At 58.8% G+C, this 46,323-nt stretch carries 46 protein-coding genes and 9 pseudogenes; 30 read left to right on the forward strand and 25 right to left on the reverse strand.

What is annotated here, in order from left to right:
• Positions 1 to 112: 112 nt before the first annotated feature.
• The 4 genes and pseudogenes from IPI80_RS00005 to IPI80_RS00020 all read left to right on the forward strand — a co-directional run bounded on the left by IPI80_RS00005 (position 113) and on the right by IPI80_RS00020 (position 2,799).
• Positions 113 to 930, forward strand: a pseudogene (locus tag IPI80_RS00005) (CaiB/BaiF CoA transferase family protein).
• A 143-nt stretch (positions 931 to 1,073) separates the two neighbouring features.
• Positions 1,074 to 1,571, forward strand: a complete 498-nt coding sequence (locus IPI80_RS00010; RefSeq protein ID WP_413855955.1) for an isochorismatase family protein — start codon at positions 1,074 to 1,076, stop codon at positions 1,569 to 1,571.
• A gap of 233 nt (positions 1,572 to 1,804) precedes the next feature.
• Complete coding sequence (locus IPI80_RS00015; protein ID WP_413855956.1) at positions 1,805 to 2,488, forward strand: hypothetical protein; 684 nt, start codon at positions 1,805 to 1,807, stop codon at positions 2,486 to 2,488.
• Positions 2,449 to 2,799, forward strand: coding sequence for a zinc-binding dehydrogenase (locus tag IPI80_RS00020; RefSeq protein ID WP_413855957.1), 351 nt, complete (start codon positions 2,449 to 2,451; stop codon positions 2,797 to 2,799). The genes IPI80_RS00015 and IPI80_RS00020 overlap by 40 nt, the downstream gene beginning before the upstream one ends.
• 178 nt (positions 2,800 to 2,977) lie before the next feature.
• Here the strand turns inward: IPI80_RS00020 and IPI80_RS00025 are convergent, their stop codons facing one another.
• The 7 genes from IPI80_RS00025 to IPI80_RS00055 all read right to left on the reverse strand — a co-directional run bounded on the left by IPI80_RS00025 (position 2,978) and on the right by IPI80_RS00055 (position 6,706).
• Positions 2,978 to 3,157 (reverse strand): FAD-linked oxidase C-terminal domain-containing protein, encoded by a 180-nt coding sequence (locus IPI80_RS00025; RefSeq protein WP_413855958.1) that lies wholly within the window; start codon positions 3,155 to 3,157, stop codon positions 2,978 to 2,980.
• Between the two features lie 46 nt (positions 3,158 to 3,203).
• Positions 3,204 to 3,986 carry a hypothetical protein gene (locus IPI80_RS00030; protein ID WP_413855959.1) on the reverse strand — a complete coding sequence of 261 codons (783 nt, stop codon included), beginning with the start codon at positions 3,984 to 3,986 and terminating at the stop codon, positions 3,204 to 3,206.
• Between the two features lie 20 nt (positions 3,987 to 4,006).
• Positions 4,007 to 4,558, reverse strand: a complete 552-nt coding sequence (locus tag IPI80_RS00035) for an FAD-binding oxidoreductase (protein WP_413855960.1) — start codon at positions 4,556 to 4,558, stop codon at positions 4,007 to 4,009.
• Between the two features lie 89 nt (positions 4,559 to 4,647).
• The gene (locus IPI80_RS00040; RefSeq protein WP_413855961.1) at positions 4,648 to 4,761 is read right to left on the reverse strand and encodes a helix-turn-helix domain-containing protein; all 114 of its coding nucleotides are present in this window, start codon (positions 4,759 to 4,761) and stop codon (positions 4,648 to 4,650) included.
• On the reverse strand, positions 4,758 to 6,005 hold the full coding sequence (locus tag IPI80_RS00045; RefSeq protein WP_413855962.1) for a sigma-54 interaction domain-containing protein: 1,248 nt from the start codon (positions 6,003 to 6,005) through the stop codon (positions 4,758 to 4,760). Before IPI80_RS00045 ends, IPI80_RS00040 begins: the two co-directional genes overlap by 4 nt.
• A 42-nt stretch (positions 6,006 to 6,047) precedes the next feature.
• On the reverse strand, positions 6,048 to 6,380 hold the full coding sequence (locus tag IPI80_RS00050) for a PrpR N-terminal domain-containing protein (RefSeq protein ID WP_413856031.1): 333 nt from the start codon (positions 6,378 to 6,380) through the stop codon (positions 6,048 to 6,050).
• Complete coding sequence (locus tag IPI80_RS00055) at positions 6,266 to 6,706, reverse strand: PrpR N-terminal domain-containing protein (RefSeq protein WP_413855963.1); 441 nt, start codon at positions 6,704 to 6,706, stop codon at positions 6,266 to 6,268. Before IPI80_RS00055 ends, IPI80_RS00050 begins: the two co-directional genes overlap by 115 nt.
• On the opposite strand from IPI80_RS00055, the gene IPI80_RS00060 reads away from it, so the two are divergent.
• From IPI80_RS00060 to IPI80_RS00135, 16 genes and pseudogenes are all read left to right on the forward strand, one after another.
• Positions 6,632 to 6,883: a hypothetical protein gene (locus IPI80_RS00060; RefSeq protein ID WP_413856033.1), complete on the forward strand. Its 252-nt coding sequence runs from the start codon at positions 6,632 to 6,634 to the stop codon at positions 6,881 to 6,883. The two genes, IPI80_RS00055 and IPI80_RS00060, sit on opposite strands and share 75 nt — an antisense overlap.
• A gap of 48 nt (positions 6,884 to 6,931) precedes the next feature.
• Positions 6,932 to 7,852, forward strand: a complete 921-nt coding sequence (locus IPI80_RS00065; protein WP_413855964.1) for a hydroxymethylglutaryl-CoA lyase — start codon at positions 6,932 to 6,934, stop codon at positions 7,850 to 7,852.
• Between the two features lie 33 nt (positions 7,853 to 7,885).
• Entirely contained in the window at positions 7,886 to 9,313 is a 1,428-nt protein-coding gene (locus IPI80_RS00070; protein WP_413855965.1) for a flavin monoamine oxidase family protein, read from the forward strand.
• Positions 9,310 to 9,705: a c-type cytochrome gene (locus tag IPI80_RS00075; RefSeq protein ID WP_413855966.1), complete on the forward strand. Its 396-nt coding sequence runs from the start codon at positions 9,310 to 9,312 to the stop codon at positions 9,703 to 9,705. Before IPI80_RS00070 ends, IPI80_RS00075 begins: the two co-directional genes overlap by 4 nt.
• A gap of 125 nt (positions 9,706 to 9,830) precedes the next feature.
• Positions 9,831 to 10,721 (forward strand): DUF1838 family protein, encoded by an 891-nt coding sequence (locus tag IPI80_RS00080; protein WP_413855967.1) that lies wholly within the window; start codon positions 9,831 to 9,833, stop codon positions 10,719 to 10,721.
• A gap of 82 nt (positions 10,722 to 10,803) precedes the next feature.
• Positions 10,804 to 10,950 (forward strand): annotated as a pseudogene (locus tag IPI80_RS00085) (IS630 family transposase); the annotation flags it as partial.
• Positions 10,951 to 11,169: 219 nt separating this feature from the next.
• Positions 11,170 to 12,123: an MFS transporter gene (locus tag IPI80_RS00090; RefSeq protein WP_413855968.1), complete on the forward strand. Its 954-nt coding sequence runs from the start codon at positions 11,170 to 11,172 to the stop codon at positions 12,121 to 12,123.
• 267 nt (positions 12,124 to 12,390) lie between these two features.
• Positions 12,391 to 12,687, forward strand: coding sequence for a CoA transferase (locus IPI80_RS00095; protein ID WP_413855970.1), 297 nt, complete (start codon positions 12,391 to 12,393; stop codon positions 12,685 to 12,687).
• A gap of 203 nt (positions 12,688 to 12,890) precedes the next feature.
• Positions 12,891 to 15,350, forward strand: coding sequence for a TonB-dependent receptor (locus tag IPI80_RS00100; RefSeq protein ID WP_413855972.1), 2,460 nt, complete (start codon positions 12,891 to 12,893; stop codon positions 15,348 to 15,350).
• A gap of 414 nt (positions 15,351 to 15,764) precedes the next feature.
• Entirely contained in the window at positions 15,765 to 17,351 is a 1,587-nt protein-coding gene (locus IPI80_RS00105; protein WP_413855974.1) for a carboxylesterase/lipase family protein, read from the forward strand.
• Positions 17,352 to 17,590: 239 nt separating this feature from the next.
• A complete protein-coding gene (locus tag IPI80_RS00110; RefSeq protein WP_413855976.1) occupies positions 17,591 to 18,757 on the forward strand; it encodes a nitrilase-related carbon-nitrogen hydrolase in 1,167 nt (388 codons plus the stop codon).
• A 125-nt stretch (positions 18,758 to 18,882) separates the two neighbouring features.
• Positions 18,883 to 19,551: a CpcT/CpeT family chromophore lyase gene (locus IPI80_RS00115; protein ID WP_413855978.1), complete on the forward strand. Its 669-nt coding sequence runs from the start codon at positions 18,883 to 18,885 to the stop codon at positions 19,549 to 19,551.
• A gap of 27 nt (positions 19,552 to 19,578) precedes the next feature.
• Positions 19,579 to 20,547, forward strand: coding sequence for a VOC family protein (locus tag IPI80_RS00120; RefSeq protein WP_413855980.1), 969 nt, complete (start codon positions 19,579 to 19,581; stop codon positions 20,545 to 20,547).
• Positions 20,548 to 20,596: 49 nt separating this feature from the next.
• Positions 20,597 to 22,099, forward strand: coding sequence for an FAD-binding protein (locus IPI80_RS00125; RefSeq protein WP_413855982.1), 1,503 nt, complete (start codon positions 20,597 to 20,599; stop codon positions 22,097 to 22,099).
• A gap of 1 nt (position 22,100) precedes the next feature.
• On the forward strand, positions 22,101 to 22,331 hold the full coding sequence (locus tag IPI80_RS00130) for a hypothetical protein (RefSeq protein ID WP_413855984.1): 231 nt from the start codon (positions 22,101 to 22,103) through the stop codon (positions 22,329 to 22,331).
• A 328-nt stretch (positions 22,332 to 22,659) separates the two neighbouring features.
• Positions 22,660 to 22,824 (forward strand): hypothetical protein, encoded by a 165-nt coding sequence (locus IPI80_RS00135; RefSeq protein ID WP_413855987.1) that lies wholly within the window; start codon positions 22,660 to 22,662, stop codon positions 22,822 to 22,824.
• A 151-nt stretch (positions 22,825 to 22,975) separates the two neighbouring features.
• Here the strand turns inward: IPI80_RS00135 and IPI80_RS00140 are convergent, their stop codons facing one another.
• The 10 genes and pseudogenes from IPI80_RS00140 to IPI80_RS00185 all read right to left on the reverse strand — a co-directional run.
• Positions 22,976 to 23,695: a hypothetical protein gene (locus IPI80_RS00140; protein ID WP_413855989.1), complete on the reverse strand. Its 720-nt coding sequence runs from the start codon at positions 23,693 to 23,695 to the stop codon at positions 22,976 to 22,978.
• Positions 23,696 to 23,973: 278 nt separating this feature from the next.
• Positions 23,974 to 24,411, reverse strand: a complete 438-nt coding sequence (locus IPI80_RS00145; protein WP_413855991.1) for a hypothetical protein — start codon at positions 24,409 to 24,411, stop codon at positions 23,974 to 23,976.
• A 240-nt stretch (positions 24,412 to 24,651) separates the two neighbouring features.
• A complete protein-coding gene (locus IPI80_RS00150; RefSeq protein WP_413855993.1) occupies positions 24,652 to 25,050 on the reverse strand; it encodes a hypothetical protein in 399 nt (132 codons plus the stop codon).
• Positions 25,051 to 25,126: 76 nt separating this feature from the next.
• Positions 25,127 to 25,651, reverse strand: coding sequence for a cupin domain-containing protein (locus IPI80_RS00155; protein WP_413855995.1), 525 nt, complete (start codon positions 25,649 to 25,651; stop codon positions 25,127 to 25,129).
• Positions 25,652 to 25,681: 30 nt separating this feature from the next.
• Positions 25,682 to 25,948 (reverse strand): hypothetical protein, encoded by a 267-nt coding sequence (locus IPI80_RS00160; RefSeq protein ID WP_413855997.1) that lies wholly within the window; start codon positions 25,946 to 25,948, stop codon positions 25,682 to 25,684.
• A gap of 50 nt (positions 25,949 to 25,998) precedes the next feature.
• Positions 25,999 to 27,594 (reverse strand): class I adenylate-forming enzyme family protein, encoded by a 1,596-nt coding sequence (locus IPI80_RS00165; protein ID WP_413855999.1) that lies wholly within the window; start codon positions 27,592 to 27,594, stop codon positions 25,999 to 26,001.
• 37 nt (positions 27,595 to 27,631) lie between these two features.
• A complete protein-coding gene (locus tag IPI80_RS00170; RefSeq protein WP_413856001.1) occupies positions 27,632 to 29,122 on the reverse strand; it encodes a hydantoinase B/oxoprolinase family protein in 1,491 nt (496 codons plus the stop codon).
• A 22-nt stretch (positions 29,123 to 29,144) separates the two neighbouring features.
• Positions 29,145 to 29,519 (reverse strand): hydantoinase B/oxoprolinase family protein, encoded by a 375-nt coding sequence (locus IPI80_RS00175; RefSeq protein WP_413856003.1) that lies wholly within the window; start codon positions 29,517 to 29,519, stop codon positions 29,145 to 29,147.
• Between the two features lie 24 nt (positions 29,520 to 29,543).
• Positions 29,544 to 31,616, reverse strand: a complete 2,073-nt coding sequence (locus IPI80_RS00180; protein ID WP_413856005.1) for a hydantoinase/oxoprolinase family protein — start codon at positions 31,614 to 31,616, stop codon at positions 29,544 to 29,546.
• A gap of 687 nt (positions 31,617 to 32,303) precedes the next feature.
• A pseudogene (locus tag IPI80_RS00185) lies at positions 32,304 to 32,712 on the reverse strand (IS6 family transposase); the annotation flags it as partial.
• A 211-nt stretch (positions 32,713 to 32,923) separates the two neighbouring features.
• Between IPI80_RS00185 and IPI80_RS00190 the strand changes: the two are divergent.
• A complete protein-coding gene (locus IPI80_RS00190; protein WP_413856007.1) occupies positions 32,924 to 33,553 on the forward strand; it encodes a DUF938 domain-containing protein in 630 nt (209 codons plus the stop codon).
• Positions 33,554 to 33,610: 57 nt separating this feature from the next.
• Here IPI80_RS00190 and IPI80_RS00195 read toward each other — a convergent pair whose 3' ends face one another.
• Positions 33,611 to 34,045: a cytochrome b/b6 domain-containing protein gene (locus tag IPI80_RS00195; protein ID WP_413856009.1), complete on the reverse strand. Its 435-nt coding sequence runs from the start codon at positions 34,043 to 34,045 to the stop codon at positions 33,611 to 33,613.
• 137 nt (positions 34,046 to 34,182) lie between these two features.
• On the opposite strand from IPI80_RS00195, the pseudogene IPI80_RS00200 reads away from it, so the two are divergent.
• From IPI80_RS00200 to IPI80_RS00215, 4 genes and pseudogenes are all read left to right on the forward strand, one after another.
• Positions 34,183 to 34,787 (forward strand): annotated as a pseudogene (locus tag IPI80_RS00200) (tRNA-uridine aminocarboxypropyltransferase); the annotation flags it as partial.
• Positions 34,788 to 34,942: 155 nt separating this feature from the next.
• Positions 34,943 to 35,068, forward strand: coding sequence for a hypothetical protein (locus IPI80_RS00205; RefSeq protein WP_413856011.1), 126 nt, complete (start codon positions 34,943 to 34,945; stop codon positions 35,066 to 35,068).
• Between the two features lie 34 nt (positions 35,069 to 35,102).
• Positions 35,103 to 35,371: pseudogene (locus tag IPI80_RS00210) on the forward strand (diguanylate cyclase domain-containing protein).
• Positions 35,372 to 35,660: 289 nt separating this feature from the next.
• Positions 35,661 to 36,005, forward strand: coding sequence for a hypothetical protein (locus IPI80_RS00215; protein ID WP_413856013.1), 345 nt, complete (start codon positions 35,661 to 35,663; stop codon positions 36,003 to 36,005).
• Between the two features lie 162 nt (positions 36,006 to 36,167).
• On the opposite strand, the pseudogene IPI80_RS00220 reads toward IPI80_RS00215, so the two are convergent.
• Positions 36,168 to 36,737: pseudogene (locus IPI80_RS00220) on the reverse strand (DNA-3-methyladenine glycosylase I).
• 108 nt (positions 36,738 to 36,845) lie between these two features.
• Here IPI80_RS00220 and IPI80_RS00225 point away from each other — a divergent pair.
• Positions 36,846 to 37,529: pseudogene (locus tag IPI80_RS00225) on the forward strand (FMN-binding negative transcriptional regulator).
• 301 nt (positions 37,530 to 37,830) lie between these two features.
• Here IPI80_RS00225 and IPI80_RS00230 read toward each other — a convergent pair.
• From IPI80_RS00230 to IPI80_RS00240, 3 genes and pseudogenes are all read right to left on the reverse strand, one after another.
• Positions 37,831 to 38,330 (reverse strand): annotated as a pseudogene (locus IPI80_RS00230) (lytic transglycosylase domain-containing protein).
• 76 nt (positions 38,331 to 38,406) lie between these two features.
• Positions 38,407 to 38,742: an EamA family transporter gene (locus IPI80_RS00235; RefSeq protein ID WP_413856015.1), complete on the reverse strand. Its 336-nt coding sequence runs from the start codon at positions 38,740 to 38,742 to the stop codon at positions 38,407 to 38,409.
• Positions 38,743 to 38,835: 93 nt separating this feature from the next.
• Positions 38,836 to 39,000 carry a hypothetical protein gene (locus IPI80_RS00240; protein WP_413856017.1) on the reverse strand — a complete coding sequence of 55 codons (165 nt, stop codon included), beginning with the start codon at positions 38,998 to 39,000 and terminating at the stop codon, positions 38,836 to 38,838.
• A gap of 180 nt (positions 39,001 to 39,180) precedes the next feature.
• On the opposite strand from IPI80_RS00240, the gene IPI80_RS00245 reads away from it, so the two are divergent.
• The gene (locus IPI80_RS00245; RefSeq protein ID WP_413856019.1) at positions 39,181 to 39,852 is read left to right on the forward strand and encodes a helix-turn-helix domain-containing protein; all 672 of its coding nucleotides are present in this window, start codon (positions 39,181 to 39,183) and stop codon (positions 39,850 to 39,852) included.
• 116 nt (positions 39,853 to 39,968) lie between these two features.
• Here the strand turns inward: IPI80_RS00245 and IPI80_RS00250 are convergent, their stop codons facing one another.
• Together IPI80_RS00250 and IPI80_RS00255 are read right to left on the reverse strand one after the other, a co-directional pair.
• Entirely contained in the window at positions 39,969 to 40,181 is a 213-nt protein-coding gene (locus IPI80_RS00250) for a hypothetical protein (protein ID WP_413856021.1), read from the reverse strand.
• Positions 40,182 to 40,240: 59 nt separating this feature from the next.
• The gene (locus IPI80_RS00255) at positions 40,241 to 40,492 is read right to left on the reverse strand and encodes an Rrf2 family transcriptional regulator (protein WP_413856023.1); all 252 of its coding nucleotides are present in this window, start codon (positions 40,490 to 40,492) and stop codon (positions 40,241 to 40,243) included.
• A 257-nt stretch (positions 40,493 to 40,749) separates the two neighbouring features.
• Between IPI80_RS00255 and IPI80_RS00260 the strand changes: the two genes are divergently transcribed.
• Both IPI80_RS00260 and IPI80_RS00265 read left to right on the forward strand, forming a co-directional pair.
• A complete protein-coding gene (locus IPI80_RS00260) occupies positions 40,750 to 40,962 on the forward strand; it encodes a hypothetical protein (protein ID WP_413856025.1) in 213 nt (70 codons plus the stop codon).
• A gap of 42 nt (positions 40,963 to 41,004) precedes the next feature.
• Complete coding sequence (locus tag IPI80_RS00265; RefSeq protein ID WP_413856027.1) at positions 41,005 to 41,172, forward strand: hypothetical protein; 168 nt, start codon at positions 41,005 to 41,007, stop codon at positions 41,170 to 41,172.
• Between the two features lie 3,143 nt (positions 41,173 to 44,315).
• Here IPI80_RS00265 and IPI80_RS00270 read toward each other — a convergent pair.
• Positions 44,316 to 44,618 (reverse strand): annotated as a pseudogene (locus IPI80_RS00270) (DUF3297 family protein).
• A gap of 1,461 nt (positions 44,619 to 46,079) precedes the next feature.
• On the opposite strand from IPI80_RS00270, the gene IPI80_RS00275 reads away from it, so the two are divergent.
• Positions 46,080 to 46,323, forward strand: a 244-nt coding sequence (locus IPI80_RS00275) for a hypothetical protein (protein ID WP_413856029.1), incomplete at its 3' end; no start/stop codon positions are given.

Consider the following 46,323-nt stretch of genomic DNA (forward strand, 5'->3'; position numbering starts at 1 on the left):
CCAACCGTGGCGAAGCAGAGTGTCGCCGTCGACCTTAAGCAAAAGCCGGCGCGAGGCCTTCACGATATGGTGCGCCAGGCCGATCGCGGTGATCGACAACTTCAGCGTTGGTGTGACCCGACGGTTGGGCATCGATCACGAGACCTTGGCCGCGATCAACCCGCGCATCGTCACATGCTCCATCTCAGGTTTTGGCGAGACCGGGCCAGATCCGCTGCGCCCGGCCTTCGACCAAGTGGTACAGGCTATGGGCGGCGGCATGTCGATAACCGGCTTTGCCGATCAGGCGCCCGTGCGCTCTGGCATTCCGCACGGCGATCTGGGCGGTGGCATATTCGGTGCCATCGGCGTATTGGCAGCGCTGACCGCGCGAGAGAAGACAGGCGTGGGTCGGCATGTCGATGTGTCGATGCTCGATGTACAGGTCTCGATGCTCAACTACATGGCCACCATGTTTCTGCTGTCGGGCGAGGTGCCTGAGCGAATGGGCAACGCTCACTTCGTCCACGTGCCTTACAACAGCTTCAAAACCTCCACCAATTACATCATCATTGCCTGCATCGGCGACGCCTTTTTCGAGAAGTTTGCCGGAGTTGTGAGCCGCCCGAGTTGCGTGATCCGAAATACCTCAAGCAGCCCGTGCGCTTCGCGGACAAGGACTACATCGAGTCCATCATCAATGAAGAGCTGGTTAAACACGATGCTGACTACTGGCTGGCCCGGCTGCGCACGGCGCGCATTCCCTGTGGCCCTGTGAACGACCTGGCCCAGGCCTTGTCTGACCCGCAGGTGCGGGCACGCAATATGGTGGTGGATGTCCAACTGCCCAGCGGCAGCGTGGTGGCCATGCCGGGCAATCCGGTGAAGATCTCCGGCTGCGACGACCCTGCGAACCGAGCCTCGCCACCGCGCCTTTGGCGAACCTGGTGAGGCGGTGCTCTCGACCTGCTGAAGTATCCGGTCGAGCGCATAGCCGCGCTGCGCAACGCGGGTATCGTGCAATGACGCGGGCCGGTAATCGAGATCAACGAGGCAGGCAAGTGGCAACGCTATCCGCCACAGGAGCAAGCCACATGAGCACCCTCGCCTCGATGAGCGTGGGCCTGGGCAAGCGTCCGGCCCTTTTGGTGATCGACGCCACCCGCGGATTCACCGATCCGGCCAGCCCGGCGGGCTGCGAGGGCGGGGCTGCGCTGCTTCAGATCGCGAAACTGTTGGCGGCCTTCCGTGCGCGCGGCCTGCCTGTGTTCTTCACCAGCAACAGCTATGCACATGAGCACGAGGCCCGCGTGTTCCGCGAGAAGTTGCCAGCGCTCAACGCCTTGGCGACCGGCGGACGCTGGGCTGAGATTGATCCGCGTGTCCTGCCCCGCGACGGTGAGGCGGTGCTACGCAAGACAGTGCCCAGCGGCTTCTTCGACTCACCTCTGCGCGGCTGGTTCGCTGCCGTCGACTCCGATGCTACCGTGGTCTGTGGCTTCTCGACCAGTGGCTGCGTGCGCGCTTCGGCCGTCGATGCGCTGCAATGCAATCTGCGTAACCGGGGCTCGCGATGCCTGCGGCGACCGTGATGCCGAGGCCCACGCCTACAACTTGCGCGACTTGGCGCTGAAGACGGGCGATGTCTGCGATAGTGCCGACATCATCGAACGCTTGGGCTTCGCCATCGCGCAAACCTGAACGTTGGAAATACCAAGATGCGCAAGACATTGCCCAAGGACCATGCTGGTGACTTGCTTGGCCCAACTCGGCAAGTGCTGGCCTAAGCGCTGAGCTGCAGCCCTTTGCAGTCCTCAAGCTCAACATGAACATCGAACAGATCACTCTTGTACGCACGCCACAAGGCGCGCCCATCGAGGACGATTTTTCGGTCGGCGGTGCCAGCTTGTCGGCACCGATCAAGGGCCAGGCGCTGGTGCGGGTGCTAGCCTTGTCGCTCGATCCTTACCTACGCAGTGCGATGTCCAGTCGTCACCTCAGTGCAGCCATAGCGCCCGGTGACGTGGTGAGTGGTGAGGGCCTTGTCCAAGTGCTGGTATCACAGCACCCGCGCATGGCCCCGGGTACGATCTGGGTGGCAGCCTGCGGCTGGCGCAGCCATGCCCTGCTGGACGCCACGACCATTGAACAGGCACGCCCGGTTGGTCCCGAGGTTCAGCCGCCGACGCTGGCTTTGGGCGTGCTGGGTATGCCCGGTCTGACAGCTTGGGCCGGATTCAAAAAGCTGGCCGACGCAAGGCCCGGCGACACGTTGGTGGTCTCGGCTGCAAGCGGGCCGGTAGGTGCCACCGTGGGGCAATTGGCGAGGTTGGCCGGTTGCCGAGTGATCGGCATCGCAGGCGGATCCGAGAAATGCGCGTGGGCAACCGGCGAGGCCGGTTTCGATGCTTGCATCGACTACCACGTACACGACCTGCGCGTGAGCTGCGGCGGCACGCCCCAAGCGGTGTGGACATCTATTTCGATAACGTTGGTGGCAACGTTTTAATGGCAGTCTGCGAGCAACTGGCCGTAGGTGCCCGTGTCGTGCTGTGCGGGCTCATAGCGCAGTACAACGGTTCCGCGCCGGTTCCGCTGAATCCAGCGTTAATTATCCGTGCCCGTGCCACCATGCGCGGCCTAGTGGTGTACGATCATTGGCCCCAGCTGGCTGAAATGCAGGTTGAAATTGGCGCTTACGTCCGCGCCGGTCAACTGCGATGGCGTGAAGACATCAGCCATGGCTTGTCCGAGACACCAGCCGCCTTTGCCCGACTGATGGTCGGTCGCAACAAAGGCAAGGCACTGGTGCTTCTTTGATGCCGTCCTGCATGACAGGTCATTCAGGCATCACTGAACTGTCACGGCTGATCGGCCAGCTGAATGCAATAAAGCCAGTGTCGGACAAGTGATCAAGCTGCTCGGCGCACCTGCGGGCACGAGGGCGTCCGCCTCGACGCCCACTTGTACGCCGCAGAGCGAGCTAGTGAAATCCTGTTCAGTCCACCTGGCGCGGCAACAGCGCGCCAGGATTCATCAGGCCGCGTGGGTCGAATTGCGCCTTCAAGCCGCGCAACACCGCCAAGGCCTGTGCCGATAGCTTTTCAGTGAATGGATATGCGCGGCCGATCTGGAAGTTGATCGCTCCGTGGCGTGACAGGATGCGTGCCGTGTCCATCCACAGGCCCTGCACAAAGGCGCGGCGATCATCGCGTCGTTCACGGTCAAGCCAGGCGGCGGGGCGCTGCCCAGCTCGGTGGCTTCGATGTGCAGGGCGAGACTTCGTCGTACCAGTAATAGCAGGGCTCGAACAGCACGCCGTTGGGCACATTGGTGGTGAGCGGCGAATAGAGCACGCCCATGTTGTTGAGCTCGGCCTGACGTGAGCTGATCATCGCTTCGACCTCGGCTACAGTGGCGACTATCTCGCCCAGCGGCACGATGCCGTGCACCGGCACCCAGCGTTGGCCATCGACGCCCAGTGCCGAGCGCAGCGGCGGGAACGGCAGGCCGCGCATGCCCTTGGGCACGACCGGCGGCAGCACACGGCCCTGGTTGCGCTTGACCAGCGCTTCGATGCGGCTGAGCTGCAGGGCGATGTGGGCCTCGTCGTCACCTTCGACCGTCAGATGCAGCGAATAAGCGGCCAACTCCAGCGCGGTCGTACCGGCCATGGCCATACTGGCCACGTCCTTCAGTCCCGACAGCAAGCTCTTGCCGCTGGTCAGCACGCCGATGGCGGTCTTGGCTGCTGCGCCGAGCCGTTTGCCCGTTTGCGCGGAATTGCGCGCCTTGTAGGCGTCAATACCAAAGGCCTCGGCGCCATGGCCAGCGTGCGCCAGTTCGACCTGCATGCGCAGCATGGTCTCGAAATCGTCAAAGGCATAAGAGCCAAAGCCCATGGCCTCTGAGTCCTTGATCAAGCGCAGGCTGGCCGCCACCTTGATGCCGAACGCCCTGACATCTCCGACGAACAGGCCGGTGATGTCGAGGCCACCCCAGCGCACGAAGGGGGATGCCGTTCACGTCACCAGCCGAGCCGGGATGCGCATGCGCCGTCAGCCAAGACCACGTCAACGCTAAGCACCGATTCAGCGGCGCTGCCATGGCGCACCGAGCCGAAGAACACGCTGTTTTGCGACAAGGTGCCGCCGATGGTGGCCTTCTTGCCCGACAAGGGGCCCCAGTAGGGCGTGCGCAAGCCTTTGGCGGCCAGCGCCTCGTGCAGCTTGGCCCAGGTGCAGTCGGCCTCGACGGTCACGAAACGGTTGACCTCGTCGATCTCCAGCACCCGGTCGAGCCGACGCAGGTCGAACATCACGGCCTTGTCATCGTTGGCGACATAACCGCCGGTGTAGGACATGCCGCCGCCGCGCGGCACCACTGGGTGGCCCGCCGTGGTGGCCACGCGCACGGCGTCGACCACGTCTTCGGGCGTACGCGGCACCACCACACAGGCCGGGGGCAGGCCCGAGTGAAACAGGTCATGCGAGAAGTGGGCGCGGCTGGTGTCGTCGTGCAAGACCTGCTCGGCGCCGATGGCCGCGCTGAGTGCGGCAACGATTTCATTCTGATTCATGGTGTGCTTTCAAGGGGTTTAGTGATCGGGGGGGTGTTGGGTTGGTGCGGCGCGGCGTGGTACGGGAAGCGTTCGTCTCAAGCCGCGCTCTAAAGAAGCTGCTCATCGCGCATGCGCCGCCACAGTGTGGTTCTGCTCACCTTCAGCAGCGCTGCCGCATGCTGCTTGTTGCCGCCAGCGCGGAGCAGTGCGTCGGTGATCATGGCCGCGTCAAGCAGCACATGCCGCGAAAATTTTCGCCGACTGTCTCATCATCATCCGCCAAGTTGCCGTCATGGCCAGCGCTCCAGGCGCCGTGGGTAGGCGGTTCAATGTGCGGACGAACAAAGCTGTCGGTGGTTTCCAGGGCCAACTGCATGAGAGGGGTCGATGCCGCTGTTTCGCTCAGTTCTTCGGTTTCGTCCAGAAAAGCTGCGTAATTTATGTTCGAGATCGAACGGCAGCCGCTCAGGAAGACAGCAAAACGTTCCATGAGGTTCTCCAGTTCACGCACATTGCCGGGCCAGTCATAGCGCTGCAAGATGTTCATTAGGGGGCCCAACGCCTGGTCGGCAGGCAGATTGCAACCTTGGCGGCGCATGCTCGAAAGCAACAGCTTGAGCGCCAGCACGCTGATATCCTGCGGTCGCTCACGCAACGACGGGATTGCTAAGCGCAGAATATTCAGGCGGTAGTAGAGATCGGCACGAAAGCAGCCGCTTTGGATGCGTTCGCGCAAGTTGCAATGCGTTGCTGCCATGACGCGCAGGTCAACCGGTATCGGCTGCTGGCTGCCTAGGCGCACGACTTCGCGTTCCTGCAGCACGCGCAAAAGCCGGGTCTGCAGCGAGATCGGCATGTCGCCGATCTCATCGAGAAATATAGTGCCGGTGTGCGCCGTCTCAAAGAGCCCGGCCTTGCCGCCCTTGCGCGCCCCAGTGAAGGACCCGTCCTCGTAACCGAACAGCTCGCTTTCCAGCAGTGACTCGGGAAATGAGGCGCAGTTGAGCGCAACAAAGGGGCGTTCGCAGCGCAGGCTGGCGTTGTGAATGGCCTGCGCGAACAACTCCTTGCCGGTCCCACTCTCACCTGTGATGAGTACGGTGGCCATGCTCTGCGCGCAGCGCTCCGCCACCGCACGGGTGCGCTGAAGCGCCGGGCTGGAACCAACGATGTGGTCGAAGTGGTAGCGCGCCGTAAGGCCGCGTGGCTTGCGCTGCGACCGCACCATCGTGTCGGCACGCTGGATCGCCAGGGCGTCGGTCAGCTTGAGCAGCGCACCGGTGAGTTGGCCGGATTCGAGCAGCGCCGTGTGCGTCAGCAGGAAGCTCCTGCCGCCCAACGTGACCACCGACTCGATCGCCGAGTTGGCCCCGGTTGTGAGGTTGTCCAGCGCCAGCATCCAGCGCCACTCGCGCAGGTCAAGGCCCACCACGTCGCTGGCGGGGACGCCGAGGATGCGGGCCATCGGCGGGTTGACGGCGGTGATGTGGTGATGCTCGTCGAACGGCTAGCACGGCATCATGCAGACTTTGCAGCACGGCGGTTGAGTTAGGCGTACCCGCGTGGCCTCCAGTAAGACGCTCTCAGCGATCTGAATCGCACTTTCGAGCGACAGGCGAATCGATTCAAGGCTGTAAGCCATGATACCGACAATGCCATTCTTTTCGGCCAGTTCAACTACCAGACTGGAGCCCACGATGACGCGGTAGCCGTCTTCCTTCAGCCTTATGAAACAATCCATGATGTCATCGACTGTTTCATAAGGCTGCTGTGAAACATGAACCTGTAACAACTCCTTGGTGGCTTCAAGCTCGGGCAGCAGCTCTTTGCAGATGCCCAGGCCCACGCGATCGGAGGTCTGGCGCGCCTTTCTGCAAAGCCTTGGAGCAGGTCATAGCCACTGACCTTACCCTCCGACACCACGGGCACCCAGATCAACGCCGACTGCAGCAGCGAAGCGTTGGCGCCGGCCGAGATGATCACATCGTGCGCGCGGGACTGGTCAAGCTCACGCCCGACGCGCAGCGCTTCGTCAAGTACGACCTCTAGCACCTGGATGTCGGCCCGGTGGTTGAATTCTGGCACGGCAGCATGAACCAAGCGCGTCAAGGCACCGTAACTGAAAACGCAAAGGCGGGGTTTGCGAGGAATGATTCGGCCTGTCACGGATGCCTTTCTAATCGGCTGCTGGAGGATGCCAGCAAAGTGGGGGCGCGGCCGTATCAGCCGGCCAGCATTATTCAGTCACTGCAAGTATCAGACCAAGCGCAAGCAGGGCTGTTCCACGTTCAAGCCGCATCCGCTGAAACAGTGTTGCAGATCATGCGAAATGAATTGGCATAAACTTTGCATAGATTGCTTATCTTTGCAATTGCAACAGGCGTGCTGAACATGAATAACGCAGTGATCATCAATGAGGTTGGGCCGCGCGACGGACTGCAAAACCAGCGTATCCCGGTGAGCTGTGACGACAAGCTGCGGCTCATCCAGGCCCTAGTTGATGCAGGCCTGCGGTCCATCGAAGCGACCAGCTTTGTGTCGCCCAAGGCCGTGCCGCAAATGGCCGACGCCGACGAGCTGTTTGTGCGCCTGCCTGCCCCTGACCGCGTAGCCTACTCGGCCCTGGTGCCCAACGTCCGGGGTCTGGAGCGCGCACGCGCCTGCGGGGTTCACGAGATTGCGGTCGTGCTCTCGGCCACTGAGACCATGAACCAGCGCAATATCAATATGGGCTTGATCCAAGCCACCGAGGTCTGCGCCCAGACGATGGATGTCGCCATCAAAGCCGGTTTGCGCGGCAAGGCCTATGTTGCTGTGGCCTTTGAGTGTCCGTTTGAAGGGCTGGTGCCGCTCGATCGCGTCTTGTCCCTGGTTCGATCGATGTTTGCGGCCGGAGCTGCCGAAGTCGTGATCGCGGACACCATTGGCGCCGCCGCGCCACGTGCGGTGTCGACCCTGCTGCAACAGGCGGTGGCCGAATTTGGTGCAGCTAGGCTTTCTGTCCATTTGCATGACACGCGCGGCTTTGCGCTGGCCAATGCCTGGGCCGCCATCGAAGCAGGTATTCGCAAGTTCGACACTAGCTTGGGCGGACTTGGGGGCTGCCCCTTCGCGCCCGGCGCGGCCGGCAATCTGGCCACCGAAGACCTGGTGCAGATGGCCGCGCAATGTGGCTTGAGCACCGGCATCGACATGGCCGCGTTGCGCCAAGCGATTGCCTTGGCGCAGACCCTGACGCAAAGGCCGCTGGGCGGCCGCATCACGGCCTGGCTGGGCATCGGCGATACCTACCGTGCGCGCGCCGTGCAATGACCGTTTATGCAAAATCTTTCAAGAAGGACTACCATGACTAACCTTAAACGCCGGCAGGCCCTGCAAGCGGTTGCCGTCGGCGCAGGCACGCTGGCGCTGCACCGGCCCTCATGGGCTGCGGCCGACCCTGACGTGATCATCATGGGTGCCGGTCTGGCAGGGCTGAATGCGGCCCTGCAGCTCGAAGCCTTCGGCTTGCGTGTGCGCGTGCTCGAAGCGTCAAACCGCATCGGCGGCCGGCTGCGCACGCTGGACAACGTGGCCGGGCACCCGGAAGCGGGCGGCAACCAGATTGGCTTGGGCTATGCCCGCACTGTTGACACGGCGCGGCGCCTGGGCGTCGAGCTGCTGCCCATGGGCCGTTCGCCGCTGATCCAGGACGACCGGCTCGTGTACTTCATCGACGGTCAGCGCATGTCCAGCCGTGAATGGGCTGTCTCACCCAAGAACCCATTTCCGCCGACGCTGCGTGCCGGTCCGCCGGACCGCACGCTGGGTCGCCTGCTGGGTTCCAGCCCCTTGAAGTCGATCGATGCATGGCGCGACCCCGCGAACTTTTCCTATGACGTGCCGGCGCTCAACGAGCTCCGCGTCCGAGGTCTGAGTCCGGCAGCGCTAGAGCTACTTGATGTCAACAACAGCTATGGCGCAACGTTGTCCGACACCTCGCTGCTGAACTTGTACTATGTCCAGACCAACTTTGCGGAGCTGATGAAGTTCAAGGGCCCCACCTTCAGCGTCAAGGGCGGCAACCAGCGGTTGCCCGAGGCTATGGCCGCGGCATTGAAAGGTGAATTGCACCGCGACAGCCGCGTCACCCAGGTCGATACCGATGATCGCGGCGTGTCGGTGCGTTGCGCGGACGGCTCGCGGCACCGTGCACGTTTCGCGGTATGTGCGTTGCCGCTGCCAGCCTTGCGGGGTGTGCGCATGCAGCCCGGCTTGTCCGACCTGCATGCCGAGGCAGTGAGCCAGATGGCCTACGCTCGCGTCACGCAGATCCACCTGGAAGTGCTCGCGCCTTTCTGGGAACGCGATGGCCTGTCGCCCTATCTGTGGTCCAACGGCCCACTCGAACGGATCTTCCCGAACGACGGCAAGGGAAATGGCCAGGCCGACAGCCTCACGGTCTGGATCAACGGGGCAGGCACGGCACAGTGGGACAGCATGACCGAAGCCCAGGCGGGACAATTCGCCATGGACGAGCTGAACAAGGTCTACCCGGACGCACGCGGCGCGGTGCGCGTGGCCGCGCATGTGGCCTGGCATCGCAACCCCTTGGCGGGTGGGGCCTGGGCCAACTGGCGGCCCGGACAAATCTCGCGCTATGCCCAGTCACTGGGTGTGCCGCAGGGCCGATTGCACTTCGCTGGCGAACACACGGCACGCACCGTGCGCGGCATGGAAGGCGCGATGGAGTCGGGTGAACGCGCAGCAGCCGAAATCCTGGGGCAGCTATGAAGCGGCACTCATCTTTGCCATTGGCCTTGTCGGCGGTGGTTCTGCTGGGCTGCATGCAGAGCGCGCCGGCCGAACCGACGGTGGCCATGCGCGGCCGCATCGCCTTCCTGCGCTGCGCTGCCTGCCACTCCTTGGGCGCGGGCGAGCCCCACAAGGTCGGCCCCAATTTGCGCGGTGCCATAGGTGGCAGCGCGGCACAGACCGTCGGTTACAACTACACACCGGCGTTGCGTCAAGCCGGGCTGCGCTGGGATGACGCCACCTTGAAACATTGGATCCGCAACCCGGCTGCGCTGGTGCCGGGCACCTCGATGGCGTATTCAAACGCGCTGAGCGAAACCGAAATCGAAGCACTCTTGGTTTACCTTAAGTCCGAAACCCAATCGCGCTAAATCCGGGAGTCTTGGCAAGCCTCTTGTATAGACCCTTGTTGTTGCACCGTCGCCGGTTCATCGGCCACAGACGAACCTCATCGGGCTTGCCGCCCATTTTCTTAACTTGGAGCCATAGAAATCTCATGACATTCAAACAGTTCGCCAAATCCTTCAGCGTTACCGCCGCGGCAACGCTCGCCCTCACGCTGCTCTCGCCCGCCGCCGCCGCCACACTGGACCTGAGCAAGCCTGCTGATGGGCACCAAGCGATGCTGCGCCTGATCGGCGACATCGACGGCAAGCCAGTATTCAAGGACTGGGACGTCACCATCCTCGCCTTGTTGCCGGGTTCCAAGCCGATGCCCATCCTACGCATGCAGGGTTACAACGTCGGCCGCCTGATCGCCAAGCCCGATGGCAGCCACGACTGGGTGACCCGCGAGGTTTCCTACTACCAAGACTTGAAGAGCGGCGAAATCATCGAGAGCTGGGTCAATCCGATGACCAAGCAGAGACAATGCATCGTCCAAGTCGCCAACGACCCGGTCAGCAACCACATGGTGCCGCCGGGAGCGAACGGCCGTGCGCCGGGCTTCAACCTTTCGGGCGAGACCGGCTCCTTACGCATGGACATTCCGCTGTCCTATCCCAATACGCTGCAGCCGGCCGAAAACCCGGAAGAGTCGTCCGGGCCGTCTTACCTGGCATCAGAGCATTTCATCTTTTTCGCGAAGCGCGCCGACCTGATTTCGGACACGCAGAGCTCGACCCTCGCTCACCACGCCTGGTTCCGCACCGGCCCATGGCTGCCCTGGATGAAGATGGGCCAGACGCCGGGCTACCTGATCTACAGTGGCCAAGGCAACAAGTACGCCAGCTTCAACGAGTTACCTGCAACGGTGAAGGCCTATACGCTGAAGCACTTCCCGTCCTTCGTCACCGCACCGGACAGTTTTTACCAGCCCAACGAAACCAGCTGGACCTATTACGCCAAGTTGAAGAAGGCCGGCAAGCTGCCCGAGAAGTGCGACTGACACAGAGATCCGTCCTCCACCAACTCAATGGACCCGCCATGCCCGACTACATGGTCATCACAGCTCGCATCAGCGACCTGCAGGCATTCAGATCCTGCGCCGAGCCACTGGGCGTCTTAGCCCAATACAGCAGGCGCAAGTCTTGCGGTGGATCAACGGCAAGGACCCACGGCAATACGGTTTGGAATTCGGGCTGTGGACGCGACAGATTGCTGCCACGCTGACTGAGCCCGACGTCGCCGACAAGCCTCCGCAGCGAGATGCAAAGCTCGACCGTTTCGCCCGACGGCGCACGACCTTTCCAGAACGCGTTCTGCAACATTATTGTTGCAGCGTATGTTGCAGCGTCCGCTTTCATGCTGGCAAGCTTTTTGCATCAAACTCGACTTCGTCGTTGCAATTGGCAGCGGCATACTGATGGCCAGGACGTTCGCCACCTCTTTTGGCAATGCTGGCAACCCTTTCCAATGAAAGCAAAAAAGCAATGATCGACAGTACGCAAAAAACCATCGGGTTCAGTGAATTCCGGCGCGGTTGGCCGGTCGTGGTCGCCTCGATGTTCGGCATCGGGCTGGGCTTGTCACCCGTGCCGTTCTACACGATCGGCATGCTGGCCCCGGAATTGCACAAGGCCTTCGGCTGGGAGTTCGGAGCCATCATGACTGGGCTGATGATCATGACCCTGGCGGTCTTGGTGGCCAGCACCGTGGTCGGCTATCTCGGCGACCGCTTTGGCGTGCGGCGCGTGGCGCTGATATCGCTGGTGCTGTTTTCCTTGTCCTTCATGGCCTTCTCGATGAGCAATGGCTCGATCGTGCTGTTCTACATCAACTGGGCGGTGATGGCCCTGCTCGGTGCGGGCACGCTGCCGGTGACGTGGACACGGGCTGTGAACAACTATTTCGACGTTCGCAAGGGGCTTGCACTGGGCCTGTCCTTGATTGGCACGGGCATCTTTGGTTTTCTCATCAAGCCCATCACCGCATGGCTGATTGTCACTTACGGCTGGCGCACGACGTACCTGGTGATCGGCCTGATGCCGCTGTTCATCGCCTTCCCGATTGCGTTCTTCGCCTTCCACGACGTGGGCACGAGGTCGGAGACCGGTGAGGCTCGGCGCAAGGCTTCGGCCGCGCGCCAGTTGCTCACACCGGGGCTGACCTTGGGCCAGGCGGTCAAATCATGGCGTTACTGGGTGTTGGCGTTCGCGTTTGTCTTAGTGTCCTTCGGCGTTGGCGGTCCGATTCCGAACATGGAGAACATCCTCAAGGTGGCCGGCTTTCCAGGGCATGACATTGTCAGCCTGGTGGCATGCCCTGTCCTCGGCACCACCGCCGCACTGCTGATAATTGGTGCAGTCTCGCTACTGTTCCTGGGCCGCTACCAGCGCTTCGAGCGTTAATGCCGCTGACCGACCTCAGCGCTCGCACCGTCAAGGTCGAACCGCTGAAACAAGATGAGGGAACTCGGACCTTGCTGTCGGGCAGTGCAGAGTTCTCGCGCCTAGGCATGGGCTTGACTTCTCAATGCTGGACGTGCAGATCTCGCTGCTGAACTACATGGCCCCACAATGCACCTGATGTCGGGCGAAGTGCCGGAGCGCGTGGGCAACAGCCACTTCGTGCATGCGCCCTACAATAGCTAACGAGCGCAGACCGGCCACATCATCGTGGCCTCCATTGGCGATGCCTTCTTCGCAAAGTTCCGCGACATACTCGCGCGGCTGCGAACGGTCCGCCTCCCGTGTGCGCTAGTCAACAATTTCGCGAAGGCTTTGTCAGACCCGCAGGTCCTGGCCTGCAACATGGTGATCGACGTGCCGCTGCAAATTGGCAAGAGCGTCTGGATGTCGGGCAATTTCTTTAAGTTTTCGGGTGACACCGCTAGCGCCGTCACCCCGCCGCCGCTGGGCGAGCGCACCGAGTTAGTCTTGCGCCCACAAGGGTTTATCCCAATACACGATTGACCTGTCGACCTCAGTTCTGGCGCGGCTCTTGCTCACAATTGTTTCACGCAGGCTGTGGTGTTTCAAACAACATGACAGCCCTCGGTCTGAAACACCGAGCGGCAGCGACTGTTATTGCTGACGTGCTTTGTCCGGCGAGGACCGCGAATCTGCCGCAATTGCCAACTCGTCAAGTTTTTATCATAAGAGATATGGAGCCATCGATGTCACCTTCCAAGCCCTTGCTGCTGATTACTGCACTCCTCGCGGCCTACCCTGCCTTTGCCCAGACAACGCCTGCCGCAACGGCCACCGAAGCCGACGCCAAGACAGCGCCGGCCAAGGCCGCCGAAGCCGCGCCGGCGCTGGCGACCGTCGTCGTCACGTCCCGCCGCATCGCCGAGCGCCTGCAGGATGTGCCCCTGTCCGTCGTGGCCCTGACCGGCAAGGATCTGGAGGAACGCGGTGTGCTTTCGCTGGTTGACTTGTCGTTCCTGACTCCCGGCCTGAGCTATTCAAGCGACTTTGGCCGCAGCGGTGAACGTCCGACGGTGCGCGGTATTTCGGTGTCACGCCTGGACGCACCGCAGCCGGTATCCGTCTTCATCGACGGCGTCTACGTCCGTGACGGCGTCCTCGCGCTGGGCCTCGACGACGCGGAACGCATCGAGGTGATTAAGGGTCCGCAGTCGGCACTCTATGGCCGTGCGACCTACGCCGGTGCGATCAACTACGTGACGGTCAAACCCGGTAACGTCCTAAAGGGCAAGGTCAGCAGCACTGTCGCCAGCGACGGTGAGCGCTCGGCCTTTGGTGCCTTGACCGTGCCGCTGGTGCCCGATGTGCTGTCGATGCGTGTGCGCCTGAATCATTCGGAATTCGGCGGCCAATACACGAACTCGCTCGACGGCAGCAAGCTGGGCACCGAGAATTCGAATTCCGCCGGCGTGAAATTCGCGTTGAACTTGGGCGAAAGCTTTACCGCAGCGCTGGCGCTGGACAACGCGCGCACCCAAGACGGCCTGTTCGTCACCCAGGTGCGCAAGATTCCCTTGCAAGCGGGTGGCAAGATCATCAGCCAGAACGACTCGTTCAATGCACCCAACGGCACGATGTGCAACGGCTACTTGATCAACCAAGTGGGCAACGATCCAATCACCAAGCTGCCCAGCGCAAGAGTACCGGCATCCGCAGCGACCATTCTCAATGGCTATCCCTGCGGCGCGGCATCGATTGTGGGCACCAGTTTTCCAGTCGGCGGGCCCGCCTTGAAGGACTACACCGATCCGGTGACGGGCATTGCCTATGGTGATGTCCGCGGCAACATTCGCAACGTCGATCGCGGGGCGCTAACGCTCAAGTACGAATTTGGCGGCGGCTATGAGTTGACATCTCAAACAGCTTACACCAAGACCGCCGCCAATGTCGGCACCGATCAGTCCTACGGCGGCATCCCCATTGCGCTCGGCACCTCGTGGCTTAGCTACACCCGTGACAAGCTCGACTACAAGTCGCAGGAATTCCGTTTGACCTCGCCCCTCGACAGAGATCTGACCTGGGCTGCGGGCCTGTTCTATTACAATGAAGAAGCCACAGGCACGACGACGAACCTGCTTGTGCAGAAGGGTCCTGCGATCGTCCCCGATACGACGCGGCTCAAGCCTGCGAGCACCGTGACTAACATCGCACCCTTTGCGACAGTACAGTACAAGTTCAACGATGCGATGCGCATGTCGCTGGAAGGTCGCTACTCCAGCGAGCGTGTCCAGGTTGGCGGCCCACCGCAGGGTATCGCCGTCGTCACGACCGGTCCGTGCGTTGCCGGCCAACCCTGCGGCATCACGGGTGACAGCACCTTCACCGACTTCGCACCGCGCCTGACCGTGGACTATAAGCTGACCCCAGACACCATGCTGTACGGCCAGTGGGCCAAGGGCAGCAAGGCCGGCGGCTTCAACACGCTGCCAGGGCTCGCATCCAACTACCTGACCTTCGAAGGTGAAAAGATCCGCGCCTTCGAGATCGGCGCCAAGAACCGGCTGCTGGGCGGTCGCATGCTGGTGAATTTGGCGCTGTTCCAGAACGATGTCTCCGGTCTTCAGTTGTCCAACGGCGTCACGCTGACCAACCCCTTCACCGGCGCTTTGCAGAACGACACCGCGACGGTCAACATCGGCAAGGCACGCACCCGGGGGCTTGAGGCCGAAGTCATGTATCAAGCAACCAGGTGGCTACAGTTGTCCGGCAACTATGCCTACACCGACGCCAAGGTGCTGGCCGGGACCGAAGCCAGCCAAGGCTCGGTATTTGGTGGCGACACCTCGGTGGCAGGTTTCGAGCTGACGCGCTCGCCGACGCACTCCGCAGCCCTGTCCGCTGCGGTGGACTTGCCGATCCAAGGCAGCGCGATGCGCTTCGTGTCGCGCGTCGACGTTGTCTACCAATCGCGTCGTTACGCCGACCTGAAGAACCTCATCTGGGCCGATCCGTTCACCCGTGTCAATCTGAACGCCGGGGTACGTGGCAAGAACTGGCGTGTGGTCGCCTTTGTTCGCAACGCCACGGACGACCTGACAGCCGGTAACGCCTTCCCCTACGTCGACGCGAACACGTTCCGCCGCACTGCGGTGGACTTCCCCGTCCGCATGCGCCAGTTCGGTGTGACGGGGTCGTACGACTTCTAAGCTGTGATTTGAGGTCTAGTGGGTCACGCGCATCACCATGCTGCGCGTGACCTCACTCTCGTTGTTACCATTCGCGGCGCACGCAAACACCCTCAGCGTCGTCCATCATTCAGGGTGACCGCCGACAGTTATGTCACTTGAACAGCAGCACACGAAGCACGTTAACGCCATGTCGATGGCGCTGTCCCTGCGAAGCCATCCTCTCGCCCGACGAGGCGCGGAAGGCCATGCGTTTAGGCATCAAGCTGTCCATCTTCAAGCTTCCGCTGAAAACTTTCTTCTCAAAAAAAGGGCTGCTCCGAGGCAAGCCAAGTAGTGCCCGCACATTGTGGGCTCGGTCGGCTGACGCTGAGCCGCACCTCCGCTTTGTTTCCGAACTTGCAAGACTAAGTCACCACAGTGAGACCTTCCAATATGAGCAATTTGACTAAGATCCGCACCGCCGCTCGCCTGAGTGGCCTGGTTCTGCTATTCCTAGCCACGGCTTGCGCCGCAGCAACAATGGCCCCGCTTGCAACCCAAAACGGTGACGTCCAGGGTTTGATGCAGGATGGTGTTGCGGTCTTCCGCGGCCTGCCCTATGCGGCGTCGCCGGAAGGAGATCTGCGCTGGCGGCCCCCCCAACCAGCACCGCGTCGCAATACGACCTTCGACGCCACAGTGTTCGGCCCAGTGTGTCCGCAATCGCAGCGTGGATCGACCTACCTGACCGGCATGCCGATGGGCGAGGACTGTCTGCGTCTCAACGTCTATACCCCGGCAGCGGCGTTCGCGGGTGGCGCGCGCGTGCCGGTGATGCTGTGGATCCACGGTGGCAGCTTTCGCTGGGGCGCCGGCTCGTGGCCGGACAACGAACCGTTCGTGCTCGCAAACCAGGGCGTTGCGGTGGTGACCATCAACTACCGACTCGGGCGTTTGGGTTTATTCGCACACCCGGCGCTGTCGGCATCGATGCCAGGCGAGCCGCTCGCCAACTATGCGCTGATGGATCAAATCGCCGCGTTGCGCTGGGTGCGCGACAACATCGCCGCATTCGGCGGTGACCCGGCCCGCGTGACCATCTTCGGCCAATCGGCCGGCGGCGTGTCGGTAACGGCGCTGATGGCCACTCCCGAAGCACGCGGATTGTTCAGTGGCGCGATCGCTCAAAGCGGTGCCTCGCGCATTGAAGGTGATCGCCAGTTGCGCGGCACCGGCTTGCCGATTGAGTCGCTCGAATCCGATGGGCTACGCATGGCAAAGTCCTTCGGCATTGGCAACGACGCGGACGCGCCCGCCAAACTGCTTGCGCTGCCGGTGGCCGACATCCTGGCCTATTCCGAAAAGGAAATGCCGAACTCGATGAACCCGGTCGTCGACGGACGTGTGATGCCGAACGACGTTTCGCGCATCTTCCGCGCCGGTCGTCAGCAGGCCGTGCCGTTTATGTCTGGCACCGTTGACCGCGAGGAATCACTAATGGGTCGCTACCCGTTCAAACTTGAGGATCTGATGCGCGGCGATGACCCGGCGCCCGTTCGCGCGGCCTACGCCGATCTCGATGAAGCGGCACGCGTGAAGGCCTGGTTTGCCGACTCGCTGTTCCGTGGCCCCGCACGGTTTCTTGCCGGCGAGATGCCGCGCGTCGGGCAACCTGCATGGCTATATGAGTTTAGCTATGTCGGCGAGACCTTGCGCCGTACGGAATCGGGTGCGGCGCACAGCGACGACGTGGCGTTTGCGTTCGGCGACCTCGGTTTACGCGCCCGCTGGCGCAGCGAAGCACCACCCACCGATGCCGATCGGCGCATGGCCGCCACTGTGATGGGCTACTGGGTGAATTTCGCCAAGCATGGCAACCCGAACGGGCCAGGACTGCCGAACTGGCCAAGCTATCTGCGCTCGACTGATCAACTGCTCGAATTGGGGCCAACGATCAGCCCGCACAAGCCCGGACGCGAGGCGGTCTTGCGCTTCCTTGATCGCGGCTACGAAGCGGCGCTCAGCACGCCGAAAAAGTAAACGATGCAACACTGCGGAGTCGCACGGAAGTTCACACTTTTTGGCTGGTGTTCACGCGCTGCGCGATTCGAAATTGCCCCATCGGCGTGGCCCCGAGCTGAACTCATCGTTCGTGGCGCGGTTCTTGCCTTTAGATGTTTCAAAGGAAACAGCCACCGTTGCTGATTCCTGATGTCCGGCAACGGTCACACCTGCACGCGAAACTGATTCTGACAGTTCATGAAACAAGGAGTAATGAAATGAAACAAAATTCTGGGGTTGATCGACGCCGGCTGCTCAGCGGCATTACGGGCTTAGCGGGTTTTGCCGCCCTACAGGGTGTCGCAATGGGTGCCGCAGCGGCCGAGAAACCGGCTGCGGGCGCCAAGCCCTCAAACATGGGCGTGCCCGCCAACGGCCGGGCCTACGAGCGCAAGCCCTTGCGCTCGGACGTCATCACCGTGGCTGCCGTGCAATCGCGGATCCGGTCCGTGGACGCGCAAAGCTCGGCGCCGGGCATCCGTGCCAACCTGGCCCACATGGTGGAGCTGATCGACAAGGTTCAAGGTTTTGGCGGCGTCAAGGATTTGCTGTGCTTTCATGAGTTTCCGCTGCAAGGCTGGAACCCCTGGGACCGCAAGGAACTGGAGCGTGTGGCTATCACCATTCCCGGGCCGGAAACCGAAGTTATCGCGGCCAAGGCTCGCCAATACAACTGCTACATCCAGTTTGGCGCCTACGTCGTCGACAAGGACTGGCCCGGCCACATTCTAAGCATCACCTCGATCATTGGCCCGAACGGTGAGCTAGTGGCGCGCGACTGGAAAGCACGCAATATCGTCGGCGTGTTCCCAGGCTTTGAGCTGGTGACCACGACGATTTACAACGTGCTGGATCGGTTTGTCGAGATGTATGGCGCGGATGCGGTGATTCCTGTGCACCGCACTGACATCGGCAACCTGGCCACCTCGTCGACGCAGTTGGAGCCCGAATTGTTCCGCGCGATGGCGCTCAAGGGCGCCGAGGTCTTGTTGCGCACGGCGTCGGGCGGCTTCAACGCCGACGACATCCGCATGACCTCGCTCTACAACAAGGTGTACTCGGTGATCGTCAACAACGCGGTGTCACCCGACAACCCGCGCTTTCTAGACGATCCGGGCGGGGGCGCAGGTGGCACCGAAATCCTTGGGCCGCGTGGCGAATCGCTGGCCAAAGCGAGTTCGAAGTTCGAGCAAGACGTCGTGGCCCGACTGCCGCTGGCCAGTTACCGCGCGACGCACCAGATCCCTGACTTCCATCTGGCGCTGTACCAACCGGTCTTCGATCGCTTTCAGCCGCGCCAAGCCCCAGGCCTGTTCAACCGCTACCTGCCCACCGATCTGAAGGATGCCAAGCGCTATCTGGACGAGAAGAACAACTGGCGTTAACGACAGACCTGTCCAATGCCGACTTCAAGAATCGACATCAATTGCTCCCTTCTCGCAAAAGAACGCTACCCATGAGGCCAAAGAATGACAAGACATGGTTCGGCGTGCTGCTAGCGTGTGGGCTTTTGCTGACCGGGCTGGCCTACGCTGCCGAGCCGGAACCCAACGGTGAGGCAGAACTGCTGCGCTTGCTTGATCTCTTGAATGGTCGCTTCGACAACTTGCAACAGATGCGCTTTGTTGCAGCGACTGCAGCGGATGCGAAGGTCAATCACTACGAGGCCATGCGCATGCAGGGCCGTTCCTTCAGTAGCACGCAGCTTGAGGGCCGCTGGATTTACTCGCAAACCGACAAAATTGAGCCCGGCGATGCCAGCAAGGGCAAGCTCTATCGCCAAGTCTTGCAGCAGTTCTTCATCACCGACGGGCAGATTTATTCGCGCGCGTGGCGCTTTAATGATCCTGCCGTTAAGCAGCAGGGCACGCCCAGCGATGACTTCCTGCTACAGCTCAGCCCGAAGCAGCTCAGCATGGCCATGTCCGAGCCTTGCCTGACCCGCTGGGCCCAAGTGGGCGAGCAGTTCACCGGCCGCATCGACCCGGCCACCTGTTTGCTGCAGTCGAAATACAAGAACGAGAAGCGTCGGCTCTTTTCCGAACAAATCGTCTTTCCGTCGGGCAGCTGGTTTCGCGAAGGCGCGTATGGTGAAGACAATAAGCTCGCCTTCGGCCTTGAAGAGGGCTACTACGTGCGTTTGAACCGGCTGCCTGCGACCAAGCCCCAAGCCGATTGACCACTGCTGTCTGAGTCCGAAGCCAAAATGAGCCAACCAAAATTCGAAATTTCCGGTTTCACCGAGGCCGTGATCGTCGTGCGCGACGAGCAGCCGCACCTAGATTGCTGGGTGGGTAAAGGGGCGTGGGAAGTGCGCCACAAAGGCGCGGTGGACCCACTCCTGCTTCACGCCTGGGGCCGTCCTAGTGCCACGGGCCGCGAGTGGCTGCTGGCCCACCCGGATTGCCAGGTCGGCGTGGTGCGCCTGATGAGGCTCGACGGCGCCGCGCCACAGACCGACATCCGCCAGGACGACCAGTGCTGGGACGTCGGCGGCATCTTCGATCTGAACGTGAGGGTGCTCGATTTGGCCCGACAGGCCGAGCGAATGCGCGCGCTGCACTGGCAGGGCGCCTCACCCCCGATAGGTTGGGACTTTGGCGCACTGAAGGTGCGTGAATGGCTGGTGCGCGGCCCGGACAATGTGCGCCTAGCCCTGATCGAACGTGTCATGCCGCCGCTGACTGGCTTCGACCATATCCGCGAGTTCAGCCAGGTTTTCAATTCGAGTCAGATCGTAGGTGACATGGAAGCCTCGGTGGCCTTTTACCGCGACGTGTTGGGCTTCCAAACGGTGATGCAGTACGAAACGCCGCATTTCCCGCCAGGCCCCAACCTGTTTGGCATTCCGCCCGGCGTGTCAGAGCGCATCGGCCTGCGCCTGGCGATCATGCATCCCGAGGGTAAAAACGAGGGCTCTATCGAGCTGGTGACCAACCCGGGTGCGCAGGGTCGTGATCTGAGCGAAAACGCCGGACCGCCGCACTATGGCATGGCCGCGCTGCGCTTCCCGGTGCGCGGCATCGAGAACTTCGCCGCCCACCTCAATCACCAGGGCCATGTGCCCGACATGCCCCTCACCCAGCTCGACTTGGCACCGATGGGTCAAGTGCGCATGTTGGCACTGCGCACACCAGATGGTGCCTGGCTGGAATTCATTGAAGCGGTGGCCTGAAGCCCGGGCCACTGTTTGTAAGTAGTTTTTTTGACTTTTGGAGAATGACATGAGTAGTTTGGCATCCGTCACACAGTGGCACCACGAGGTTGATGTGTTGATCTGCGGGTTTGGCATGGCCGGCTCGTCGGCGGCCATCGATGCGATCGACGCAGACCCAGGTGCCAAGGTACTGATCATCGAAAAGATGTCCGAGCGCTATGCCGGCGGCAACGCCCGTGCGTCCGGCCAGTCGCTGATGATCAACAAGAACCCCGAAGCGCTAAATGAATACCAGCGCGCCATGAGCGCACCGAACCCGATCCCGGAAGACATGCTCGACATCTGGGCCACCCGCATGTCGCAGCTCGAGCCATGGATCCAGGCGCGAGCCGAGGAAGTCGGTGCCAAGTTCATTAAGGGCACGGGCTTCAGCGAACGCGAAGCGGTGCTCGAGTTCCCCGAGTTCGGCGCCCGCGAGGCGGTGGCCTACACCTCGACCATCTTGCCGATCCCGGCCGGTGTTTGGCTGGCCTTCAAAGCCAATGTGGATAAGCGACCGGTGCAGGTCATGTACGAGACTCCGCTGACCGACCTGATCCAGGATCCCGACACGCTAGAAGTGTTTGGTGCGGTCGTTGAGCAGAACGGCCAACGCGTCAATATTAAGGCCCGCCGCGGCGTCATCATCGCCGTCGGTGGCTATGAAAACAACCTGGACATGCAGCGCAACTACTGCGGCTACCAGGACATCCACCCGCTGGGCACGCCGGGCAATACCGGTGACGGCATCAAGATCCTGCAAAAGGCCGGTGCCGAGCTCTGGCATATGCGCAATAGCGGCCAGTCCGGCGGCATCTGGCCGGGCATCCAGCATCCCGATGTGAAGACGGTGTTCATGCGCAACTTCTTCATGCAGACCTTCAGTTGGCTGGAGATCTGTGCCGACAACCAGCGTTTCTACAACGAGACCGCAGAGCTGCAGCTGACCCACTACAAGGAAAAGAAGCACGGTTTCTTTACCGACACGCCGCACATCAACGCGCAGCCGGTACACATGATCTTCGACGAGGTCACGCGCGAGAACAACTGCCTGGTCGTCAAGGCCTTCACCTGGAACATTGCCACCGAGGAGATCGAATGGAGCGACGACAACAGCGTGGAAGTCGAGAAGGGCTGGATCCTGAAGGCCGACACCATCGCTGAGTTGGCCGTCAAGATGGGCCGCGACCCAGCCGCTGTCGAGGCCACGGTGGCCAAGTACAACGCCGACTGCGCCAAGGGCGAGGACGAATTCGGTCGTCACCCGGTCACACTGCAGCCGATCAACCAAGGTCCGTTCTACGCACTCAAAATCGTGCCTGCCGTGGTTTGCACCAGCGGCGGCGGCAAGCGCAATATGGAAGGCGAAGTTATATCGACCAGCGGCACGACCATCCCGCGCCTCTTCGAAGCCGGCGAATGCGGTTCGATGTTCTCGCACCTCTACCAAAACGGTTGCTACCTGACCGAGGCGATGATCTCTGGCCGCGCCGCCGCCAAGAGCGCCCTCGCTCAGAAGGCCTGGGACTGATATGCGCGTCAACACCATTTCAATGAAGCTGCTCCTGCGCATCGAGGACGCCAGCGTCAAAGACGGCAACATCGTGATGAACGGTTTCGCAGGCGCCATGCCCTGCGAAACCATCATCTCGCCTGAGGAGGCGCTGCAAGTCATGCGCCTGGGTATGACGCTGCCGATCACCAAGCTGCTGCTTAAGAGCTTTTTTGCAAAAAGAGCGGTGGCTGCGGGGCAAGTCAAGTAGTACCCGCACGTTGGAGGTTCGGTCGTCTGACCCTGGGCCGCACCTCTATTTCGTATCCGAACTTGCAAGCATTTGGCCCCACAGTGAGCCCGCTTCCAACATGACCAACTTGACTATCCTCCGCACGGCCCATCGCCTGGGCTGCTTGGGGCAACCCGCGCCGCATCGCAGCGCAACTTTCGACGCCACCGTATTCGATCCTGCGTGACCATCTTCGGCCAATCGGCAGGCGGCACGCGTCAAGGCCTGGTTTGCCGACTCGCTGTTCTGCGGTCCCGCGCGCTTTCTTGCCGTCGGGCAGCCGGCATGGCTTTATGAGTTCAGCTATATGTCGGAGAGACCTTGCGCCGCACCGGACGCTGCGCACAGCGACGGCGTGGCGTTTGCCTTCGGCGACCTCGGGTTGCGCGGCCGTTGGCACAGCGAAGCACTACCCACCGATGCCGAACGGGCCAAGACTGCCAAACTGGCCAAGCTATCTGCGCTCGATTGATCAACTGCTCGAACTGGAACCGACGATCAGCGCGCAAAAGCCCGCCCGCGAGGCGGTCTTGCGCTTCTCCTTGATCGGGGATACGAGACTGCGCTCAGCGCCCCGTAAGGTATTGTCAAGCAGGGGCCGTCAAGTTGACAAAACACTGTGTTTAGTCATTACGCAGAAGTTCGATCAGTTCATAATACGTTTGCATGTAGCCACCAACGCCACCTTTCAGAAATACGTAATTGCCATCGTTGGTGCACCAAACATCGTAAGGCGGGTGTTCCTCTGGTAACTGCCCGGCCGTATCGACGTAGCGGAAGTGCAGCGAGTCAAAACTTCCAGCGGCGACAGAAATGCGCTCGGGACCGACAAATTCCAGTCCAAAGCCAAGACGAAACAACATCGGACCGGTCGCTCCTCGGTGGTCAGGTGAGGTCAGCATCAAGTTCGGGAAGAACTGCTTGCCCGGACCATTGGCAAGATCGTAGATGCGAAGACACAGAGCATCGCCGCATATTGGATGGGACCCAAGCCAACGCACACGCTCCGTCAATTCAAGGCGTTGTGAGAGGCGGCCGTCGCGCCGATTAATCGTCTGGCACTCGGCGTATTCCGGTGTAAAGATCATCAGACCGGTACCCTCATACTGGTCGCCCACGGTAATGCGTACCGAGCAGTCCAGTGGGTACCAGTTGGAATCCATGGCCAAGACCACGTCACGAATCACGTTCGGAGCGTCATCAATTTCACAGTGAGCATGCACCAGACGCACGTCATCGGCCTGGTCCGTGATGCTGAAATATTCACGCCCGCGCTCTTGCCCAAGCCGCTCGGGTTTTGTGCTGGTATAGCGGATCGTGCCGCGGAGAGTTTTGTGTTTCATTGGAACCTTTATGAGAGTCGAGTTCGAGTACCGATACGGGGCATTTCCTGGTGACTATGTAGGCCATTTGAAAGAGGCGAAGGTCCTACAAGGTCTTGGCCAGCAATCCGATCCCAGTGACTCGTCCTTCACCCGCTACGGGTGAATTAGCCACAACACCGCTCATAGAAAGGGAGTTGCAGAACATCGCCAAGCCGGGACACAAAAAAAGCGAATTCAGAAACTTGCTCAGCAGCATGGAGTCCATGGTGGCAATGCAATCACCCAATCAAAACGGCTTAGTCGCACCTAAGAATGCTGTCGTTGGTATCAGCATCCAATTCAGATACGCAATGATTGAGACCAATCACATGGGTAAGCGAATAGACAAAGACCTTGGCCGAATACCATTTCGCCTGTCCGAACGGGCTGTACCACAAAAGTGATGACACTGATGCGAGCATTAACACCGCGATGATCACAAGGCGGATGGCTTCGTCGATTTTTGTTAGCCTCAGACCTATATCGGTATCGCGCAAATAGGACGCCGACAAGCACGAGGCAAGCCAACCTGCAAATAGAACCCACATCAGCACAAGCCAGTCAATACCAAGTGGTTGCGCGCCCCAGAGATATCCCATGTGAAGTCCAAGGGGCAGCAGAAGCAGGATGATGCCGGTACGCGCCAGAATGTCGATACGACCGGCCGTTTCCATGTGACGTTGACGAACTTCCATCGAAAGCTTTTGATTGATGGGTTATAGGATGTCTGAAATACCCCCCGATTCGCCACCCACCCAGTAAACCATGGCGACGATATGTAACCAACGCAACATATTGACTTCATGAATTTCCATGTTTTCTATTCTCCAGTTCAAATCAAATTACTTAGGCGCAATTGCACACAAGTTGCTGAGAAAAAACTACTCGGATGGCATACCACTTTTTCAAAATATCGTCAGTAAGGCGAGCAGAATTTAGTGGCCGTGATCATGCGCATGATCATCGCCATGGTGGTGGTGTCCTGCTTCGCCATGGCTATGGGTGAAACCAAGGCTAGGATCAGGTTCAGACGCCTTGTGTGGGCCACCAACACGTGGCATCGTTGCTTCAAAATCTTCAGGCCCGTGCGGATGGTTGTGACCATGCTGCACTATCCACTTATACAACTCCGGATCACGTTGCGAAAGCTTCGCTACAGCACGAACTTGATTCTCTTCAACGCTGCTCCAAGGGTTGTAATGAAAGTAGTTGAACAACTTGGAATCCACGCGCCCCAATGCTACACAACCCTGCTCGCTGGCAAAAGCACCATGGTTGATGTAAGCAGGACGCCAGAAATAACCGCCGGTTGGCACCGTACCAAATTGCATCATCCAAGAATCCCCCCATAGGTGGTACGACTCTTCAGCGCAATCATGGTAGGAAATATTGTCTTGCCAGAAGTGGGGGTCATGCAGTACAAAATGTCAATGCATGGGTCCTATCGTTGAAATTTAGCAGTTTGATTAAGCATCCCGTCGCCACACTCGGCTTGGCGACATTGCCAAGCGCCCAGGGGATGTCGTTGTACGAGTCGGTTTGGTGGAAACGGTCTGTCCGACATAGTGGGTGGTGGGTGTCTGACTCAACAAGACTAGGCTCGCCGGTGTTGTACATCATCAGTAGTAGGCAACCTCCTTCGCTTGAAATTTTGGGCTGGGAGTACCCTGCGGGGAAGAACACGTAATGGCCCTTGCCTACTTTCTTGGTGCCCAGTTGCACCTCCCCCTCTATCACCAGCAATTCAAGTTCTGACCAGGAGAAGCCGGGAGGCTGTTGGTAGCCTGCGTCGAGCTGTACCGTCATGCTACAGGCTCCGGTATCAGTGTCCAAGCTAAGCATTTTGTAGTGCATGCCGTTGGAGAACCCCTTCATAGTCATTTTTTTGAAGGGAACGTCACGGTCGCAGAATGGTTCAATGTGAGGGCGTGCCATGTTTAGCTTTCTTGAAAATGGACAAAATACTTAATAAACAACCTTGTGAGGACCGCTTGGTTTTACAGGAATGTCTGCCAATTTGACTTTCATGCGCTGGTCACCATCGACGTTGAAACCGCGGTTCTGAATACGCTCAAGAAACTCGGCGTACCATTTCTCCCGTGTCGGGCTCATCTCATCCATGGCCTTGACAATGCGGTCATAGCGAGCCTGTTGATCCTTGATCTCTTGGTCCAGCCAATCTCTTTCTTGTGCTGAGCGTTCATGCGGAATAAAAAGGGTTTGAAACGACATAGCTGTGCTCCTATAACGTTAAGTTGATTTGTTTTGAAAAATTGTCATTGCTAAATCTTGCGATCCTGCTGTTGCCAGTACGGTTCACGCAATTGTCGATGCAGTACTTTTCCTGTCGGGTTTCGGGGAAGGGTGTCAACAAAGTCGATCGTTTTTGGCTTCTTGTAACCTGCGATCCTCCCGTCACACCAAGTAATCAAATCCTGTGCAGAAATAGTGCGGCCTGGTTTGAGCACTACAATTGCTTTGATGGATTCACCCCATTCCACGGATGGCACGCCAATCACTGCGACCTCATAAACCGATTGATGAGACTGCAAGACCCGCTCCACTTCCGACGGATATACATTGAACGCTCCGGTCACAATCAAATCCTTCTTGCGATCCACCAGATAAACGTAGCCGTCCTCATCAATGCGCGCAAGGTCACCAGTAAGCACCCATCCATCGCGAATCGCCTCCGCTGTAGCTTGCGGATTGCCCCAAAACCCAACAATATTGGCTTCAGTACGCACACCAATTTCACCAACGGTTCCGACGGGGACACTAAGACCCTTATCGTCAAAAATGGCAACATCAACAGCGACTTGCGGTTTACCACATGAAAGTAGCCGGTGCTCATAGGCAGGGTCGGTCAATGCGAGCTCATGATCCGCAGGCTCCAACACGGTGCCCGCGGTACCAGTTTCAGTGGATGCGAAAGTTTGCCGGAATCGACACTTTGGTAGCTTGCGTTTAGCTTCGCGCAGCACCGCGACTGGTATTGGTGACCCTCCGTAAAGAATGGTATCCAGTGCGCTAAGGTCGTACTGTTCAAAATCCGGTCGTGCAAGCAGTCGCTGTATGGTGGTCGGAACCAGATTGGTGAAAGTGATTTTCTCGCGCGCAAGTGTTTCCAATGCACGCTCAGCATCAAAATTCACTATCACACTGGTAGACCCGACATACGCCGCGCAGTAAATACCGGCGGTGCCTGCAGCTGAGTAAAGCGGGGAGGGCAACATGACACGGTGCGTGCCTCTGCTTCCTATCGCGTGCACATGAACAAACATGCCCAACAACGTGCTGCCGTGCGTGTAGATAGCCCCCTTTGGGAAGCCAGTGGTGCCACTGGTGTAGAGCAGCATCGACGGCTCATCATAGGCCAGCGGGGTGTCCAACACAGGCTCAGACGGATCTCCGAGCGCGACCATAGTTTCGTAATCGATGACCGATTCATCTTCAGTTTCAATACCAATCAGCAGTTCGCATGCCGCCACCTGCGCCATAGCCAATTTGGCGTTTTGCAACTCGGATTTGGCAACAATTAGCATGCTCACACCTGAATTTTCAAGTATGTAGGTGATCTCAGGTGGCGATAGTCGATTGTTGATTGTTACCACGATCGCCCCCAACTTGGACAACGCAAACGATGACTCGACCCACTGATGACTATTGCGTGCAAATATTCCAACTCGATCACCTCGCCTAACACCAAGCTCACGCATCGCATTGGCAAAGCGGCAACTCCTGACGTTAACGTCGGACCAACTCAACCGGACGTCCTCGAAAACCAGACCTAGTTTGTTTTCGGAAACGCGCGCGTTTCTACTGAGAATGTCACCAACCCCCGTGAGTCCACCGAAAATTCCAGGCCCGTTATGCAAAAGATACCCCCGTCATAAACATTAATTGCTGAAAACGTCAGGCAAATGCGCCAGACTTCTTCATCCACTTGGCAAATACCGGAGGTTTAGGGGGTTCCAGGAACGTCTCTTCCTTGCATCGGGCGCGCAACTCCTCAATGGTTCCACCCCGGTCGAACAATTCAATCTTGCCTCGTTCTGCGGCCATCTTCTGTCGCAAGGCATCTGTTGTGGCGTTATCAACAGTGAAGTCCTCTCGAACCACGACACCGTAGCCACGTGCTCCTTTGACCGTGACAAGTCCGCGTCGGCAATCCAGCGCTACCAAGTCCGCAGATCGTTCCAATGGATCTCCCCAGCCGCCGCCACCCCACGTATTGAAGTAAAGAATGTCGCCTTCTACAACCTTGATGCGGTCGCATTTGGCTGGCAGCCACGCTTGACTTCCGTCTTGACGCTTCAGCAACTTGTTACTGCGCGCACCAGGCTTTCCACCATTAACTCCCCAAGGATAGGTTAACCAACGGTCATCATGGATTGAGATTTCGCCTGTCGCCAAAAACTCATAGGCGGTACACACGCCATTGCCGCCTCGGTGCTTTCCTACACCGCCAGAATCGGGGATGGAACTGTATTCAACAATACGGAGTGGGAAGTAGCTCTCCAGAAACTCATTAGGAACATTGGTAAAGGATGGCCATAGGGAGTGTCCGTCGGGTCCGTCACCGGCAGGACGTCCCGGGATACCCCCAAATCCAATCTGAAATAGTTGGTACCACTCCCCATTCTTGTCATAACCCGAGAACATTAGGTGCGGGCTATCGGAAAAGCCAGCTGCGTTAAGCGCCTCGGGGGCACCTTGCCCCAAAACGCCACCCATGACGTCGAATATGCGCCCCAGCAAATGCGTACGACAGGAAAGTGCTGCTGGACGCCTAGGTTTGAGAATGCTTGCTTCCGGGATATTTACCTGCACCAATTCGTAGAAACCGTCATTAAACAAAATCTGAGGATCAAACAAATTGATGAAAAATGCCCCCAAAAACATCTTGAACATGTCTTCATTTAGAAGAAAATTGACCGAGCTAATCGACTGAGGGTCAGTGCCTGTGAAGTCGAAGATCGCCCTGTCCCCCTCTCTCCACATCTTGCAGGCGATCTTGTAAGGGCCCATACCGACTCCGTCGTCATCGATGTAGTCCTCAAAATACTGCGGCTTTTCCGGAATCACCATCTGAATAATAGAACTCATGGCGCGACGGTTGCGATCAAGCATTTCCCTCATTGCTGCAATGTATTGGTCAACACCAAAACGGCTGATCATCTCCTGCACTCGACGTTCGGCCAGGCGCAAAGCGGCAACGATGGCATCAAAGTCAGCACGGTTCCAATGCGGCATGCGACAGTTACGTAGAAGCAGTGCGTGCATTTCTGAATTCAGTTCTCCCTTGCGGTAAATCTTTATCGGAGGAATCTGCAACCCTTCTTCAAATATCTGTGCCGCGTCAGTAGGAAGGCTGCCTGGTACTTTGCCTCCGATGTCAGTCATATGTCCGAACATGGCGGCCCAACTAACGATGCGGCCCTTGGTGATAAATCGGCATCATCGTCAGCCAGTCGTTTAAGTGACTAACTGCACCATCGCACGAGTAAGGATCGTTGGTGAGGAAAATATCGCCTTCCTCGATGGTTCCTTCATAGCCCTGGACAAATCCATGAATGAAGGAGCCGAATTGGCCAACAACCATCTTTCCATCGTTATTGGCAATCATTGGGAAAGCATCATGCTGCTCTCGAATTCCGGGCGACATGGCTGTACGGAATAGCACCGCATCCATTTCCGTTCTTGCGTTGCGTAGCGCATTCTCAATGATGTCCAGTGTGATCGAATCAAGCGCGACCGACTGGAAAGGGGTGTTGTCAGTTTGGACAATTTGTGCTGGCATGATGAATGTTCTCCGGAATGCGACTCAAACGTTTGGGCTGATAAGGATATTCCCCACAGCATCCACTTCGCCGGTATGACCGGGCAGAATAAGTGTTGTTGTGTCCATCTGACAGATGATTGCCGGGCCAAGAATGCGGTTACCTGCGATGAGCTTATAACGGTCATAAATCTTGGCTTTGTGATGAGCCCCATCAACAAAAATGGTCGAGTCCTCCAGCACTGCCCGAGAGGCGTCTGCATCGCCCTTAGGCAAATGCTCGGCCCGCACGTTGGTTTCAGGACCCTGAACAATTGCTCGGAGGCTGACTAACTCCTGCTCGGCGTCAAGTGCAAAGGTGTACAACTGAGTATGCATTTCGTCAAAGCGCTTTGCCACTCCGGAAATCCCATCCGCCTCCAATTGGGCGTGTGTAGTACCGACGCTTAATCGCATGCCCTGACCCTGATATCGCACATCAAGCTGATAGTCAACTGTCTGGTGTTCGTCGGCAATGTTTTCGGCGTGCAGGGCTCGTTTGGCAATGGCCGTCAATTCGTCAAGAATCGAAAGCACCTCGGCAGTTGATGTCTCCTTGAACCGGCGAATAAACGTCCGCGACGCCTCGTCGCGCAGACGAGTTGTTGCATCACCATACGCGCAAAGCACCCCAGGTCCCGGCGGAATAATGACTGGCCAGGAGCCAGTAAGACGACCAAGCGCATTGGCGTGCAGTGGGCCGGCTCCACCAAATCCGATCAGCGCAAAATCCCGCGGGTCATAGCCCTGTTCGATGGACACCAAACGTAACGCACCAAACATATTCTCGTTCACAATATTAATGATGCCTTCCGCCGTCTCATGAATCGACTTGCCTAACGCTGTGGCAATGGGTTGGATGGCCTTTTCGGCGAGCACCCGGTCAATCTTCATGTCACCGCCCAAGCGAGATGACGACGGCAAATACCCCAGAACCACATTAGCGTCGGTGACGGTTGGCTTCTCCCCACCCTTGCAATAGGCTGCAGGACCAGGGTCGGCACCTGCACTTTGTGGTCCAACGCGCAGGGCCTTGGTGAGTTCTGGAACATATGCGATCGAACCGCCACCAGCACCAACCGTGCGCACGTCAATAGAGGGAGCGCGCACCGTCACATCAGCAACACGTGTTTCGCGTCTGGCTTGCGCCACTCCGTTCTGGATCAATGCCACATCTGTAGAGGTTCCACCCATGTCGAAAGTCAACAGATTCCTGAAACCCGATTGATGCGCGATCCATTGTGCCCCCGTGACCCCGCCTGCAGGGCCGCTCATCAATAGGGCCACCGGATTGGCACGTGCTGCGTCAACGGCTGCCAGGCCACCATCCGACCGAAGCACGTGCAATTTCACACCAGGTGCCTGACGCTCCAATTGGGTATAGAGGTTGTGAATATAGCCAGAGACTTTTGGACGAACGTAGGAGTTGACAACAGTAGTCTCGGTGCGTTCATACTCATACATTTCGGGGATGACATCAGAAGAGATCGATACGGGAACTCCCGGCATAGTCGCTTCTATGATCTCACGCACTTGTTGCTCGTGTTTCCCATTCGAATACGCATTGATAAGACAAACCGTCATCGCCTCTATGCCCTGCCCCTTTAGCATTTCGAGACTGGCTCGCAGTGCATCTACGTCAAGCGGAGTCACAACATTGCCGCGTGCGTCGATTCGTTCATTCGCTTCTGTTGTCAGTTCAAGAGGCGCCAGCAACGGTCGCTTGTTATAGCTCACCCATCCTCCGAGACCACCAGGAACAAACGAGCGGGCAATCTGCAATACCTGTCGGTAACCATTGGTTGTAACAAGTCCGACTCGAGCACCCGTGCCTTCAAGGACGGTATTCGTTGCAACCGTTGTGCCGTGCATGACGTGTGTAATCAGCCGTGGGTCGATGGAGTTTTGTTCACAAATTTTGGCGATCCCGTTGAGAACACCTACTGAGGAGTCTGTCGGTGTAGACGGAACCTTGGCCGAATAAGTCTTCCCACTTCGCTCATCGATAAGCAGCAAGTCGGTAAATGTGCCTCCCACATCTACACCCAGCCGGTAACTGTTTGATGTTTCATTATTCACGGGTATCTCCTTCGCTCCATTGTTTGGCCGAACTAAACTCGGCACATCGGTTTTGATTGGCCTTTGCGGAACCATGTGGCTCATTGAAGTATTGACTTATCTCGCAGCGTATTAATACGGTCTTGGTCATAGCCGAGTCAATCGCTGAGTACCGGTTGGATGTGCTCGCCCAACTTGGGCGGGGCCGTAAATAGCCCATCAGACTGCCCAGACATCTTGTCCGGGTTCCCTAGAAACACTTGGCAGTGCGTATAAATGCTAGTCATGCAGTTGTCACTAGCAAATTTCTTGCCAACTCTTGTGATATGTAAAGACGGCGTTCAGCTTAGGAAGCTGGACGACAGAAATTATCCATTTACGTTGTTTTGGTTTGTTTGGGTCCCTCACCCCTTGGCTTGTTCAAATTAATTGCTCCTGCATGATTCTTTAGAGGTCGAAAATATTTCGAGCGGCGGTTGTATTTCTGCCGTCTGGAATCCTAGAAGTCGCAATGAATTGCTCTCAAGACTTTCGCGTTTTGGAACATCTGAGACATAGACGAAACGTCAGGAACGTCAGTTTGAAACACCTGCATAACACTATCGATTCCGCGCCAACAGGGTGATCACCACTGTGTCCGCTGGCTTCGATCCTGATCGTCGGTCTGTAAGTTGACCTGTCCAACAAAGCCGCTTTGCTCATTGAAAATCAGAATGCCAGACTGTAGAACTGGTTTGGCTGCGGACATGACTTGACCACCGGGGCAGTGCAACTGCCCCAACTTGATCATGTGCGTAGTCTCGATTCCAGCGATCAACTTTTGCGCACTCCAAAAGGACTTGAAACCCATCATCGGGTTTGTCACTTGTTTCACGCCCCGGTGGTCTTGTTCGTCAATGTTGTTGAGGTATTTTGATTGGCGTAGTTCGATGTTCAAACAGACATCAACGTTGACACTTTTGATGGCCGTCGTGTTGGCTGCGCTTTTGTCGAAGGTGATCTTCTCTGGCTGGCCAAGCAGATTGATGGCGCGGTACAGATATTTCCATTGGCCGGCGACTTTGATATAGGTTTCATCGAGCCGCCAACTCATCCCAACCGGGCACTTTCGGCGGCGTGTTGGGGGACCACAATTACCTTTGCCGGTTAGCGACAACTCTTATGCTGGCCGGGTGTGGACCGACCCTGACGCCAAACGCCTTCGGGAACTGGAACTGGGGAACGCGCGGGGGGCGCGCGGGGGGGGGAGGGGGGCCGGCCGGCGCCCCACCCGGCGCGCCCGGGGGGGGACGGCAAGGCTCAAGCGGCTGTTCACCTGAGCACCTAGCGTGCAAACCAACCATCCTCGACTTTTTAGCGCTGCTGCCGAGCGCAACTGCGTGCCCATTCTGGCGGAACTGAAACGCCTGCTGCCACCACAAGGGCTGATGCTGGAAATTGCCAGTGGTACGGGGCAACATGCGGCGCACTTTGGCGCAGAATTGACTGGTTGGCGCTGGCAGCCAACTGATTTTGACCCGGCTTCATTGCCTTCCATTAGCGCCTGGTGCGGCGATCTGGCCAACGTGCTGCCGCCACTGCGGTTGGACGTACTCACTGACCCATGGCCTTGCGAGTTGCCGCACACGGTGGATGCGATGTACTGCGCAAACATGCTGCATATCGTGCCCTGGGCTTGCACTGCTGCATTGATGCCGGGGGCTGCGCGGCAACTGTCATCGGGTGGTGTGCTGATCACATACGGTCCCTACCTGGAAGAGGGCGTGCCGACTGCGGCAGGTAACTTGGAGTTTGATGCAGATTTGCGCTCCCGCAATCCTGCTTTTGGCCTCAGGCAACTGTCCATGGTGGAGGTAGAGGCGCTGGCGGTTGGTTTGCATTTGCAACGTCGCGTGGCCATGCCAGCCAACAATCTGCTGCTTGCATGGGGCAGGTTACGCGCGAACTCCGTAGCGTGATGGGCTAGCCTAAACAGTCCTGGCACTTTACATTTGCCCGAATCTCTGAAAAACTATTCACCGAACGAATAGCTTGCCGGCTAACGTTGCCTGCGCCCCCCATGGCAGCATGGATAGAAGTACGCCGTCCTTGAGCACAAAGTGGTGGAAGATGGCAGCTGCGGAGGGCATCTGGTCCACACGAATGCCACCAAGCAGCGTCAGGGCATGCCCTTCACTGCCCAGCGCCAGGAGCGCAGTTGCCGGTAGCGCAAACATCAGTGTCCACAGCGCCAGATGCACAAGCTTGGCCATCATTTGCATCCAACTGGCCATTTGCAACTGTGGCGCCGCCGGGCGAAATGCCACCCAGATCAGACGCAACAAGGTCAGCAGCAGAACCAATAGGCCCAAGGATTCGTGCCAGACGATGTCGCTTCGCGTGGCGGGGTCGACCCCCTGGCGCATAAGCCGGCCAAAGCCCTCTGGCCCGAGGATGAATGCGATGGTCACGACGATGGCCGTGACCCAATGGAATGCGCGGCTGAGAAAATCGTAACGGGGTGAGGGATGGCAGATTCATTGTTGTCCCTGATAGTTGATCGTATTCTGAACCTTTGCGTGTTAAAGCAGTATTGATCCGGATAACGATGCATCCGTCCGGTGTGGAGAATGTCGCCATGCCCCGCCCCATCTGCCCTCGCTGCCAACGACCGCAAAGCACTTGATATGCTGCTTCGTCACCCCACGGCGCATGCCACCGAGGTGCTGATCATGCAGCATCCGCTGGAAGTGCACGAAGCGAAGAATACGGCTCGCCTGCTGCACTTGAGCCTTGCGCACAGTCGGCTTGTGGTAGGCGAGAGGTTTGACGATGCTGTGCTACACGCGTTGATTGCGGAGCCCCATGCCACCGTGCTGCAGCACCCAGCCACTGCACACAAAGGCCACGCCGCGCCCGCATCACTGGACGCTGTCCAGCTGGCAGACCCCAGCAAGTTGCGACTGGTAGTGCTGGACGCCACCTGGCGCAAGAGCCGAAAAATGTTGCACCTGAGCCCGCTGTTGCAAGGGCTGCCGCGACTATCGCTACAAGAGGTGCCAGCGTCTGGGTACGGATTCGCAAGGCGCACAAGCCTGGACAACTATCCACGTTGGAGGCGACCTGTGCAGCACTGGCACAGCTAGAGGGGCGCCTCAGAGGCTTGCGCCGCTGTTGTTTGCGTTCAGCGGGTTTGTGGCGCAACAGATGGCCTTGGCGGCACAACCCATTCATTTCTCTCGCCCCGTGGTGTGCCGACTTTGTAAGAGAATGTGCCAACGGTGGCGCTGCAGCCGGGATGGGGGAGAATGCGTGCAGATTGGGGGTACACTGTGCTTGTCTATATCCTCGCATCCATTGCGGTCCTAATGGGCATCGCGACATTGGTTTTGACCATCCAGTTGCAGCGTAAGCGCCGCGACACACGCCAACTCCAGCGCTACGTGTCCAAACTGCAAAACGCAGAGCGGACACTCAAAAACATGCTTTTTTGATCCCTTAACCGGACTGCCCAACCGCTTGTTGCTGATGGACCGCTTCCAGAGGGCCATTCAACACGCCAAGCGCAGCCGCACCCAATTTGCGGTGCTGATGGTGGACCTGAAAAGTTCAAGGCGATCAACGACACCTATGGCCATGCCGCCGGCGACGAGGTGCTGGTCACCATTGCCCAGCGGATGGTGTCACTGGTGCGTTCGACCGATACGGTGACCCGCCTGGGCGGTGACGAATTTGTTTTGATTATTGAGTCGCTCACTGAACGCGCGAACAAATTGGAACGTTGGGCCAGAAGCTGATTGACTTGCTCGCGAAGAGATCCTGCTGGATTCCGGTGAAGCGGTCAGTCTGGTGGCAGCGTTGGCTTTGCCTGGTATCCCTCTGACGGCGATTCCTTGAAGGAGATCTGGAAGTGGCGGACGAGGCCATGTACTTGGGTAAGACATCGGGGTTGATGGCACTTTGATGCGGGGCGCATCGTGCCACAATGAACCCAATTCCATTGCACGACTGGCTCACCATGAACATGCTTTCCAGAATCATCCTGATCACCACAACCGCACTGACCGTGGCACTGTCACTGGCCGCTTGCACTCTGTAGAGGTACAAAACACACAGGCCGCCAAGGAGCTCAAAGCAGAAACGCGTGTGCCCGGTACGGCCTACAACGGCTGGCGGGTGTTTCCAGGACAAATGTGCGGGTTGCCACGGGCCGGCCGCTACCGGCCGGGGAACGCGCCCAATCTGGTGGTGCGCATGCGCGATGTGGGTCCGCGCCAGTTTGTCGATCTGGTGCTCAAGCGGTACGACTGGGGTCTGGGCTCCATGCAGGCCAACCATGCCGGCGTAACCTGGGACACCATGGTGGACGATGTTATGCAAAACAAGCAAGGTTCATTGACCATGCCCGCCTGGGAGGGCGAACCCGCGTGACGGCGCACATCACCGATCTGTATGCCTACCTTTCCGCTCGCGCACAGGGCACGCAAGGCCGGGTCGCCCCGCGCCTTAAGCGTTGAGCGCGCGCGGGCGAAGAGAAGTCCGTGCGCGCCTGCAATGCCCGCTGACGTGCTGTGCAGCCTTCCAGGTGGTCGTTCACCAGCTCATGGCCTGCATGAAGGCGTACATGGTGGTGGGGCCAACAAAGCTCCAGCCACGCTTGCGCAAATCTTTGACAAGGCTATCGATTCCGCCGACGTGGTGAGTCCGCTCAGGCTTTGGTAGGTTAGCCGCTCTGGCCGGGTGGTTGGCTGCGGTTCAAATTCGCCAAAAGTAGGCTGCCAGCGAACCAAACCGCTGCGCAGCGCCTGGGCTCGCTGGGCGTTGTTGATGGTGGATGCAATCTTGCCACTGTGGCGCACAATACCGGCGTCCAGTACCAAGCGCTTGATTCGGCCTCGCCAAAAGTGGCGACCTGGTTCATATCGAACCCGGCAAAGGCCAGCCGAAAGGCCTCGCGTTTGTTGAGAATGGTGAGCCAGCTCAAACCCGCCTGAAGCCTTCCAGGCAGACTTTCTCGAACAGACGTCTATCGTCGTTGACGGGAAAGCCCCATTCGTGGTCATGGTAGTGCTGGTAGGCGGATGTTGAACGGCACCACACGCAGCGGGTGACATCGTGGTCATCGGTAAAGGTGCCGGTGGGCACAAGTTTGTCATCGGTCATGGCAAATTTTCTGGAGGGTGTGGGGCGCAAAGACCACCGCACGAACAATCACACTAACTGATAATGTGTACAGTATATTGCCAGCAGTCGAGCCAAAAAGGAAGCACTATGTACCTGCCGCCGCACTTTGCCGAAGAACGCCCTGAAGCATTGCACCACCTGATTGCGCACAACCCCCTGGGGGCGCTGGTTGTAATGGGCCCCGACGGGTTGGACGCCAACCACATCCCGTTTGAGCTGAATGCCGAAACCGGGCCAAACGGCACCCTGCACGCCCACGTGGCCCGTGCCAACCCGGTATGGCAACAGATGTGCAACGGCGACCCGGTGCTGGTGATTTTCCGGGCTGAAGAAGGTTATATTTCACCCAATTGGTACCCCAGCAAACACGAAACCCACCGCCAGGTGCCAACCTGGAACTACCGGGTCGGCATGCGCATGGGCACATCCAGATTCGCGATGACGAGAAATACGTGCGTGGTCTGGTCGGCCGGCTGACTCCGCGAGCACGAGCGCCGTACGGGAGACGCCAAACCCTGGACCATGGCGGACTCCGACCCGGCCTACATCACCAGCATGATCCAATCCATAGTGGGGGTGGAAATTACCATTGCGCGGCTTGCAGCCAAATGCAAACTCAGCCAAACAAAGAAGCACGTGACCGCCAAGGCGCGGTTGACGCCCGCATGCCCACAGAAACCACGCATTGGCCGAGGCCATGGCCACTACGCTAGAGCCCCAAGCTTCCACACCCAGTTCGAGGCTGACCCTGGGCAATCAGTTCGCGCGTAAGTCATAAGCGGCCGTAACCGCTTTTTCTTCACCGGGGTAGTCATTGTGAACACGGTGGGGTTCCAGCATGGGCCTTCAACCGTGCAAAGTCCGGGTCACGTTCGAAGCTGACCCATGCAATCCAACGGCCGGTCGGTTCCCGCTGGGTTGAAATCGATGCGCAGCGCCCTTCGTGCTCAAGTAGGGATAGGCAGACATGGACAACTCCTTATAAAAACCAACCAGGGTGCCAATTTAGCCACCCCGCCGGTAAATTCAATACACCAGACGCCACCGACAAATCCATAACAGAAAATAGGCTCTAGCCCTCGTGGAATATAAACAAACCGCTACCAAATAAATAGCAACCACTATCCCCGCAGGAGTTCCGTAGCGCTGGAACAGTATTTTGACCCGCTGTACATAAACCTGGTCTCAGCATAAGGCGGCACACCGGCGTATTTTTGTACCGCTTCGGGGCCGGCGTTGAGGCGGCAGCGGCCAGCGTGACGTCGTTCTGAAGCGCGCGAGCAAACCGTGCGAGGTACTGGGCCCCACCGCGAATATTGTGGGCCGGGTCACCGGCATGCGCCACACCCAGCATGCGCGCGGTGCCAGGCATCAACTGCACCAAACCCCCGCTCCCTTTTGTGAGCGGGCACTGGCGTTGAAATTGGATTCGGCGTGGATGACGGCCCGTAGCAGCGCCGGGTCCAGATCGAACTGGCGTGCCGCCTGGCCAATCTCGTCTGCATATGCGTCCAAGTTCAACTTGGTGGTATTCCAGTTGATGTTTGAACCCTCACACCGCAGGCGTAACACGACGGGCGGTACACCACACAGGCACCCTTTGGCAGGCGGAACGTCGGAGAAGGTGGGCGTGCCACCCTGCAGCGACTTAAAAATGCGCGGCCCTTGCCAGATACTTCAGAAGTGGCCAACAAGGGCGCGCACAGCAGCACGGCACCCAGCACCAAGGGAAGGCAACGGTTTTCAGGGGCGAGTAGAGACGCTGAAATGCGCACACCACATTGTCCAACCAACGCCCACCACTGACCAGCACAATGCCCAGCAGCACCGGAATCGCGCCGATCAGAAAGTTGGGTTCGATTGGTTCGTTCAGCAGCCATGCGCCAAAAACTATGCCGAACATGGGCGTCATAAACGAGAAAACGCCGCCATGTAGAGGAACACCGCCATGTGAGGTATTGGTGTGGCGCAAGCCTTCACCCACGAGTAAAATTCCAGGGCAAATAACCCACCTACCACCAGGCCAGGCCCAACGCGCCGTCGGTGATGCGCATGCGCTCGCCGCGCAGTGCCATGGTCATCCCACCAGCAGTGCGGCCACGCCCGAGCGCAGGCCAATCTGCAAAATGGGCGCAATGTCGGGCGCCGTGGCCTTGAGCACCACCTGCCGTATGTCCCACAGGAGGCAAATCACCATCATCGAGCCGATGGCTGTGGAATCGAGTGCCCTGCGCGTGTCCATGGGAAAATTTTCCGGGTGATTGCGGTGGTTCGATTATGGAGTTGGCTGCTTTCGCAATATAGTGAATAACTGACAAGCCATACGGGCAGAGCCGCCAAACCATGCCCATCCTGCAACCTGGGCTCGAAATCCCCTTGTCGGCCCGGGAGCCGCCGGCGCCCATCATGTTTCGCAGCGCGTATGTGCCGGGCCGCTGGTCTGTACCCCGAGCACCAGCACGCCTGGGCGAGTTTGTCTACGCCTTCAGCGGCGTCAGTGGAGGTCAAGGTGGTCGGCCACCACTACCTGGCGCCACCGCAACACGGCATTTGGCTGCCACCAGACGTGGAGCATGTGGGCCTGAACCGCCATGAGGCTCACCACTGCTCGCTCCACCTCTCACTGGCTGCGTGCGCGGCATTGCCCCGCCAGCCTTGCGCGTTGACCGTCAGCCCCTGTGCGTGCCTTGCTGAACACCTGCAGCAAATGGGCGCGCACCATCTCTGCAATGCAGCGCAAGAGCGGCTACAAGTATTGGTGGACCAATTGTCAACGCGCCCAGCGCTGGCAGCTACTTGCCCACTTCGACGACCCGCAATCAGCAAATGCATGCTGGAAGAACAGCTGGGCGACAACCGCTCGCTGCCCGAACTGGCCCAGGCGGCTCACACCACTGAGCGAACACCGACGCGCCGCTGCCAACGTGATCTGGGCATGTCGTTGGCCGATTGGCGCCAGCGCCTGAGGGTGGTCAAAGCCATGCCACTGCTGGAAGCCGGACAGACGGTAGAGACCATTGCACTGACCTGGGCTATGGCAGCGCATCGTCTTTCATCACCATGTTCAAACGTCTGGTGGAGCCACGCCGGATGAGTTTCGCAAAGGCGCGGCCGGAAGATCAGTTCAGCCGCAGCCTGAAAACAACGCCAAGAGCATGCCGCGGCATGCCCTTTGTGTAGCGCGTGGATGTCAATCTAGTCAGGCCTTTGCTACCCCAGGCCGCGCGCCAGTGCAAACACCGAGTTGGTGTACCGGGCGGGCCACCGGAGTGGCGTGGCTTCTGAACACCCTTTTGGCACAACTTTGCGTTCGTCCGCCTGAAACCCCTTGGCCATTTGTTCAGCCGCCAGGCTGTGCAGCGTAACCGTGCGCAGGTAGGTCACCACGGTGGACTGCAGGGCATCCCACAAATCCTGGGTCATTTCGGGCGCTGGCTGACGTTTCGCGCAAGGCTTCCTTGGGCCGGGTGTCAGCGCTGTCTTCAATGGCACCAATAATGTCGGCAACCGTGATGGCGTCCGCGTTGTGCGCCAGGGTAACCACCCGCCTGGCCCACGTGTGCTTTCCACCTGTCTCCATGCTGGCGCAACTTGGCAAACATCTGCTCCAGGTAGGACATGGAAATACGGTGGCGCACGGCCAAATCTTGTAGGGGAACGGGCGCTGGTGTCTGGCGTGAGGCCAGGCCAATCATGGCGGTGATGGCAAAACGGCTGCGGGTACTCAAACGCATGGAATCACCCTTCCAACACACATGGGGTTGGTTGGTTTGAATGTAAGGTAGATAATGCTTCGTGTAAATTCGTATTTCTAACTAATTCACTTCGATTTATACGAAACTAAATAGTCGACATGAACTTCAAACATCTCCACTACTTCTGGTTACTGCCAAAGCTGGCGGCATTATGCGCGAAGGTGAGCAGTTACACACAACACCACAAACCCCGTCGGCCCAGATAAAATTACTGGAAGATTGGCTCGGGACGCAAGTTGTTTCGCAAGAGCGGACGCAACCTTGAACTCACCGAAGACGGGCACGGCCCCTGGGCTACGCTGACCAGATGTTCACGCTGGTGCCAATTGGAGGCTGCCGTGCGCCAGGCCCGTGACGGCCAGCGCGTGCTGGACTTCAAGGTCGGCGGCAGATCTGGTCACCAATCCATCGCCCACCGGCTGCTGGAGCCCGCCTTGTCTGGTGGCTGAACCCGTACGCCTAGTGTGCAGCGAGGGCAACTTTCCTGATCTTTGGCGCAACTGGCGCTGAATCGGCTCGATTTGGTGTTGGCCGACGAACCCATGTCCAAGCGCATCAGCGTCAAGGCCTTCAACCATCCGCTGGGTCGCACCACCATGAGCTTTTTTTGTGCACCCCAACTGCGGCCCCAGCTTAAGGGTGTCTTTCCCAATGTTTGAGCAACTTTCCCTGTTGATTCCCAGTGCTCAGGCCTCCGTGCGCCAGAGCTCGAAGGTTGGCTCACCCGCCACGAGATCCTGCCACGCATCATTGGTGAATTTGATGACGCCGCCTTGATGAGCGCTTTTGGCCGTCAAGGACGCGGGTATTCATGGCCCTTACGGTGATGGAACACGTGACACGATCGAGCAGTTTGGCGTTGAGTTAATCGGACGCACCGACGAGCTGGTAGACGAGTTCTATGCCGTAACGGTGGAGAGGCGCATTACCCACCCTTGCGTGGTGGCAATTACGGATGCGGCGCGGGGCGGTTATTTGGATAATCCTTGGCGGTGGACAGCTCTCAGAACAGCCACTTAGCCCTATTTCCACTGTTGAATCACTTCCTGTGGCAGCACCGCCACCCAGCAGGGCCAGTCAGAGCATCGGCGTTGCAGTCTTAAAAGGTCAGGGCTGCAGACCAGGCGCGAAACATGTGAGTAATCGAAACACTGTTCTGTCGCTGGTTTTGGCCAACGACCGTTTTGCTTTTGGTTCAGGAAAAGTCCATGCTCCAGTCTGGAGACATACTCCAGTTAACGCCAAGAGTCTGACTGCGATCCAGCAAATTACCCACTTTCCCGCCAGCACCACGCGCCGGACCTGCGGTTCAACCGAGCGCGTGCCAGATCGATTGGGTCCACGCTGTAGTCATAAAGCGTTCACGGTCATGTAGACATCCAGCGTGTTATCTCCCAACCCTTGATGCACATCTACGCGCGTCCGACCTCGCTGTGGAATGTGACCATTGAGGGTCGACACACCAGCTTGGGAAGAGTAGCGATACAAATCACGGGCCAGTTCGAGTCAGGTCGAGTTGCTCCCTAGCCAAAGTTTGTCCACATTCCACGCCACCGAAACGCCATGCCTGTTCGACATGGATGAACTCGTCACTTGAAACCGTCAGGTGGCCAGTCACCATCCAAAGCGGCGACGCTCGCCAACCCAGGGTCGCCCGAGCTGCATCGAAGTTTCCACGTTCTCCAGAAGGCTCTGGGAAAGATCCAGACCAATGACAACCTGTAGTCCAGACGGCCCAACCGTTGCGGCCAGATTGTTGGACCAATAGCTTCGCTTCCGCTGCCGCGTGTAGGACACGTCGCCCTGCATCGCGCCACCGCCCTGAGCGTGTGCAGTGCCAATAACCATTGCCGGCACCAGAGAGGCCCTTTGCGGCAGAGACAATACACCGCAGGATAAGACCAAATTTCGAACGAAACGTCATGCACTGACTTTTACCGGTGATTGTCGGACGTTGAAAGGCACACCGCGTATTAGTTGTCCTGGCGCTTTTGGTCCCTTCGCTTTAGCCGTTTACGCAAAGCCTGGCGCTGCTCATCGTCGAGGTCATCCGCTTTTTCGCGGAACGTCCGTATGGCGTCTGGAAGAATTCGCATGACATCGCGGACTCGCTGCCTTAGGCATTTCTTTGCGCTCTTGGATGCGCCCCTCCAAATGCAGTGTGCGCGACGCCAGGAACTCGGGGCGATCAGCAGCAAGCGCAGAGCCAAGTCCCTTGCTGCGAATACATACTGTCCGGCATTTACCTGCAATTCGCCGGTGGGACTGCGAATGACGGCTGTGCCATCCATTACAGAGTCATAGGTTCCTGGATGGTCACGGGAAATTTCCGGTCCCACCACGGTTGTTTCCACGGCCCGTTCCGCGAATACCGATTGCCGCCGTCGGTGTTGCCAGTCAATATCCTGACGGGTTGATCTTGCCGATCCATCCGGTGATGGAGCGCAATGCCCCGCGCACCAGAGAGATATCAATCATCGCCTTATGGTCCTGAGTAGCCTGGGAACTGCAAAACTTTTGAAGCGTGTGTTGGGGCGCACCGCCAAGAGGCCGCCGTGCCTCGGTCACCACGTTCAGTTCACCCGTTTGTTCGGTTTGTACGGTTTGCCCAACCAGCAATTTTTGGCCCCAAGACGGAATGGTGATTGGATGCCGTCCTCATGAATGATCGAAACAGCTCCGCCGACTGCATCAACGGTACCAAATACCTGGGCCAATGCGCCCAAAGGACCATCGGTGCACAAACCAGCAAACAAAATGTCGCATGTCGCACCCCACTAAGTCGTCGCGATCGTACTGTTTTGGGTGCTGAATAGAAGATTTGGCTGACAGCTGTTTGCTTGCTTGCGGTGTACCTAACCGGCCAAATGTGCCAACACGGCGGCAGCTGACAACAACAGGGCAAACCACATTCCCAGCCGAAAGGTCCGGATCAGGATGGCATTGCAATCAACTCCAGTGGCACCGGGCGTTAAGGCCCGCGCAGTAGGCCCATGTGTGCGGTACCACTACCAAAGGCAGAGCATCCAGGGCTGACGCAGTAACAGTGCCACCAACACAGGCAACTTCAGCTTGCACTCAACAGGATGCGGCACAGACGCCACGATGCCGTCTGGCCCCACCTAATCAAAAAGGTGGCGCCGTCCGGCCAGTCGATCGTGGTACATCGCGGGCATAATAACCACCAGTGGCTGCTGCCAGCGCGATAGCCGCGGCCGCCGCCATCGCTTCTCCGATGCTGATACCGCCCGTGAGCAACCACCGTACCCAGCATGCCGCTTACCAATCCAAAGAATACAAATCCCCAGCCTCCAAAGAGTAGATAGGCAATGGGGCGCGGTTTTTAACGGACAGGCCAGCGCCGCGAACAAAGACGCAGCGCTCTTGGCGGCCAGAACGGCTTAGCCCCGGTAGCGCCACCCGAAAGAAACCCCCAAGCCGCCGGGTTGCAGCACGCCCAGGACGAGGATGGCGATTTGCACCTGGTGCGTACTCAGTCAGCTTCTCCATAGCGGTGGCACGTGGCAGGCCAGCGTTTGAGCCAATACGTTGGAGCACCCCGCGCAGAAGTTCCACGCCGGGACCGTAAGTTGGTGATGAGCTGCACTGGCACCCTGCTGCGGCGGCACCGCCGGGTCGCGTGAGGCCTCAGTCCACCGCGCCAGACTGCCACAGCCCACGCTTGGCTCCGATACACATGCCGGCCCCAACCCAATTAATAAACTGGGCGTGGCATTATTGTCGCCCTAAGCGCAGATGGACGGCGCTAACAGCTTGAGGTCAAAATGCCAGGTAAAAGACTTCAGGTAAATGTCTGCGTCGTCCAGCGGTAATACGCCCTGACTTTCGCTTTGAGCTTGATGAGCAGGGGCTTGCCCTTGCGGTCCAGGGTCTTGCGGCAGGCACCTTTGACCCAGCCTTCGCTGATAAGGTATTCCTCCACACCAGTGCGTCCGAATGCCGTTGAAGCGGATGCCAATTGCGTGCCCGAACACGGCGGCAACTGTAGTGGGGCTTACTGCGGGTCGACGGACAAGTGGTCCGGGCAGTCGGGGCGTTGTGTGGTGTGGCTGCGGTGTGGGCGCTGATGGTAAAGGCATCCCAAATGGGGTCAGTGGGAGGCCGGGGTCGACGGCATGAGCCTTGCAAACACCCAGGTGGCCCAAAACTGCACGAGGTTTCCAAAGGGAGTGATGGTGTTGCACTAGCAGCGATGTTCCTGCTGGCGGTTTGTGCCTAGCCATACGCCACAGTCCATGATGACTAAAATGAATATGCGTGTTGCAACACGCCACATTTACACGCTTCACGCAGAACAGGCGGATTGCGAGTTCACGCCCGGGCCGACGGTCGGCTGCCAGGGCATTAAGGATCAGGTTGAAAGTCGATGTGCAGAGGGCACGAAATGCGATCCTTGAACCCGGTTCTGGGCGGTCACTGGACACGAGGCCACGACACCGCCAGTCTGGGGCCGGCGTTGCCAGTCGTAGAGTGGCGAAGGGCGCCGGGATAGAGTTCGTCGTCCGTAAGACTCATAAGTTCACTCCACTCGGCTGCCCCAACTTCTCGTTGCAGTACCCACGATTCCTTCAGACCAGGTAGAAAATTCACCGGGGACAGCTAACCGTCCAAGAAACTGGAGGCCATGGCGAAGTTCACAGGTCGGTCTGCGAGCAGCTTGCGGGGCACCGGGGGGTATCTGCACGCAATGCCAGCGCGGCTAATGGCACTTCCCAGCTTCATCTTCTACCTCCAACGCCAGCCCAGAGGGAAGGCACTCGGCCAGGCCTTGGAAGGTGCCCGTCACCAAAGCCAGTGACCCGTTTGCCGTCGCTGAGATGTGCGGTCCACGCAGGTCAGAATGGGGAGCCAATCTGGTGAAATCTGGTTAAAACCGCGTCAGCTGTTCCTGCTGGATGACAATCACACTAATCGGTGAACGTGCGGGGATTGGCGGGTATGCCAATTCGCCGTCCACAGGGTGGCTTTGTGCTGAAGGGCCACCGTATTAAGATGTCGCAGTGGTTCGAACAGACGAGGTAGACACCCGTTTGCTCACAAACCACCCCCTGAAACAGCAGGCAAAACCACGTGCTCGGTGGCGCGGGCGTGGTTTCGCAGGAACAGTGGCTTGCAACCAGGACTGCGCAGACCTGCACGTCAAAGTCGGCTAGGTCTGCGTGGCGGACCAGATGGTGGGAACAGATGGGTACGGGTCCACCGAGGCCGTCGGCCGGGGTCGAACCAGCCCTGCACCACGGCGGCCTTCTCCTGCACCCATGAGGGCGCAACTCATTGGTCAGAAATGGTCTTGACATCTGGTGCACCGTGCAGCATTTCGTTGGCAACACCTTCAGCCATCGGGGCGCTGGGCCATTTAGCGCCATCTTGGCGCGGATATAACGCTCAGCGCGGGCGCAGGTCAGCGTCGGGCAGATGCCGTGGGTGGGCACCAGCCAGTCATTCCGGGATACGCGCCAGCGCTGGCCCGGTACAGCATTCTTTGCTGCTGCAGGTAGTAGTGCAGATTGGCCTTGGGCAGACCACTCTCGTTCTAATGGCAGCCATGGGTGGCACCACCAAAACCGGCACAGGGAGCAAACACCCCCTTTCTGCCGCACCGGATCCGATTCTCAGTGGCCTGGCGAATCTGGCCCTGATCCGCATCGTCTTCTACGCGCCGACGAAACATGCGACATCTGGGTCGTGCTATGACAGCGGCATCCCCACACCACGTGGGAGCATGGCGACCTTACCTGGGTCTTTCGCGATCACCCGGCGAGCTGCCACCGGCTTGCAGCACCTTGACG

Origin of the sequence: Candidatus Aalborgicola defluviihabitans (assembly GCF_016705985.1) — a bacterium.
Taxonomy (GTDB): Bacteria; Pseudomonadota; Gammaproteobacteria; order Burkholderiales; family Burkholderiaceae_C; genus Allorhodoferax; species Allorhodoferax defluviihabitans.

Coding starts and splice junctions, on each gene's coding strand:
- IPI80_RS00010 (WP_413855955.1), top strand. CDS start 1,074: ATGAGCACCCTCGCCTCGATGAGCGTGGGCCTGGGCAAGCGTCCGGCC.
- IPI80_RS00015 (WP_413855956.1), top strand. CDS start 1,805: ATGAACATCGAACAGATCACTCTTGTACGCACGCCACAAGGCGCGCCC.
- IPI80_RS00025 (WP_413855958.1), bottom strand. CDS start 3,157: ATGGACACGGCACGCATCCTGTCACGCCACGGAGCGATCAACTTCCAG.
- IPI80_RS00035 (WP_413855960.1), bottom strand. CDS start 4,558: ATGAATCAGAATGAAATCGTTGCCGCACTCAGCGCGGCCATCGGCGCC.
- IPI80_RS00040 (WP_413855961.1), bottom strand. CDS start 4,761: ATGATCACCGACGCACTGCTCCGCGCTGGCGGCAACAAGCAGCATGCG.
- IPI80_RS00045 (WP_413855962.1), bottom strand. CDS start 6,005: ATGGCCCGCATCCTCGGCGTCCCCGCCAGCGACGTGGTGGGCCTTGAC.
- IPI80_RS00060 (WP_413856033.1), top strand. CDS start 6,632: ATGAACCAAGCGCGTCAAGGCACCGTAACTGAAAACGCAAAGGCGGGG.
- IPI80_RS00065 (WP_413855964.1), top strand. CDS start 6,932: ATGAATAACGCAGTGATCATCAATGAGGTTGGGCCGCGCGACGGACTG.
- IPI80_RS00070 (WP_413855965.1), top strand. CDS start 7,886: ATGACTAACCTTAAACGCCGGCAGGCCCTGCAAGCGGTTGCCGTCGGC.
- IPI80_RS00075 (WP_413855966.1), top strand. CDS start 9,310: ATGAAGCGGCACTCATCTTTGCCATTGGCCTTGTCGGCGGTGGTTCTG.
- IPI80_RS00080 (WP_413855967.1), top strand. CDS start 9,831: ATGACATTCAAACAGTTCGCCAAATCCTTCAGCGTTACCGCCGCGGCA.
- IPI80_RS00090 (WP_413855968.1), top strand. CDS start 11,170: ATGCTGGCAACCCTTTCCAATGAAAGCAAAAAAGCAATGATCGACAGT.
- IPI80_RS00100 (WP_413855972.1), top strand. CDS start 12,891: ATGTCACCTTCCAAGCCCTTGCTGCTGATTACTGCACTCCTCGCGGCC.
- IPI80_RS00105 (WP_413855974.1), top strand. CDS start 15,765: ATGAGCAATTTGACTAAGATCCGCACCGCCGCTCGCCTGAGTGGCCTG.
- IPI80_RS00110 (WP_413855976.1), top strand. CDS start 17,591: ATGAAACAAAATTCTGGGGTTGATCGACGCCGGCTGCTCAGCGGCATT.
- IPI80_RS00120 (WP_413855980.1), top strand. CDS start 19,579: ATGAGCCAACCAAAATTCGAAATTTCCGGTTTCACCGAGGCCGTGATC.
- IPI80_RS00125 (WP_413855982.1), top strand. CDS start 20,597: ATGAGTAGTTTGGCATCCGTCACACAGTGGCACCACGAGGTTGATGTG.
- IPI80_RS00130 (WP_413855984.1), top strand. CDS start 22,101: ATGCGCGTCAACACCATTTCAATGAAGCTGCTCCTGCGCATCGAGGAC.
- IPI80_RS00135 (WP_413855987.1), top strand. CDS start 22,660: ATGTCGGAGAGACCTTGCGCCGCACCGGACGCTGCGCACAGCGACGGC.
- IPI80_RS00140 (WP_413855989.1), bottom strand. CDS start 23,695: ATGAAACACAAAACTCTCCGCGGCACGATCCGCTATACCAGCACAAAA.
- IPI80_RS00145 (WP_413855991.1), bottom strand. CDS start 24,411: ATGGAAGTTCGTCAACGTCACATGGAAACGGCCGGTCGTATCGACATT.
- IPI80_RS00150 (WP_413855993.1), bottom strand. CDS start 25,050: ATGATGCAATTTGGTACGGTGCCAACCGGCGGTTATTTCTGGCGTCCT.
- IPI80_RS00155 (WP_413855995.1), bottom strand. CDS start 25,651: ATGGCACGCCCTCACATTGAACCATTCTGCGACCGTGACGTTCCCTTC.
- IPI80_RS00160 (WP_413855997.1), bottom strand. CDS start 25,948: ATGTCGTTTCAAACCCTTTTTATTCCGCATGAACGCTCAGCACAAGAA.
- IPI80_RS00170 (WP_413856001.1), bottom strand. CDS start 29,122: ATGACTGACATCGGAGGCAAAGTACCAGGCAGCCTTCCTACTGACGCG.
- IPI80_RS00175 (WP_413856003.1), bottom strand. CDS start 29,519: ATGCCAGCACAAATTGTCCAAACTGACAACACCCCTTTCCAGTCGGTC.
- IPI80_RS00205 (WP_413856011.1), top strand. CDS start 34,943: ATGGGCATCGCGACATTGGTTTTGACCATCCAGTTGCAGCGTAAGCGC.
- IPI80_RS00240 (WP_413856017.1), bottom strand. CDS start 39,000: ATGGACACGCGCAGGGCACTCGATTCCACAGCCATCGGCTCGATGATG.
- IPI80_RS00245 (WP_413856019.1), top strand. CDS start 39,181: ATGTGCCGGGCCGCTGGTCTGTACCCCGAGCACCAGCACGCCTGGGCG.
- IPI80_RS00250 (WP_413856021.1), bottom strand. CDS start 40,181: ATGACCCAGGATTTGTGGGATGCCCTGCAGTCCACCGTGGTGACCTAC.
- IPI80_RS00255 (WP_413856023.1), bottom strand. CDS start 40,492: ATGCGTTTGAGTACCCGCAGCCGTTTTGCCATCACCGCCATGATTGGC.